Below are 57061 nucleotides of genomic sequence, written 5' to 3' on the forward strand. Positions count from 1 at the left end.
CAATGCTTTCATCTCTGAAGCCTAGTTATAAAGCTGACATCAGCGAGATCGAACAGCTGACTATTACACACCAAAAACTAAGCAGCCAAATTAACATCCGTCTCTCTTCAGATAGAGAGTCAAGAAAAGCAATTGAACTGCTGGGGAACCAGTTATCAGAGTTCAATATCGTGACATCAACTTCAAAGAACAAAAACCAAACTCATGTGTTGAAAGTGGATTCTGAGCGTCGAAGAAACAAAGTCGGAGACGCGTATATTTCAACCTTGGTCTCTAATGTTAAAATTGTAAATAACAAATCTAAAACAGTGTCTCGTAGTGAAATCATCTCTACAGGAAACTCTGTAACTAGCTACAAATATGCCGACGAAGGGGCTGCTCGCCACTTTGATGAGCAAATAAAAGAGAAAGGGATTTGGACTGCGCTGGGCTTAATTAAATAGCGAACCTCTAATCCTAGAAAAATAAAATAAACATATTCGGGAGAGAATATATGTTAAAGAAAACGTTAATGGCTAGTGCTGTAATCACTGGTTTAACTGGCTGTGTTATCAAGGAAGATGTTGTTTGTACTCCTGATACGCGTGTTGATATTGAAACTGCTGAAATTCAAATCCCATCTTCAGAAAATATGAAGGTTGTTGTTCTACCTGTCGACATTGATTTTGAAAACTCTGCTTCGAAAAAAATCCAGTCAGCAATGCGAAATGCAATAGAGACACAGATTGACGAGACAGGTGCAAATCTTGTTGATCGCAAAATTGCCAACAAAGTAAAAGGTGAAATTAAACTGGCCGAGCAGAGCGGTCGCCTAAGCACTAAAGGTGTACCAATCGCCGATTACGCGATTATTACGGAGGTTACACACGCTGACCTAAGTACATCGTTTAGCGAGCGCCGCACATATAAAAACGATGATGGCGAAACAGTGGAAATCGCGCCTTCATGTAGCTACGACTTTGACGTAGAAGCGGTAGCAAAAGTTGTTGTACTGCCAAGTATGGAAGTTGTTAAGCGAATCAAGCTTGAAGGCGACGAGTATTCCTCTACGGAAACAAATAATTCACGTTGTCCTGTTAGTAACGCGACTTATGGCTCCATGGCGGCTAAAGCAGCAGCAGAAGCGGTCAATTACTCTACCGAACTTAACAAAATGCTAGCGGCAAGTGCACCTGTTCTTGAGATGCGCCAATGTGAGGCGGGCACACAAGTACGCATTGCGATGGGTAAAAACCAGAAGATTAAACCAGGCGCAGATATTTTGTTCTCTAACGCTATGAAATCTATGGAAGGCGAAACTGAAATTCACCCAATCGGTGAAGGCTACGTTGTAAATAATGAGCAAAATGCTGTAACTAACAAGTATTCTTGGGTGGTAATTGATGAAGAAGTATCACTGAAAGTTAAGCAAGGAACAATTAGTAAGGTAGATGCATCAAGCATTGACTGCCCTCTGTTGGATCCATCATGTCATGTCGAAAACTTAAAGAACGAATTTTAATTTATGAAAAAACTACTTATTGCAACTTCACTAGTAGCAGTTCTAGCTGGCTGTCAGAGCAACAACGCGACGGTTAAGGAAGCGCAAAACTTCGCTCCATGTACTTTCCCAGATGCACCTACCGTATCTGCGCCGGGTTGGATTTGTGATGTGATACCAAGCGATATCGCTGCAGCGGCAAAAGGCTACTCCAAGAAGAGTGCAGCTGGTATGAGCGTTATGCGAAAAGTTGCAGTCAATGATGCTCGTGTAAACCTTGCAGCTGAGTTTGAAACTGACGTGAGCAACCTATTCCAAGCGGCTACTGAAGGTGTGACTTCTACATCGGCAGCAGAGGGTATAACGCTAGTGACTGAAGATGTTCAAGAGACATTCGAGAACATCACTAAGACAGTCGTGAATAAAACGCTTACTAGCAGCCGCATTATCGTAAGCCAAGCAAGCCCAACGGGCGGCTTGTACGTTCTAGTCGGTATGGACCAAGCTGCATACGATGCGAATATGAACAAAGTAATTGATGAAGTTGGTGGTGAAGATTCTGCTTTGTGGGATCAATTCAACAATGAGAAAGCGGCAGCAGACCTTGCGGCGGCGTTCGATGCATTGAAAAAATAACCGCGAACGGAACCGCGATTAGTATTAGTGAAAAAGGCCGCCATTTGAGTGGCCTTTTGTCTCTATACACTCTGGGAGTGAACTATGTACAAAATGATCAATAAGACCGTGTTAGCTGTAGTTATTTCGGCAGCTATTAGTTCTCAGGCATTTGCTGTGTCAGAAGAACAAAAGCAGCAGCTAAACAATGCTGTTGCCAAAGCAAGCCAGTCTCAAGAAGACAAAGTCAAAGAGTTTCATGCTTACGTTAATGCTTATTTGGATGAGTACGAAGCTTGGCGTGATGAATATACTAACAACCTCGATGAGCGCAGAACCGATCTAATCAAGACATGGGGCGAGGGTGAGGTTTCATCTCAAACCAAGCAGGTGGATTACTCTCAAGACGATCAGGTGAAAACTTCAGTCGATTACGAAACCAATACTGCAACAGTATCTGTATTGGTGGATGAAGATAGCAGCCCTGAAGAGATTAAAGCGCTTGTTAAAAACATTCCGGTTGAGGTTGCTGGTCAAAACGTTGAGCTAGCGGAGCTAAAAGCAGAAGACCACGCGGTGCTTTACTCTTTGGAGAAAGAGCAAGAAGAGAAAAACTTCGTTATCCAGCAGACGCAAAGCCAGATGAATGAGTTGGATGTGCAAGCCGAGCGATTGATTTTATCTGATACTGGTATTCCAGACTCTTTCATTTACCAGCGTGCTCATAACAAGAAAATGGCACTACTGGCAAAAGCTCAGGAACGTATTGCGGCGCAAACCAAGCTGTATGACGAAATGCGTGCCAAACATGGTATTGAGGTTAAACGACCAGAGCCAGAAGTTGAGATCGTAAAGCCAGCTGAAAAGGTTGAAGTATCAAAAGAGGTTGCCAAGCTAGAGCCCGCGCCAACAAAAAAGCAGCCGCCAAAAGTTGTGGAAAAAGTCGTCGAAAAAGCGCCACAGCCACAAGTGGTAAAGCCTGAGCCAGCCGTTGACGTTGCGGCGGCCCCGGCTAAGCCGAAAAAAGTGATCAGTTACAAAGTTAAGCTTCCTGAGAACAGCTTAAAAGCGCGCGCGAGCAAGTACAGTGCGTTGGCTGAAAACGAGAGTAAAAACTGGGAAGTTGATGCTGCACTGATTATGGCAATCATGCACTCGGAATCGGCGTTCCGTCCGGATGCGAAATCACACGTGCCTGCGTTTGGTTTGATGCAAGTGGTACCAACCAGTGCGGGTCATGACGTTAACAAACAAGTCCATAATATCGACGCGCCAATGAAAGTGGCGGATCTGTATCAACCAGTTATCAACGTAGAAACAGGTACGGCCTATTTAGACATCCTAAACAGTAAGTATCTTCGCAAGATAAAGAATGACGAAAGCCGTTTGTACTGTGTCATTGCCGCCTATAACACTGGTGCGGGTAATGTGGCTAGAGCGTTCAATAAAGATCGCTCCACCAGTATTGGCAAAGCATCGAAGATTATCAACCAGCTGACGCCTCAACAAGTCTATGATCAGCTAGTGGTTAATCTGCCGTACGACGAAACCAAAAATTACTTGAAGAAAGTAAACAGTCGTATCGCTTTGTATAAGTAATAATTAGTTAAGCAAAACAACCAAGTACATGTCATTGGCATGTACTTGGATTACCAGTTAATGAATTGAGAGTAGCAATGTTTAAAATTTTCGCTTTAGTATTTATCGGTGTCGGCATTTATCTTGGTCTTAATTATAGCGATGAAATTGAAAGCATCATGGACACGGATGCTTTTGAGCGAGTTCAAGAGAAGGCTGAAGATGGTACAGATGCGCTAATGGATAAAATCGACGAGATCAAAGGTTAAAAAATGTCTGAAGAGCAAAACAAGGATATTCAAAAAGATATACAGGAAGAGTTACAAGAACTTCAAGACACTCAAGAGTCTCTGTTGGAAGAGCAGAAGAAGGGCGGTATGGCACGCACTATCGGCTTAGTGTCGGTTATTTCCATTGCTTTGGGCGGCTTTAATGACAGCTTTGATGCGCTAGAAAAGATGTTCGATTTTGGTCTTTCTCAAATGACAGACATTCCATCGCATAGAAAGTTGGACAAAATCTATATTCGTTCATCTGCCGAAACCTTAGACCAAACATTTGGTGCGCCTGTTTATATTAAGCGCGCGACAACGGATGATGTGATTAAGTACTACCAGGACGACAATTTCATCCTTTCTGCGATTACTCGAGATAATGCGATCGTCGCTTATCTGGTCTTCCCAAATGAAGACTTTGCTCCAGAAACATTCGAGCATGCAGGTGGTTCTGAGTTTTTTGCACAGACGTTTAGTTCTATTGAAAGTGTCAATGAGATCCGTGCATCGTTTGCAAGAACAGGTAACTACTACATTGAAGAGAATAATGGTGGCGAATTTGGCTACTTGTACTCATCAATCAGTGGTGCGAGTGAGTTTATTTCGCCGATGTTACAAGAGAACAGGAAGTTGCTTTCGGAAGTGGTAGACGCTTTAACAATGGACGAGAACGTTGTAGAAAGCGTACAGTCTTTACGTTTGAATGCGAAACCTAATTTCTATGGTTACAGTACGTTAGGTGTGGGGGCTTTAGAAGAAGCTATTTTGTCTAACACCGAATATCGTTTAATTCATAAGAGTTAACCATTAACGCATCAGTTCTAGCTTATGATCAAGCTAGAACTTTATTAGCAGTGGGATTATGGCAAATTTAAAGTTCGAAAGCTTTCTAGAACGGCTTAAGGGTGATGACAGAATCATTATTCAAGCTCATGACTTTCCTGACCATGATGCGATTTCTTCCGCATACGCCTTAGCATACTTATTAAAAAGCAAAGGGTTGCGCCCATATATTACGTTTCATGGTTATATAGATCGAGTGTCACTCAGGAACTTAATAGATTGGCTAGATATTCCAATCTATCAGCCAAAAGATTTGAAACTACAACCGGATGACAAGGTTATTGTTGTTGATGGCTGTATTGGTGAGAAAAATGTCATCGATTTTCCGGGGCTTGAGGTCGGAGTGATCGACCACCATCAAGTGAAAGCACCTGATTTTGTATGGTATTCCGATATACGTTCAAACTATGGTTCAACAGCAACCATAATGGTTGAGTATTATCGTTATTTTTCTCTGCAGATGCCCCAGAATATTGCGACAGCACTATTGGTTGGTCTGAGTTTTGATACCGCAAACTTTACCCGAGGGGTAGGGACTGCAGATCTAAAAGCATTGTTGTATCTTCAAGCGAAGGCCAATAATGATATGGTTAACAAAATTTGTCGTAATCAAGTAGAGTTCCATGAATTAAAACTTTTCTATTCCATGCTCGATAGCTTACGTCGTGAAAAAAACGCAGCATTTGCTGTGCTTCCTGAAGGTTGCCCTAAAAATATGCTTGGCGTGTTAGGTGATTTCTTGCTGAGTGTTGATGAGCTCGATATTGTTGTTCTCACTGCTAGAAATAGAGAGAAGACCTTTATCTCTCTCCGTTCAGAGTGTTCAAAAAACAATGTCGCGAAGATAGTTAGAAGGGCCCTTGATGAAAAAGGGATTGGTTTTGGCGGCGGGCACCCTCATATGGCTGGCGGCATTATCAACAAACAGTTTGAATTCAGCAGTGAACTTGCTTGTGTTTATGACTTGATTCGACCGAACCTTTTACTTGATGCCTAAGTCCATCCGTGAAAATGATTGTTGCTCTACAAGAAGTAACAACTCAAAGGCGATGACGAAAGTTGTCGCCTTTGTTTTATCGACAGCAAGCTAAAACACGTATATCAGCCTTTGATGTGATGTCTTGAAGTGACTCGGTGCACAAGTTAGTAAGAGCAATTACGATCTTGATAAATTGGGATATATGTTCGCAGCAAATTTGTGAGACGCTTGATTAAGTGTCAGTTGAATTACAAGGAAGTTGAATGCACCACTTTAATATCCGTGCTCTCGAGTACTTAAACGCGTTATCAAAATACAGGTCGTTACGTAAGGCATCTAAGATGATGAACGTTGACCCTGCCGCGATGAGTCGAATGCTGACACAGTTAGAAGCGCAAGCGGAAATGAAAGTATGGGAGCGCAACAACCGCCAATCTCTGCTGACTGAGGCGGGGAACGAACTGTTGAACTACTATCGCTCCATTGTTCGTGGAGAGGCGGCAGTGCTTGCTCGACTAACCAAGCTTAAAAACCTCAAGGGCGGTAATGTTAGCATCGCGATTGGAGAAGGATTTATTACTAACTTGGTCTCTAAACCGATGCAAACCTTCATGACTCGTTATCCTGATATCAATCTTTCTATTGAGATCGCAGGGGCATTGGATGCAGTCAAGATGTTGGAAGATCAACAGATAGACTTTGCGATAACCTATGCGTCTGCACCACATCCTAAACTGCACTCTCACGTTGAACGCAGCCATCCGCTCGAATTGATTGCTCCGAAGGGGCACTTCCTTACGATGAAAGATGCACCAGTGGTAATGCAAGATATTCAAGACGCTTCTCTCGCCTTGATCGATAACTCGACCGGTATGGGGAGGCTGGTAAAGCAGGCTGAACAAATTTCCCATCTTACCTTGCAGCCAAAACTTCAAACTAACTCAGTCACGGCACTGACTAACTTCGTTTCAGCAGGGTTGGGCGTCACCTTTATGCCTAAGCTCACTGTGATCGATGAGATAAAGTCAGGGCAGATAGAAGTGGTTGCGACCGAGTTGGAGATGCTATCGAAGGCGACGGTTAAGGTTCAATCTTTGAAAGGCCGTGCACTAACGCTACAAGCGGAAACCTTGTTAGATTTCTTACTCGAGAACGCCACTTTCTTGAGTCATGACGCTTACAATATCTAGGCTTAATCAGTTTACTTAGCGACTCCTACCTAAGCTTTCAAATACCGCCAATATCACACTTCCAAACTGCTGGATTTGTTTTCGAGTCGAATTGATGTTTTGTCAATGCCACCTCTATTGTTAAGTCAACACATGCGGAATAAGTTACAAATTATTAACGAAACGAGTTTTAGACTGACAGCTGTGTTCGACAGATTTGGCTTTGTCAGGCATTAGGGGAAGAGAATGGAAGTTATTGTAATTGGCAGTGGTGTTATTGGATTGACCAGCGCATGGTACTTGGCAAAAGAAGGTCACTCGGTCACGGTTATTGATCGTCAAGATAGCAGTGGCAAAGAAACCAGTTTTGCGAATGCCGGGCAAATTTCTTACGGTTATTCATCACCATGGGCGGCACCGGGCATCCCTTTGAAAGCGATGAAATGGCTTACCCAAGAACATGCGCCACTTAAAGTGAAGCCTTCTCTTTCTCCAGAGTTAATGTCTTGGGCGACTAAGATGCTCGCCAACTGTAATGAAGCCAAGTACGCACAGAATAAATCGCGGATGTTACGAGTCGCTAACTACAGCCGAGATTGCCTGACTCATCTAAGAATCAGTGAAGATTTGGCTTATGAGGGCAGGCAGAAAGGCACCTTGCAAGTATTCCGAAGCGAGAAGCAACTCGATGCTATTCAGCAGGATATGAAGCTATTAACAGAGAGTGGAATCGAACACTCGCTGTTTGATGTTGAACAGTGTCTGTCAGTGGAGTCTGGTTTAGCAGACGTTAAAGACAAGCTGGTGGGCGGCCTGTATTTACCACACGATGAAACCGGTGATTGTCATCAGTTCTGTTTAGCGCTGACTGAGAAGGCCAAGCAACTTGGTGTTAGGTTCGTGTTTGATACTGAAGTGGTAAGTTTGAATCATCAGAACCAAACCATAAAGAGCATTACGACAACTCAAGGTGAATTCAAAGCGGACGCTTATGTGGTAGCTTCGGGAAGCTACTCTCGTGAGCTGCTCAAGCAAGTGGATTTATCAATCCCGGTTTATCCAGTCAAAGGGTATTCGTTAACACTTCCGATCGTGAGTGCAGATAAGTCGCCGACCTCTACAGTAATGGATGAAACCTACAAGGTAGCGATGACTCGTTTCGATGACCGAATTCGTATTGCAGGGACGGCAGAGCTTGCTGGCTTCAATTATCTTATTCCTGAAAAACGTAAAGCCACGATTGATATGGTGATAAAAGATCTTTTCCCACAGGCGGGGGATTTCTCTAAGGCAGAATACTGGACAGGGTTAAGACCGATGACTCCGGATGGTACGCCTATAATCGGCGCGACGCCTATCAAGAACCTATTTACAAATACTGGACATGGGACATTAGGTTGGACAATGGCATGTGGCTCAGGAAAGATCTTGGCAAGCGTGGTCAGTGGCTCTGCTAGTGATATAAAAACTGATGACTTGAGTATCCACCGCTATATGTAAAAGCAAGCCGTTAGTTATCTTGCCTATGGTTTGATGATATCGACATTAGGAGCATGAAGCGGATGCACCTAATGTTGTAAATCTAGGTGCATGGTTTTAAGTCTCCTCTATTTATAATCACGAGATGACTTGAGACTTAAATGATCTTAGCTCTGGCGGTAGCTCCTTATTTACGAGGTTAATAGCTTTGCGATGTTCTAATCCAATGGATCTCACTACGTCCCCGAAATGTTGGTTAAACAATAGCTCGAAATCACCACTGAGTTTGTAGTCTTGCAGTTTGTCCTCAAGTAATTGAGCCAGTTGAGCCTTGTTTGGGTGGACATAGAAGACCAGAGGAAGAGGGTAATAAAGCATAATACTTTTTTCTATGACTAACCCATCCAGGGAATAGGTATGTTCTTGGTATATGCTTTCAACTTCATTGGCTCCGAGTGACACATAATCACATTTTTTATCTGAGAGAAGTTTCAGAATCTCTGGTAACGTTCCTTGCTCTAGTACTCGATATCCATTTGCTCTAAACAGCTCAGCATCAGCCCATGTCGCAGGAATTCCAGCGATAAGTGATTTCAGTTTATTGCTGTTGATATTATGGAATGTGGGTTGATCTTGTTCCCTAATTATCAGGATACGGTGTCCTAATAAGCCTTTACAAATTGGAGAGTTGAGTTTGATTGCAGGCTTATCAGCAAATTTACGGTTTCCCGCCACCGTGACGAGTACATCATAATTCTTGCGGAATATATTTCCTTCATCCTCAGCTCTTGGAAAGTCTGTATTATCGCTGTGAACGACAATAGGTTCGTTCGGATCCCAATTCAACAAGCTATGAATTAGCTCCAACTCATAGTGCTGTCTTTTACCTGATTTATTGCCATTCCAAAAGTTAAACATAGTTGTCCTAAGGGGGAACTTACATTTTATGACTGGTATGCTGACATAGGTTTAGCGTCCAAGAAAGCGCTTTCTTTTGTTTTTGAGAGAATCATACATAGATACAGTCTATGTATGTTGAGAATCGCGACGGAAAGGCTATTTTAAAGAAAGCACATAAGTTCATTGATGGGTTAGAGGTTCGACGATTAGGAAAGACCATGGGGGTACCATTAGTGAATTTTAACTTATTGTTTTTAAATTGTTTTTCGTGTTAGTGAACAATTAATGTGACGAATGGCACTGTTGTGTATTTCTATTCTCAATCTATTCTAAATTTGTGATCTATGGTTCGTTTCACCGAAATGTAAGTTGAAGAATCATTCTATCGGCTTATTATCCACCTAAAGAAAGCGGTTTCTTGATGCGAGTTGCCGATAGTGAATACGAAAACACCCCCTTTTTTAAAGTTAAAAGAAAGCGCTTTCTTTCTAGTTATTATCATTAAAAGGACAACGTGATGCACAAAAAGACATTGATTGCTTCGCTCGCCATTGGAGCTTTATTCGGAGCCTCTGTACAAGCAGATGAAGTTAAGCAGGGTGGCACACTAACGGTGCCAATTATCAATACTGGCTTTGTTGAAAACTTTAACCCTTATACAACTAAAGACTTGCTGCATGGGGTAATGTTTGAGCCATTGGTCGTATTCAACAACATGACAGGTGATGTTGATTATCGCCTGGCTGAGTCGGTTGAGTATTCAACTGACCTGAAAACATTGACGCTTAAGTTACGAGAGAATTTGAAGTGGTCTGATGGTTCAAAGTTAACTGCAGACGACGTTGTTTTTAGCTTTATGTTGACTAAAGAGGCACCAGCTTTTGACCAGAAAGGTATTTGGTCTTCAGGTAATTTAAAAGAAATCAAATCTATTGACGCGCGAACCGTCGTGTTTGAGCTGACGGAAGCGGATTCTACATTTGCTTGGAACTTAGAGCGTTACCATATTGTACCAAAGCATATTTGGTCGAAAGTTGAAGAGCTGACAACGTTTACCAACCTTAACCCGGTAGGTAGTGGCCCAATGACGACGGTTAAATACATTAAACCGCAACAGATGGAGCTGTGCCGAAACCCAAATTACTATTTAGAAAATAGACCTTATTTAGATTGCATCAACTTCCGTTCTTACAATGACAACTCTCAGATCCAACCTGCCTTAATCAAAGGTGAGATTGATTGGGGTTCAAATTTTATTGCTGACGTTGAGTCAACATTTGTCGATATGGATAAAGAAAATAACCATTTTTGGTATCCAGCGAATGATGCTATCCACCTTTACGTAAATACCAAAGAAGCGCCATTTGATGACCTAAGAGTACGACAAGCACTTTCTATGGCTCTTGATCGTGAAACCATCGTTGATATTGCTGCTTACGGTTATCCGACCGCAAACTTCAATGCTGGTGGCATCGGTGAGCTATACGAAACGCACATTGATAAAAATGTATCTAAGAAATATGGTTATCTAACTAAGTACGATGTTGAAAGAGCAAACGCTTTACTTGATGAAGCGGGCTTAGTTGACAAAAACGGTGATGGATTCCGCGACAAAGCAAACGGGGAAACGGTTGAGTTTGATATCGAGGTTGTAAACGGTTGGACCGACTGGATCCAAGTGGTTCAGATGGTATCTGAATACTTTGAAGAAGTGGGTGTGAAAGCAAACGTTAAGACTGTGGATTGGGCGGTATATGACAGCAATTTGAAAGAAAGCAAATATACCATGTCAATTAACTGGTCAATGGTCGCGACAAATCCAATCTTGGCGTACCAAGAGTACTTCTCAACGTCTCGAATCGGAAAAACTTGGCATGCTGGTCACGGTGTTAATTCACCAGAAATCGACGCATTGATCGACAGCTTCGGCAAAATTGGTGATGCAGAGCAGCAAGAGAAAGTGTTGAGTGAACTTCAGGAATTTACGGCTGAAAACCTTCCCTTTATCCCTCTATTTTCTAACCCAACTTGGTTCCAATACAGTACTAAACATATTGTTGGTTGGCCAAGTGAAAAAGACCCATACGTACAGCCAGTATGGTACGACGGTGGTAAGAGAGTAATAATTCTCAACAATCTACACCTTAAGTAAGTTATTTTTGAGAGGGCTACAGCTTAGGTTGTAGCCCCTAGGTTAAAAGATTTTTATGTCGTTTTTAATTCGCCGATTTGGCTTCTATTTTACCGCTTTCTTAATCGCTATCTCGTTTAATTTCATGTTGCCTCGCCTAATGCCAGGAGATCCTGTTGATGCTCTTTTCGCTGCAGCTCAAGGTCGAATGGATCCTGCTCAAATGGATGCTGTTCGTGAAATGTACGGTTTTGTTGATGGCAATGTTTTCGAACAATACTTCGCGTATATGAAAAGCGTATTCACTCTTGATCTGGGACCTTCAGTGCTTATGTTTCCTGTAAGTGTTTCAGATGTCCTTGCTATGGCACTGCCGTGGACTATGTTCCTAGCGCTTGGTTCGCTGATTGTTGCTCTTATCATTGGTGTCAGTATTGGTACGTATGCATCGTATCGACGTGAAGGGCTATTTGGACAAATTGTTCCGCCAGTTTTGGCATTTATTAGTAACTTCCCGTACATCGTGACCGCGTTACTGTTGTTCTATTTCTTCGGTTTAAAACTCGAACTATTACCTTTGGCATACACTTATGACCCATCGCTAGAGCCAGGTTTTACATGGGAGTTTATTTCTAGTGTGGCTAAACACGCTGTGTTGCCTATGGGCTCTATGGTCCTGGTTGGGATCGCAACATGGGTCTTCAATATGCGTAATGCGATGATCAATGTGTTGGGTGAAGATTACGTAACGATGGCTGAGGCCAAAGGCTTGAGTAGTTATCGTGTTATGTCTCGCTATGCTGGTCGAAATGCCATCCTTCCTGTTGCGACCGCTATTGCAATGGCAATCGGATTCTCATTCGCAGGCTCAATCATGACCGAAGTGGTTTTTAACTACCAAGGCTTGGGGAACATCCTTCTTAAAGGCATAGTTGCTCGTGATTACCCACTTATCCAAGCCATTCTTCTTATCTTGGTGACAGCGGTACTGACCGCTAACTTTATTGCCGACCTTCTATATGTCTGGCTTGACCCTAGAATCTCGAACTGAGGCGCATGATGGATAATTTAATGGATACTCAAAAAACCGCTAACCAGCCGAATATGCCAGTACGTGAGCCAAAATGGTCGTGGAAAAACGTAAAGAAAACTCTCGGTAAAGCTTACGCATTTTTCTACGGTAACCCTCCAGCCATTGTAGGTACTTTTTTACTTACGATTGTCTTAGCTGGGGCGTTATTTGCGCCTGTATTATCGACTCATAATCCAGAAAAGCGCGTAGCACGTCCACATATTGCACCAAGTTCTGAGCATATTATGGGCACTACTCGTAGCGGGCGTGATGTATATAGCCAGGTTCTATTTGGAGCAAGAAAGTCGCTTACTGTTGCGATCTCTGCGGGCGTAATCGCGATGACAATAGCAGTGCTCGTCGGGGTTTCATCTGGTTACTTTGGTGGAAAAGTCGATGAACGCTTGAACTTCGTTACTAACGTATTTCTTGTGTTTCCACAGTTGCCCTTGCTGATTGTTCTCGCCGCATTCTTAGGGCAGGTCGGTTCGCTGGTTATTACCGTGTTGTTAGGAATAACCTCCTGGCCTTGGGGAGCTAGGGTGATTCGTGCACAGACCATGGCAATTAGAAGCAAAGAATTCATCATTTCTGCAGAAGTTATGGGTGAATCAAAAATCCGCATTATTTTAGTAGAGATCTTACCAAACTTAGTTTCGATTGTTTTTGGCGGGTTCCTAGGCACGGTTATCTACGCAATGGGCTCTGAAGCTGGTCTAGGTATTTTAGGTTTAGGTGATGCAACAGAAGTGAGTTGGGGCTCTATGCTGTATTGGGCACAGACCTCTTCATCGTTATATACCGGAGCGTGGTGGGAAATGCTGGTTCCTGCATTGGCGTTAGCGATTACTGGTGGTGGACTCGCATTGATTAACATGTCAATTGACCAAGTGAGCAACCCTAAATTACGTACGGGCCCACACATCAAACTGTGGCACAAACTTAAAAAAGAAGCAGATAAACGCCGAGGCCTATAATGAGCAATCTATTAGAAATTAATAACCTGTGTGTTGATTACGTTTCTCCTAATGGCGTAGCAAGAGCCGTTAATGACGTTAGTATTTCCATTGCGCCCGGTGAAACGCTCGGTATTGCCGGTGAGTCTGGTTGCGGTAAAAGTACATTGGCTTTTGCTATATCACGCCTACACAAAGCACCAGCGCTTATCTCTGAGGGTGAAATACTCTACAAAGGGCAGGATGTTTTAAAGATGAATAACAAGCAGTTACGTGACTTCCGTTGGAATGACGTTTCTATTGTTTTTCAAAGCGCAATGAACTCACTTAACCCTGTCATTACCATCGGTGAGCAGCTAACGGACGTTATTCTAGCGCACAGAAAAATACCTTATAAACAGGCTCACGATCGTGCGGTCGAGCTGTTAGGAACGGTTGGGATTCATGGCGACAGAATGTCGAGCTTTCCCCATCAACTGAGTGGAGGTATGCGTCAGCGAGTTGTTATTGCGATTGCTTTGGCGCTGGAACCTAAACTGATCATCATGGACGAGCCAACAACGGCACTTGATGTAGTGGTTGAACGTGAAATCTTGAATGAACTGTATGAGCTTAAGAGTAAGTTTGGCTTCTCTATTCTGTTTATTAGTCACGACTTAAGCCTCATGGGCGAAATTGCTGATCGAATTGGCGTGATGTATGCGGGTAACCTTATTGAATTAGGTGATGCGAAAACGGTATTTAGTGAACCTAAGCATCCTTATACAAAAGGGCTTATCTCTTCATTCCCGACTATTCATGGGCCAAAAGAACGTCTCTACGGGATCCCTGGGAATCCTGTCAACCTTTTGGATACACCTCAAGGATGTAACTTCCAAGAGCGATGTGGCGAATGCATTTCAATGTGCATTAAAAGTGAGCCTCGTTTGGGCGCTATTGCGACTGGGCATCACGTATCTTGTCACCTAGTTTGAGCGAAAGATTATGAATACTTTAAAGAACGTTGATAAAAGCGAAGTTATCTTATCAGTTAAGAATTTGGTAAAAGATTTCCCACTTGGCCAGTCAGTCAAAAGCAATATGATGCGAGCCGTAAATGATGTTTCATTTGATCTTCGTAAAGGAGAAGCATTAGCGATTGTTGGCGAATCTGGCTCAGGGAAAAGCACAGGAGCTCGAATTCTTACCCGAATTTACGATAAGACGGCTGGAGATATCGAATTCAAAGGTGAGCCTCTGTCTGATTATATTGAAAAATATGGTGAGCTTGAATATGCACGCCAAGTGCAAATGATTTTTCAAGACCCGTTTGGCTCGTTGAATCCTGTACATACGATTTACCACCATATTGCGCGACCATTACTTATCCATAAACGAGCAGAAAAAGAAGCGATTCCGAACCTCGTTTATGAATTGCTTGAAATGGTTGGGCTTACACCAGTTAAAGAGACCGCAGAGAAGTACCCCCATGAACTAAGTGGTGGACAACGACAGCGTGTCGCAATTGCACGCGCAATTGCTGTTAGCCCTGAAGTTATCCTAGCTGATGAACCTATCTCTATGCTTGATGTGTCTGTGCGGTTAGGAATCTTAAACCTAATGGCTGACTTGAAGGATAAGCATGGTATTTCGTTCATGTACATCACTCATGACATTGCGACAGCGCGTTATTTTGCTGAGAAAACGGCGGTGATGTATGTAGGACATATGGTCGAATGGGGCAATAGCGACAACGTCACTCAGAACCCACAACATCCGTATTCTCAGTTGTTGTTGTCAGCAGTGCCAGAAGTCGGTAAATCGGGCAAGCGTGACATGAACGTGAAAAAAGGCGATATCCCTTCTTGGAAGCCAAGTAGCGTAGGTTGCCCGTTCGCAAGCCGTTGTATGAAAGCCGATAAACTTTGCACGCAATCAATACCAGAACCGACTCAAATTGCAGAAGAGCATTTTGCTCGTTGTCATCATTTGTAAACTTTAAATCCTTTTTGAAACGCAAAAGAAAGCGCTTTCAAAGTTTAAGTGTAAGAATTTTTTGGAATTTTGATATGAAACAAGACTACAACTCAACACCAGAGGTCGATGGCAAGTTCGTTGATTTAGATGGTGAGCGTTACTACCAAATCTCTAATGTTGACCAAATGACGCCATTCTTTATTAGCGTTGTATCGTCGAGCGATCACTGGTTATTTATTTCATCAACAGGCAGCCTTTCAGCTGGACGCATTCGTCCGGAAAATGCGCTTTTTCCTTACAAGTCTGTTGACCATATTCATGAAAATGCGGAAAACACCGGCTCAAAATCCATCTTCCGTATTGAACATGGCGACAAGGTTGTACTTTGGGAACCGTTTAATACATTCCATGATGGTATTTTTGATGTTGAACGCAATCTTTATAAAAATACGATTGGAGACAAGATTGTATTTGAAGAGATAAACCATACTTTGCAACTACAGTTCCAATACAGCTGGAATACGAGTGAAAAATACGGCTTTATTCGTCGTTCAAAACTGACCAACCTCGCGAGCTTTGAGCGTAAAGTCGAAGCACTAGATGGCTTACAAAATATACTTCCTTCAGGCGCTCCGTTATCAGCTCTCCAAACAAGAAGTGCATTAGTTGATGCGTACAAGTGGAATGAACAAGTTGATGGTAGTTCATTAGCTCTGTTCAGCATGTACGCGAAATTGAGCGATAGAGCCGACCCTGCTGAATCTTTGCTAGCGACGACAGTCTTCAGCTTAGAAACGGAAAGCAGCCAAATTTTATTGACGAGTGCTCAAGTTAATGCGTTCAGAAAAGGTCGAGCGGTTAAAAGTGAACCTTTAACGAAAGGGGTTAGAGGGAGCTATTTAGTTCATAAGTCTCTGACGCTGCGAGCACATCAAACCAAAGTTTGGTCGATTGTCGCTGATATAGACAAGACTCATTCCGATATCTGTCAGCTTCAATCTGAGCTCTCTGTTCCTGCTAACCTAGCACTAGCTTTAGAAAAGAGCGTTGCAGATAATCAAGATGAATTGATCACATTAATGTCTGGCGCGGATGCGTGGCAAATAACAGCTGAAGAAAATACCAGCGTTCACCATTATGCCAATGTGTTGTTCAATAACATGCGTGGTGGCGTGTTTGAAAACGGCTATATGTTAGAAAAGGTTGACGTAGTTAAAACTATGGAAAAGGCCAACTCTCAGGTAGCTGGCCGCCATCAAGACTTTTTTGATCAGTTAGGGGATGTTTTCAGCCATTCTGAATTAGTTTCGCGCGCTAAAGCGACAGGGGATTCTCAATTAGTTCGATTGAGCTACGAGTATCTACCGCTTACTTTTGGACGTCGTCATGGTGACCCTAGTCGCCCTTGGAACCACTATGAGATTAAGCTTAAAGATGAAAATGGCGAACGCTTACTTTCTTATCAAGGCAACTGGCGTGATATTTTCCAAAACTGGGAAGCGATGGCTCTTAGTTATCCAGGGTTCATCAAATCATTCATCTCTAAGTTTGTTAATGCTTCAACGGTGGATGGTTACAATCCGTATCGAATTACTAAAGATGGTGTAGATTGGGAGCTGTTAGAGGCGGATGATCCTTGGAGTAACATTGGTTACTGGGGCGATCATCAAATCATTTATCTATTAAAATTCCTTGAGTTAGCAGACAAATTTGAGCAAAGCGATCTTATCGAATTACTAGAGAGTGACATTTTTAGTTATGCCAACGTGCCTTACGAGCTTTGTGGAGTTCAAGGCCTCTTTGATAACCCTAAAGATACCGTAGAGTTCAACCAAGACTTGCAGGAATTGACAGAGCAACGTGTAAAGAGCTTAGGCAGTGACGGTCGCTTGTTGATGACGGGAGACCAAGAAGTTTATATGGTCAACTTAATGGAGAAGATACTCGTCCCTTTATTGGCGAAATTGAGTAACTTAGTGCTTGATGGTGGTATTTGGCTCAATACACAACGTCCAGAATGGAATGACGCAAACAACGCTATCGTTGGCAACGGCCTCTCAATGGTAACCTTGTACTACATGCGTCGCTATGTTGCCTTTATGCAGCGCCTGTTAGAGAAGTCACCATCGTCATACAGTATTTCCAAAGAAGTGTTTGAGTGGATGTCTTCTGTTACACAGATCGTTTCAGAGGCAAATACAGAGATTCGTCAAGATACGGTCACTCGTCAAACGCGTAAAGCAATGCTGACTAAGCTGGCTAAATCCGCTGCTAATTATCGTGAGCGCGTGTACCGAGTAAATGGATTCTCAGGGAAAACGAAAGTTGAGAAAGAAGCGATTGTTCAATTGATGGGCGCGAGCTTAAAAGTCCTAGATTCTACGATTGCAAACAACTTGCGTGAAGACGGTTTGTACAATGCGTATAACATCTTGAGTTGTTCTGGTGAGAGCTTAATGGTTGAAGAGCTTTACCCTATGCTAGAAGGGCAAGTTGCAGTATTGAGCTCGGGTCTATTATCATCTAAACAAGCGGTTGAGTTGTTGGATAAATTGTTTGCCAGTGACATGTATCGTGCTGATCAAAATAGCTTCATGCTTTACCCTGACCGTGAGCTGGCTTCTTTTATGGACAAAAACTGTTTAGACGCTAAAGACATTGACCAGAGCAAATTGTTAAGCATGATGGTTGTTGCCAAAGATAACCGATTAGTAAACCAAGACAGCAAAGGTTCTTACCACTTCAATTCAAGCTTTGAAAACAAAGGTTTCCTTCAGGCTGCGATTGATGAAATTAAAGCCGATTACCCGTCAATTAGTGATGATGAATTTTGTCATGTATCTAGTTTGTATGAGCGTGTATTCAACCATAAAGCCTTTACTGGGCGTTCGGGAACCATGTTTGGTTATGAAGGTTTAGGTTGTATCTATTGGCATATGGTTTCTAAGTTGCTGCTAGCTGTGCAAGAAAACTATCAGCATGCTTGGAGTATGGACTCTAATAGCCAGGAAACTCTTAAATTAGCGGATTACTATTACAAAGTGAGAGCTGGTATTGGTTTCAACAAAACGCCGGAAAACTACGGTGCGTTTCCGACGGATCCGTATTCTCATACGCCAAAGCACTCTGGAGCACAGCAGCCAGGGATGACAGGGCAAGTTAAGGAAGAAGTGATTACTCGTTTTGGAGAGCTAGGTCTAGAGGTCGTTGATGGCACAATTGTAATTAACCCTTCACTTCTTAGTCCTAAAGAGTTCTTACAAAAAGCGGCGACTTTTGACTGCCAAAATATTGAAGGACAAATGCAGAGCTTTATTGTTCAGGCTGGGCAACTGGCTTTTACTTACTGTCAGGTACCGTTTATTTACCAACTCAATGATGAGCCAACACAGGGTATTGAAGTTCAGTTTAAAGACGGAACAAGTGAGGCATTTGCATCGTTAACGCTAAACCATGAAATGGCTTCACAGCTCTTTTCTCGTAGTGGTCTTATTGAGAAAGTCGTTGTCGTGTTGTCAAAGCACCAGTTACTCTAATTCTAATTTAAAGTGAAATAAAAAGGCTCTAAGTGAATACTTAGAGCCTTTCTTTTAAGTGTAAAAAATGGGGTGCTTGATATACAAAAATCAAAGCTTAGCCACGGACTCTCTTACAATCAATGTCGGGGTTAGTTTGTGCTTCAATGGGTAGTCGCGTTTATTAATTAACGATAAAACACCTTTTGCAGCTTCTTCTCCCATCTCATGAACTGGAAAGTCGACCGTCGATAAGCGAGGACGAATATGCTGGCTATGAGTATCGTTATCGAAGCCTACGACTGAAAGGTCTCGCCCAATAATGAGGTTTCGCTCTGCTGCTACGTCATATACAGCAAGCGCGATGTTGTCATTTTGACAGAAAATCGCGGTGATCTCAGGGTCTCGGTCTAACAAGCGTCGCGCAGCTTCGTGGTTGCCTTGATGATCAAAGCGTCCCTCTACAAACAGCCCTGCGTCGTATTCGATACCGAACTCTAACAAGGCATTTCGATACCCTTGAAAGCGATCTCTACTATCAACTTTACTCAACTGGCCTGTGATACAAGCGACTTTTTTATGGCCGTTCTCAAGTAAGTGCTTCGTTGCAAGGTAGCCACCAAGCTCATTATCAATGTAAATACAGCGATCAGAAATCTCAGGAATAAAACGGTTGAGAACAATCATTGTTTCACTGTCTTTCGCTATTTTGATCAGTTCGTCATCACTGAGCTTGTCTGAGTGAACAATGAGGCCATCCACAAGTTTAGATTGCAAAAACTGGATAGAATCGAGCTCTTTGGTTCGTGATTCCTGGCCACTTGTAACGATTAAGTGAATATTATTTTGGCGAACGGTATCTTCGGCTGTATGCATTAATGGTCCATAGAAAGGCCCATCAAGCGAACCAACTAGCATGCCAATGCTATTTGAACGACTGGAGGCTAGAGCTTGTGCAAACGCATTAGGCTTGTAGCCTAGTTGATCAATAGCTTTGAATACTTTTTCGCGATTGGCTTCCTTTACCGTAGGGTGACCATTTAATGCTCGTGAGACGGTTGATTGAGAAACTTGAGCAAGTTCAGATACTTCTTTAATGGTGATCAATGGTAGTGGCCTTATCTCTACAAGGAGTGAACTAAGCTATATTACCTTCGTGATCAATAAGAGCCTAGTAATCCAATGATTAATATTTAAAAACTCAGAACTGCTTAACGCTAAATTTGAAGGTTAAGCATACAAAGTAACGTCACGAATATTTCCATATACTCGTTCAAATATCAAGCAAGCGCTTTCTTTGTGTTGTAATAAAAGTGAATCTGTTTTTCTGAACTTCGTTGTAAGCTAGAAAAAACAGAAGCCTTAGAATAAAGGGATTCTAGGGTGTTATGCAGATAATCAGGTCAAAAAATTCTTGAGAATCTACACAAACCACAACGAATTTTAGCAAAATGTGAAACCCAACAAGAAAGCGCTTTCTTAAGGTGAGCGTTGTCTCTTTTTTGAACTATGCACTTTTATATACTCATTTTGAAAAAGTCGTGCATGGCATATTCATATTAGATCCATGCTCGCGGAGTTATTCACTAATCGACTTTCTTTTATGGGTGCCGACATTACGTGTCGCCTGCATTGAAAGTCGTGATACAAGGAGTTGTAATGCAACATCTAACCAATCAGGTAAAGATATTAACGTCTTTTATTTCTGCCGCTTTGATGTCTGGCTGCACGGCGATAGAGCTGCCGGTATCCGAAAGTCCGGACTTAGCTCAAACTGAAAAACCGATCGTGCTATCCCATGCTCCAGTTACTTTAAGTCCAGACTGGCTATTGGTATGGGAAGACCAGTTTGAAGGCGAGCAAATAAATAAACGTAATTGGTCATTAGAAGTGAACTGTTGGGGGGGCGGGAACAATGAACAACAGTGCTACACGGATGATCCCAATAACGCATTTGTTAAAGATGGCTTTTTACACATTGTCGCGCTGAAGCAAAGTCATACTGGGCCTGACAATGCTGAAGGTACGATTGGCGGAGCAACTAAGACACTCCCTTATACTTCTGCGAGGCTTAGCACAAAAGACAAGCGTGACACCAAATATGGCCGTTATGAAATCAGAGCAAAGTTACCTGGTGGACAAGGTTCATGGCCCGCAATTTGGATGCTGCCAACCGACAATAAATATGGCACATGGGCAGCTTCTGGCGAAATCGATATTATGGAAGCGGTTAACCTAAACACACTTTCAGATGCGGCGGGAGTGAAAAATGATGATCTAGAGAGCCGAGTCTACGGGACGTTACATTACGGACGAAATTGGCCAGACAATGTTTATAAAGGGCAGGCCGCGACATTGCCAAATGGTGTGAACCCTACTGAGGGCTTCCATACATACGCGATTGAGTGGGAAGAAGGTGAAATTCGTTGGTATGTAGACAATATTCATTACGCGACTCAAACTCAAGAGGGCTGGTACAGCCAATATGAAGCGGAAGAAGGGGAACTCATTAATGCGAGTGGAGCAGCTCCGTTTGATGAAAAGTTTCATTTGTTATTGAACTTGGCTGTCGGTGGAGCGTGGTCAGCAAACGCAAATGATAAAGGCATCGACGAAGGTTTGTTTCCGAAAACAATGCTAGTTGATTCAGTAAAGGTATACCGTTGTAAGGTTGATCGTTGGAAAGGAAAAGGGTGTGCAAGTCGCTCTGAACATGCAATACAAGTAATAGGGCACGAAGCTCCAGAGATCTTAGCAACCGATGATAGTTATGCTGATGGACCAACGTTGGAGATTTTTACCGAAACTCTTAACGCAAGCTTGGCTTATGCAAGTTATGACCCATTGGATATTGTTGACTATCAAGAAGTGAGCGAACCAGATCGTGGAACAGTGCTACAAGTGAATAAGAATGAAGGATCAGGAAATATCTATTTTCGTTCTCCTGTAACGGATGTGACACATTGGCAAGAAACGGGTGAACTGGTCTTTGATTTGAAAGTTGAGAGTATGGCCGACGGGGTTGAACTACTGGTTAAGATGGACAGTGGCTGGCCGAAAACAAGTGACTATACCGTGCCGCTATCAGCAATGAATGAATGGAAGACGGTACGTATTCCAATAGCTGACATTTTAAAGAGAGACAACCGTTTTGCTGGTGGGAATCAGGCTGATCCAACAATGATCACTAACCTTTTAGTGTTTGAGCCTCAAGGAAAAATGAGTTTTAAATTAGACAATATGCGATTTGAAAAGTAAGCCTTAAGGGGTTTGAATAAAAGTCTGAATATAAAGGGAACATACAATGTATGTTCCCTTTTTTATTTTGACGATTATTTGAGGAAGGCAATCGACGATGTATTCCGAAACAGGTTCTGAGTGATTGAACGGAGCAATTCGTCCTTAATATGTAAACAGTGACATTTTTCTTGGTTCCATGATTGTTCAAACAAAATACTTAACATCTTTATTTTTGTGACTCACGCATAAGAAAGCGCTTTCTTTGGTGGGGTTGATCACGGTTTATATTCACGAGATCGATTTATACTCTTTCCATACCAACTGAGCGGTTAGAGCCAATAAGATTAAGAGTGCATAGTGAATGTGGGCTTAGATTTGATCTTCTTTAAATCTGTTCGATTGGTTTTTTTAAGAAAAACAAAGAAAGCGCTTTCTTTTTGAAAGTATAATTTGGAACATGGAGTTATTATGAAACTTTCTAAGCTTACCCTTGCTTGTTTAGTCGCTACTGCTGGCTTGTCTACTGTACCTGCTGTACATGCTGAAAAATCGGATGGATTTGAATTTCACGGTTATTTCCGTGCTGGTGTTCTATTCAGTGAAAATGATGATTTTAAACGAGCAAAGTTCCCAGCATCTAAAGAGCGTTTAGGTCGATTGGGTGTTGAGTCGGATAGCCACTTTGAAGTTGCACTGCAGAAAAATTTTGAGAATGACGGTGGTCAGAAAATTCGAATCAAAACACGAGCAGCAGCCAACAATGCGGAATATGCAACCAACCAACTTGGTGCCAATGCCGATGCAACCAACAGCGAAATTGGTATGGCAGAAACTTTTGTCGAGTTTGAAGGTGTATCTGAAACCGGTGTTGTATGGGGTGGTAAGCGCTTTTATGGTAAAGATAATTACATCTTTATGACCGACTTTTTCTACACGGATATGTCAGGTACTGGTGTTGGTATTGAAGGTGTTGAGCTAGGTGGTAATAAGTGGGACTTTGCTTATATTGCAAGCGATGACTCTGGCGATACAAGTTTCTGGGGTGACAGCAACAACATCATGCATGCACTTCATGCTGGCGTGAACTTTGGCAGTGTTGAGCTTCACGCTATGGCTAAGTATATGCCAGACAATATGGTCGATTTAGGTTTTGGTAATGGCCCAGAAGCATTCGCTGAGAATGGCTATGAAATGACGGCAATTGTTCACACTGAGTCTGTCTTTGGGTTGTCAGATAAAGGTTTTACAAAATACATCGCGCAGGCTGGTAAAGGCTTAGGTTCAGGTAACCTTTTAGGCGGTACTCTTACGACTTACAACACGTACAAGCCTGGTAGCGACTATCAAAGTTGGTTAACGACAGGCACGGGCTGTGGTACGTCTTGTTTGAAGGCTGTTGATGAAAACGATGTATCGCTACGTGCTTTAGCATGGGGTGGGTACTTTTTTGAAAATGGTGTGAATATTTTCCACTCTCTTCAAACCCAGTACAACGATTTTGACAATGGTGACACAGACGGCTGGGTATCAGCAATGGTGCGACCAACGTTCCCAATTTCAGAAAACTTCTTTATCGCTACCGAAGCTGGTTACATGTACAACTACGAAGACCGTAATGGTGAGTCAAAGAATTCTTATGATTACAAGCTAACAGTAGCACCGACTCTAGTTGTGCACTCTGGCTTCGGTCCATCTCCAGAAATTCGCTTCATGGCATCTTACCTTGATGGTGAAATGCAAGATGGTACGGGTAAAGAGGGCGACTTTGTTGTAGGTATTCAAGCTGACATGTGGTGGTAGAATTTTTTACCTTCGGGTCTTAAGTGATATCGAGCATACCGGGGGAGTGGTATGACGGCCTTGCCTTTAGGGCGGGCAAGGTTCTCGATATCCTATTTATTGCAATAGTTGAGCTCTTTCCTAGCAGCACAAAGAGTTTCATTTTTATTGCTATGAGTCTTCCATATTTGAGTTTCGTTTCAAATGTGTTCTTGCCAAAGATACTCATCGACCGCTTCGAAAGGAGCGGTTTTTTTATGTGTGACATATCTAATCTTTTAAGGCTTAAGGCTTAAGGCTTAAGGTTTAAGGTTTAAGGTTTAAGGTTTAAGGTTTAAGGTTTAAGGTTTAAGGGGGAAAGGGGGAAAGGGTTATGAGTTATGGGAAGAATGTTGCTTTCTAAATTCGCGAGGGCTGCATCCATTTTGGGCCTTAAAACATTTGGAGAAATAGTTGCTGTCAGAAAAGCCGCAAGACTCAGCAATGTGTTGGATGCTTTTGTTGTCGTTTAATAATAAGGATGCCGAGTGTCGAATTTGAAGGTCTTTGACGTATTGGTTTGGGGATGTATTTAAAAACTGCCTGAATAACCTTTCTAGTTGCCGCTTGCTGATATAGGCCGCTTGCGCAATGGTTTCTGTATCTAATCCTACTTCTTTGTAATGACGGTCAATATGTGCGAGAGCACGGCTCAATGCCAGGGTTGTTCTTGGTAAGCTATGGGTCTGTTCTTGATATCGCCGAGCAAGTTCTATCGCAAGTTGCTGCATTGTGCTCGTCAATATGATTTCAAACCCCTGTTCTGCGTTGTCGTATTCCGATTTGATTTGTTGTAGAAGTCCATTGATTCGTTTCAACTGAGAAAGTGATAACGTAAGCTTTGCTTGATATTCAGATGCTTGTCGAGCAATTGGTTCTACCTTGAAAAGCGCTTGATAACCTGGCATTTGACGCATTGAAGGGACCTCAAAAAAAGGCAATGCCGTATCAAACATCAAGTTTACAATCTTCAGTTTATTTACTTCACAAAATCCATGTTCAATATCCCCATTAATAACAAATACATCTCCTGTACTTAAAGGGTAAGTGTGGCTAGCTACCGTATGCTTTCCACTACCACTCACAACTAAGAAAAGTTCAGAAAAGTCATGGCTATGTACGTCAAAGTCGAAATCGTGATGACCATCGACATAGGCAAATTTTATCTGAGGATATCTCTGATGACTTTGGAGTCTAAACTTGGTTTTCATGTCGCTATTTTACCTATTTCTGTCGCTTATTTGGTAGTTAAACGCCGTGGTTAAGATTACTATTTTTTGAACAAAGACAATATTAACTTTTAGAGCGAGAGGTCAAATTTTTGCTCTAAGTAAAAAAATAGTAGGACTTTAAATGAATACTGTGGAAATTCTCGAAGCACAGAAGCAGCTTGCACCCATAAGTCGACAAGCGGCTACTGAGGGCATTGTGCTACTAAAAAATAGTGATTCAATATTGCCATTGCAGGCTAGTGATACGGTGTCTCTTTTTGGTCGCTGTCAGATTGATACCTACCGAAGTGGCACTGGATCTGGTGGAGCTGTGAATGTCCCTTATTCCGTTAATGCATTACAGGGCTTGTATGAGAATCCAAACATCAATCTTAATCTCAGTTTGGTGGAGGTATACAAACGTTGGGTCAAGGACAACCCGTTCAATGACGGAGGAGGTGGTTGGGCAGCAGAACCTTGGTTTCAAGATGAAATGCCTCTTTCAAATTCAGTTGTGATGGATGCCGTTGCCAAATCTAACAAAGCCGTTATTTTTATCGGTCGAACGGCGGGTGAAGATCAAGATAATGCACAGCAGCAAGGCAGTTACAATTTAACCGCGCTAGAAATACAAATGTTGGAGAAAGTGACAGAATATTTTGATGATGTCATTGTGATACTGAACGTGACCAACATAATCGATATGTCATGGACAAGTTCACTTAAAGGTTCTGCTGCGATTAAGGCTGTTCTGTATAGTTGGGCCGCAGGTATGGAAGGTGGGCATGCTTTAGCTGATGTTTTATCAGGTGATGTTAGCCCGAGTGGACGTTTGACCGACACTATTGCGCACTCTTTATCTGATTATCCTTCCAGCGCTAGCTTCGGAAATAAAGAGCGTAATCTGTACCAAGAAGATATCTATGTCGGGTATCGGTATTTTGAAACTTTCAATCCTAAAGCTGTTCAATTTGAGTTTGGTTTTGGGCTGTCCTACACCCGCTTTTCCAATCAATTAAATGCATTGACGACTCTTGGTTCCGGCTCTGAACAAGAGTTAGTCTTCGATATTGAAGTTAAAAACATAGGCGAGAAATACAGTGGTAAGGATGTGGTTCAACTGTATGTTGAATCGCCTCAAGGTCACCTTGGTAAGCCTTCACGAGCACTGATCGGTTTTGTGAAAACACCGACCTTGGACCCGCAAGATACGGTGTGTTTGACTATTTCATGTCCTCTATCTTCCTTCGCATCATTTGATGACTCCGGTAAAACGGGACACCCAAATAGTTACGTACTTGAAGCTGGAGAATATCACTTTTATCTAGGAGGAAGTGTTCGCCAGGCAAAGCTTGTTAGTGAGAGCGTTAAAATAGAAGAGCTGTTAGTTGTTGAGCAATTAACGGAAGCACTTGCTCCTGTCACCGGATTTAGTAGGTTGATCCCAAAAGGCAACGAGGAAAATGGTGTTTACAGTTGCGATTACGAATCTGTGCCGCTGCGAACTATTGATTTGAGTAAACGTATTCTGAGTGAGCTTCCAAGCTCTATTCCTCTTGGTGAAGATACGGGCATTCGTTTACTGGATGTTAAGCAGGGGCGAGCGAACATTGACGAATTTATCTCGCAAATGACCGTAAAGCAGTTAGCGACAATTGTTCGTGGGGAAGGTATGTGCAGCCCTAAGGTGACGCCAGGTACTGCTGCTGCTTTTGGGGGTGTTTCGCCGAGCTTATTTGATTTAGGTATCCCTGTCGTTGCAGCTGCTGATGGTCCGTCTGGTATCCGAATGGACAGCGGACATAAAGCATCTCAAGTCCCAATTGGTACATTATTAGGCTGTACATGGAACCCAGAACTGAATGAGAAACTATTTCATTTAGTGGGGAAAGAGATGCAAGCCAATCATATTGATACGTTGCTTGGTCCTGGGATTAACATCCACCGCCACCCTTTGAATGGTCGAAATTTTGAGTATTTCTCAGAAGATCCATTTCTCTCAGGGGTAATAGCTGCATCTCAAACTCTTGGTCTTAAAGCTGCAGGAGTATCTGGCACAATCAAGCATTTGGTGGCGAATGATCAAGAAACGTCACGGTTTGATGTTGATAGTGTTATATCTCAAAGAGCACTTCGTGAGATTCATCTGAAGCCTTTTGAAATAGCGGTAAAACAAGGAGGAGCTTCGAGTGTTATGACCTCCTACAACCCTATTAATGGTCACTGGGCTGCATCCAATTACGACCTCAATACTACGATTCTTCGTGGGGAGTGGGGTTATAAAGGGATAGTGATGACGGATTGGTGGGCAAAAATGAATGACCCAATCAAAGGTGGCTCTGAAAGTCGAAGTTACACATCCTTTATGCTTCGCTCTCAAAATGATCTTTATATGGTTGTTGAGCATGATGGTGCGGAAAATAACGTGTCGAATGACGATACGTTACAGGCGCTTGAAAACGGAACGTTGAGCTTAGGGGAGTTGCAACGAAGCGCGATGAATATTTGTCGTTTTATTATGGACTCTCCAGCAATGGGTCGCCCATTAGTCGCTTTTGATCCAGTTAAGAGCTTTGAGGCGACCCAAAATCTTAATAAACAACAGAGTAAAACTGATGGAGACTTTTGCTCTCTGACGGCAGAGCAACATGCAATAGTATTACCACTTAATATCAGAGAAAACCGTAGCATTGTTTTGGAAGTTAAACAGGCTGGTGTGTATCGATGTGCAGGTATTGTTAACTACGATAGTGGCACTTTGGCTCAATCTGCGTGTAGTTTAAGTCTCAATAACGTGTACGCGATGTCTCTATCAGTGAATGGTACTAATGGCGAGACAGTTTCAGTTGAGGGGCTCTCCGTTAAGCTTGATAAAGGCTTTTATTCTTTGGATATTGAATTCATCAAATTAGGCTTAGAATTGGAGCAATTAGTATTTTCGTTTATGCCTGAATAGGGCTAAGGGATAACAGTCGTTTATTTAACTCTCGTTGCTCAAAAAAGAGGTAAAGTGAGAGAAAATAAACGACTACTTTGAGGTTGAGTTATTGTGCTTTTTGATATTGCTTCATCGCGTCAACAAAGGAGTTTCGCATCCCTTCGATTCCTAATCGCTCAGATTCTTCAACGTAAGTCAGTGCTGCACTAAAATCTCCAGATGAAACCGAGTTTTCTATAAGAGTTTGATAAACCTCTTTCTTATTCAGTGTATTTTCCGTTAATAAATCTGATTGGGCTACGGTTGATTCTGGAATAATTTGTTGAACTCGCTTTTGACGGTTTTGTTCTTCAACAACGGTGGTTACCGCTGTGAATTTAAAATCAAAGGAGACTTTCCCGATTGCAGAATGAGGGATGGCGTAGTCCGTGTTATGAGCGATGTTTGCCTGGATATCACCAGAACGTATCGCCATATCACTTGGTTTTTCGACAGGAGTTGTTTCCGCGAGTGCTTCGCTGGTTGTGAATACGACCAAGTAAGCAGGAGCCTCGCCGTTTAAGTAACGTTCTTGCAGTTCGATTTGCGCGCCATATTGTGCACCATCAAGCAGGCTAAGTGGTTGGTACTTAATACTTTCATTGCCAATGACATCTAGCGGCTGGTAATTTTTGTCTAAGACTAAAAGTGACGGAACGAATGCTGAATAACTAGCATTTGAAGTCACTGAAAAACGAATAGCATCTAGTGTTGCAGGAAGCTTTAGCCCTCCAGCAAAGGATCGGCCCGATTTGAACTCGATCTTAGGGCTTGCTGTGGTGATCGAAACAGATGTTTCTTCTGGGTTCGTAACGCTTTGATATTGAATTGTACTCAGGTTTTCACAGCAGTTTTCGTTGTTCTGTAGTGACTCTAGCCCCGGAGAAGTTTTGTGGTAGCTAACCGGTGACTCTGTCACTGTTGAACAGGCGCTTAGTGCGAATACCGCTGGTAGAATTGCTAAATATTTCATAATTTCTCACAGTTAAAAAAGCATATCTGATTCAGAGTGCCTGATTGATAATAGAGATACACTACAAGAAAGCGCTTTCTTTTTGAGTGACGAACACCAAATTTAAAGAAATAGTCGCTAATAATTAGTACGAATTAGGTAACAGGCTGCCGTTGGGCTGTTACCTAGATTGAAAGTTAACGAGATACCGAACTTAACAACTGAGTAAAGCGTTGCCATGATTTTTGGTCAGCTTCATGTTGATAGTTATTCGATCCGAATACTGTGAAGGCGTGTGGCGCACCACTATAAGTGATCATCTCATGCGGAACTTTGGTTGATTCAAGTTGAGCGGCGAGGCTTCCAAAGTCGTGCATTGAAATCATGGCATCAGCCGTGCCGTGGAACACGACTACGGGAGCTTTAGTCTGCGAGTAGTCTTGGCCTTTTGGTGTTGATAAACCGCCATGGAAGGTTACGTAAGCCTTCGAAGGAATTCCCGCACGAGCGGCTTCCAATACAGCAGCTCCACCAAAGCAGTATCCCATTATTACGTTGTTATCTAAGTTGCCGCCAAGTCTTTTCGCTTCCATGGCTCCTGCGTTGAGTAGCGCACGCATTTTCTCTCTGTCTTTGTACAGTTCACCTGTGTGTTGTTTTTTGTCTTTCACTTCGGTTGGGCGAATGCCTTTACCAAACAGGTCGATAGCGAACACGTTGTAACCGAGTTCGTTGAGCATCTCAGAACGTTTCTTTTCGTAATCGGTTAAGCCATCCCAATCGTGTATTAGCAGTACTAAAGGTGCTTGGTCACTGGCCTCACTCCAATAACCTTCGTAATCCATACCATCGACTTGGTAAGTGATGTTTTCTCCTGAAATCGCAGAGAAGGGCAGTAAAACTGAAAACAAGCCTAGCGTGGTGAGTGTTCGCATGCGTTATTCCTTTCGATGACAATTGACGTTCCAATCGAAAGTATAGATAACGCGATGATTCTCGCCATATTTCTGTCTCTAACTTGAAATGTATGGCAGGGATAGCCGGTGGCTATTGCTGATGAATAGCCATCGAGAGGGAGTGCGATGGCTGTTTTGTGATGTTTTCAGCTTACCAAAACTTGAATAGCTAAGCTGGGGAATAAAGGAAAACAACTACCAAGATGCGTTGGTTTTGCTAATGCTCATCTCTGGATACTTACGCTGATAGCGTGGCAACATCGATTCATTGCCTAAGATGCCACCTTGATGGATATAGATGACGGTTTTGGTTGGGTTGTCTTGTTGCCATTGTTCCAAGCATTGCCACATCAAAGGGTCATAGAGCAGGTCAAATTCAATGTCGGTTTGCTCTTGTAGATCCAACCAGGTTTGATAATCCTGCTGATACAGCTTACCGAAATGGTGCTTGGTTTTGAGCGGTAAGATCTGTGGGTGATCGGATTCGCCAAGTTCATTGAATTGTTGCGTTAAATAGTCATTACCGCCAACACACGCACAGGTTAACACCGGGATGTTGTGCACTTTTAAATGCTTATGCAGATACAGAGCCGTACTGCCGGTGCCTGCTGGTAGTGCAACCAAGAAATCGTGTTTGTTTTCGAAACGCGTCCAGCTGAGTATCTCCATCGCCAGTTGCTTCACGCCATATTCAGAAAGCTGAGAGCGTCCACCTTCAGGCAATACAATGCACTGAGAATCTGGCTGTCTTATTTGCTCAATATACTCCTGAGGGTGAAGCTCAGAGCCCGTCTCTTTGACTGAAATCACCTTAGCGCCTAAGTCTACAGCGCCACGGTAATTGCCGATTGGACGTTCTTTTAGCCATTGAGGAAGGTGATCAACGTAAAACTCAAGCGTCCAGCCTTTAATTTTTGCAAGTGCAGCGAGCGAGAATAGAGAGTTAGCTTGCGCAGAACCGTAGCTTATTAGAGTGGTGATGTTTGGGTGATCGTCTTCCAGTAGCTTCATGAACTTTCGCGCTTTATTGCCACAAAAGTGAGAGTGGAGCTGATCGTCACGCTTCAAGAAAAAGGTGTGGTCGTTGTATTGATGTTGAGTTATAGGGCTATTATTTAGTTTCATCGCACTTAGACAAAACGCTGACTAAGAAGCCAGCATTTTTAGTTCAAATAGGACTAACAAGTATCTAGTAGCCTGCAAGTGCTGTAAACCAACTAAATCAAGTTTTCGTTCGATATTGAGCCTCGAACTATGAATTCATTTGCTCTGAGATTGATGCGGATATATCGGTTTGAAAGGTGATTTTAGCGGTACATCCACCACAGCTGCGATTGACCAATTCAAAGCCCCACTGGAAGCGTTGACACAAGTCCTCGACAATCAATAAACCTAATCCATGACCATTCGGATTGTATTGTTCCTGAAGGCCTTCACCTTGGTCTTCAATCACAATACTCTGTTCGGACAGGGTAACCGTGACAGTGCCACTATTGGTCGCTGCAATGGCATTCCTCAATAAATTGCCGACCAACATATTCATGATCGCGCTGGTGGCTTGAATGGTCGGCTCTGATTGAATGTGTAAGGATATCTCGACTTGCTTCTCATCCGCCTGTAATGAATTCTTGGAAACGATAGCTTCTAACTCTTGCTGACTAAACAAGCGCAGCGGTGCATCGTCACTGTTTCTTTCATAACGAACTAAACCAAGCAGTGCATCGACCATTTCAGACATTTGAACAATGGCTTCATCAATACGTTCAACCTGACGAGATTGAAATTCGGTTGTTTCGCTTCTCAGTAACAGTTTGTTGGCACCACGAGCAACAGTCAACGGAGTTCTTAGTTCATGACTTGAGTAGCGTGCGAAAGCTTGCTCGCGTTTTACTAGAGAATTGATTTCTCTTCTGTATTGATTGAGTTGATCCGTCAACTGACGAAACTCCACCGCCGCATCGTCATTCACTCCAAATTCTTCGTTTAGATTGAGCTTATTGGATTCAAGCTGTTCAGACAGGGAGTTGAAGGGCTCAATCAGCCGTTTAGACAACCGATAGAGCAGAGCTCCGAAGCTGAATATTAGAATAGAGAGAAGGGCTAATACAAATGTGGTGGCATAAACGAGCTCAAAGACACTAAGCTCGACACGGTCTATTTCAGAAAGCAGAACAATAGGGTGAGTTCTACCTTCATGAGTATACTCGCCTACATAGACCATGCGAGATTCTGGATCTTCACCGACCTCACCAATGAAATTTTCTTTGCCTTCAATATACTTTAAATACTTTTTCGGTAGATAGGAAAGATCGTTGTAAGCGATAGTCAGGTCATCAATACGAAGCTCTCCACTTTCACCTGACTGGAATAACCCGACTGCATAGTTGCGGTCAATTAGGATGCGTCTTTCACCCACGCGGTCTTCCGACAAGTACAGGGCTGTGATAAATACCACATAGACAAATGCCGACACAATTACGGCCATTAACCCAAAGAAAACCGCTAAGCGGCCGGTTAGGGTTTTTGTGCTTGTAAGAACATTTGAAATCAATTCGATGGCTCCAATCGGAAGCCAACTTTAGGCACCGTAATTAACATCTGAGTGTCGAAAGGCTTGTCGAGTTGATTACGTAACTGATAAATGTGACTGCGCAACACATCATTGTTGGGTTCGTTTTCTTCCCATAACTTGTAGGAAATAGCTTCACGAGTGACTACTTCAGGTGCGCTTTGGCACAGCATCTCAAGTATGGTGTAAGTGGTTGGGTTGAGCGCTAGTAGTTTATCTTGGCGGTAAGCTTTACGGGTTTTTTGGTCGATGGTGAGTTCATCGAACTGAAGTTTTGAAGAGGCGACTTTTCCGCGGTAACGACGGACTAACGCGTTCATTCTTGCTTCTAGAATATCCAAATCAAATGGCTTGGTGAGGTAATCATCGGCACCGTGTTCAAAGCCTTTCAGCATATCTTCTCGGCTATCTAACGCAGTCAGCATCAAAATAGGTGTCGCGTTACCTTGGTCTCGCAGTTTATTACAAACCGTTAGGCCGTCCATTCTCGGTAACATTAGATCCAATATGATGATATCAAATGAGTTTTCCAACGCGAGTTGTAGGCCAAGTTCACCGTTGTCTGCGTAATCGAGTTCCATGCCAATACACTCAAAATAATCAAACAAGACACCTGCAATTTCACGGTTATCTTCGACTAATAGAACTCGTTTCATTTTGATTCTCATACAGAAATAGACAGTAACATTATCCTGAGTGAGCGTGAAAAATATGTCAATAACATAACTTTCACTTATGGGAGGGTAGATTGGCTTCAGATTAAAAAATAGAAGAACGTATTATGTCTGAACTTCATATTAGCCGCCCTAAGATATCTACATCGCAGATCAATCCTGCGGTCTCTTTGTCTATCATTGTGCCTTTTTACGATGAACAAGAGGTATTGGAAGAGTTCCACTCTCGCCTTACCAAGGTGCTTGATAGCTTACCGATCACGAGTGAGATTGTTTATGTCGACGATGGCAGCAAAGACAACAGCTTGGACTTGGTGAGTTCATTCACTTCAATCAATAGCTCAATTTCTGTGATTGGTTTAAGCCGTAACTTTGGTAAAGAGTCAGCCATGAGTGCTGGTCTTGAGCATTGCCGAGGACAAGCGGTGATCTTGTTAGACGCAGACCTGCAAGATCCGCCGGAGCTGATCCCACAAATGGTTGCCAAGTGGCGCGAAGGCTATGACGTTGTGAATATGCAGCGTAGCCAACGTGATGGTGAAACGTGGTTTAAGAAGTTTTCAGCAGCAAGCTTTTACAAAGTCATGAACGTGGCAGCGAAGATCGATGTTCCAGAAAATGTCGGTGATTTCCGACTGTTAAGCCGAGAGGTTGTCGACCATATCAACCAACTGCCTGAACGTAACCGTTACATGAAAGGCATCTTTTCATGGCCAGGTTTTAGACAAGCAACGATTCAGTTTAAGCGCGACGCTCGCTTCTGTGGCGAGACCAAGTGGAACTACCTGAAACTCATCGGATTGGCGATGGATGGCATCACATCATTTTCTATCCGCCCACTGCGTATTGCGACGGCCGTTGGTGGATTAGTGGCGCTTACTGCTTTCGTGTATGGCGTCTTCATCGTGTTCAAAACCATGATGTTTGGTGAGCCTATTACGGGCTACCCGTCAATGATGGTGGTTCAACTTGCCCTTGGCGGCATTCAACTTCTGAGTATTGGTTTAATGGGGGAATACATAGGTCGTATTTTCATCGAAACCAAGAACCGCCCTTTGTATCTGATCCAATCGGTGGTCGATACCCCTGCATTAAAAACGCATTTTAAATTAGAGGAGTCAGCATGAGCCTGAACCGAACGCACCTATGGTATTTGTTGGCTTTTGCATTGGTTCTAAGGCTCTTATCTCTGGCGACATACCCTTTAATGGACACTACGGAAGCGCGCTACGGTGAGATGGCTCGCTTGATGGTAGAAACCGGCAATTGGTTAACCCCTCAATTTGATTACGGCATCCCTTTCTGGGGTAAGCCTCCGATGTTTACCTGGATGAGCGCGATTGGCATTGAGCTGTTTGGTTTGAGTGAGTTTGCTGTGCGTGCGCCACACTGGTTAGCAGGTTTTGCGACGATTTTGTTGGTTGCGTACATGGCTAAGCGCACCGGACAAAGTGCCTTGGTGGCGGCCGTGGTATTGGCGACATGTGGGATTTTCTCTATCGCGGCGGGTGCTGTTATGACTGACATGGCATTAACGTTAGCGATGACCATAGCCATGTTAGGTTTCTACCTATGTTGGTTAGGAGGAGAGGGTTCGAAGGGAGAAGGGAGCGCGAAGACTAATCGGTCTTGGGGCTATGTCGGTTTCATTGGCTTAGCACTAGGCTTGCTGGCAAAAGGGCCGGTAGCGATTGTGATTATGGGTATCGCCGTTTTCCCTTGGTTAGTATTGCAACATGGATTTTTTGGCGCTTTTAAAGTGTTATGGCAACGCTTTCCACTGTTGTCAGGCTTAGGCGTGATGCTGGCGATTGCCTTGCCTTGGTACATCATGGCTGAAATGGCAACACCGGGTTTTATTGATTACTTTATTGTTGGCGAGCACTTTAAGCGTTTTGTTGTGAGTGGCTGGGAGGGCGATTTATACGGTTCTGCCCATGACCAAGCAAGAGGCATGATCTGGTTGTTTTGGCTTCAAGCGGCTGCACCGTGGTCGATTGTGTTGCCTATTTTGACTTTCGCCCGTCGTAAGAAAATCGCAGAAGTTAACGCTGAACATAATGGGTTATTTTCATTCCTTGTGTGTTGGTTGGTCTCTCCTCTAATTCTTTTCACTATGGCGGGTAATATTCTTCCAGCTTACGTCCTACCGGGTATTCCGGCGCTTGGTTTGCTGGTGGCAATGCTTGTGGTAGAAAAAGATAAGAAGTGGTTCTCGAGTGTGGCTTTAGTGTTACCTGTGTTGCTAATGATTGCGATGGTCTACCTCAACCTAGGCAAAGCGAACGAGAAAAGTGACCGTATTATCTTCGAGCAGATCACGGATGAAGCGCCGAGCTTTTACATCGGTAAACGACCGTTCTCTGGGCAATTTTACAGTCATGGACAAGCGAAAAAGCTACTTGATGTTAAGCAGTTAGATGGTATCGACAAGTTCTATCTGATTGGTAAAAGAGCGGAAGTGGAAACCAAGATTAAAGACAATGCGTTGACCTGTATTTTAGAGCCGACGGTGAAGATCAAGCGCGCTCTATTTAGTTGTCATAGCCAAAACATCAAACCAAATCTATCGTTGAGCCATATTCGAAGTGATGGCGATGTTCAATTTTAACTCGTCATCGAGACTGTTTAGCCACAAGTTCGACGTGCTAAACCAAAAACTACAACCTCATCATAAGATGATTAAATTCGCTATGGTGGGGGCGGGTGGCTTTGTTGTCGATTGTGCCGTGTTTGCGTTGCTGCATTACGTTATTGGGCTGCCGTTAATGAGTGCTCGAATTGGCTCTTTCATCGTTGCAGCAACGACAACCTGGTTTGGAAATCGAGTGTTGACCTTTGAATTCAAAGGGCAGGGGAATTGGTCCGAAAAGCTGATTCAATGGCAAAAGTTCATGTTCTCTGCATCAATATCGGCGATACCTAATTTGCTGTGCTTTAAGTTGATGACTGAATTGCTGCCTGCATTTACTGGGGCAGTGTTTATCGCAATGGCGGTTGGCATCTTGGTGGGCATGGTCAGTAACTATTTGCTTAGTCAGTATTGGGTGTTTGCTCGTTAGGCTATCTTGTAACAGACACAAAAAAGCGCAGCTAAATAGCTGCGCTTTGTGTTTTTACGATAGCGAAGTCAATCGGTTCGCGATATTAGCGTTGTGCTGCGCGCTGGCGGTTCTTGCCGTTACTTGCAGGTTTGCCACCTTGACCATTGCCCGCTTTGTTACGGTTTGGTTTGCCATTTCCGCCGCCATTACCTTGCGATTGCTGACCTCCAGGGCCTTTCTTAATAAAGCCAGTCGCTGGTTTACGACCATTGCCATTACCGCCACCTTGGTTAGCATTGCCTTGGCTACCGTTGCCGTTACCAGTCGGCTTCTTGCCACCCGGTTTCTTACCAGAGTGGTTACGTGGGCTTTCGCCACCAAGACCTGGCTGAGACTTGCTGTGCTTAGTAGCAAAGCGCTGTGAACCGTGACGACCAGACTTACGACGTTGTGCTGGTGTTTGTGCATCAAAGTCTTCTGCTGGTACTAGGCAGTTTGCTTTGTCACCAATTAGGTGCTGTTTACCCATGCTGATCAGTGCTTCACGGATGATTTTCCAGTTTTCAGGATCGTGGTAACGAAGCAGTGCTTTATGCAGACGACGTTGACGATCACCTTTCGGCACAGGAACATCTTCACGCTTCTTATATTTCACGCGTTTCAGAGGGTTAGTCTCTGAGTAGTACATCGACGTTGCATTACACATTGGCGATGGGTAGAAGTTCTGTACTTGGTCACACTCGTAGTTGTGCTTTTTCAGCCACATTGCTAGGTTAAGCATGTCTTCATCTTCTGTGCCCGGGTGAGCAGAGATAAAGTAAGGAATTAAGTACTGTTTCTTACCGGCTTCAGCGCTGTACTTCTCGAACATCTCTTTGAAACGATCGTAAGTGCCCATGCCCGGCTTCATCATCAGATCCAGTGGGCCTTTTTCAGTATGCTCTGGAGCAATCTTCAAGTAACCACCAACGTGGTGAGTCACAAGCTCACGAACGTATTCTGGAGATTCAATCGCTAAGTCGTAACGTACACCAGAAGCGATCATGATCTTCTTAACACCCGGTACTTTTCTCGCAGAGCGGTACAGGTCGATAGTGTGTTGATGGTCTGTGTTTAGCTTTTCACAGATTTTCGGGAACACACATGATGGACGACGACAGTTAATTTCAGCTTTTGGATCTGAACAACCTAAACGGTACATGTTCGCCGTTGGGCCGCCCAAGTCAGAAATAGTACCTGTGAAGCCCGGTACTTTATCTTTAATGTCTTCGATCTCATCCAAGATCGATTCTTTCGAACGGTTCTGAATGATGCGACCTTCGTGCTCTGTGATTGAACAGAAAGAACAACCACCAAAACAACCACGCATGATGTTAACCGAGGTTTTGATCATGTCGTATGCTGGGATTTTCGCTTTGCCGTACATCGGGTGCGGAACACGCTTGTACGCAAGGCCAAACACGTAGTCCATCTCTTCTGTGGTCAATGGAATAGGCGCTTGGTTAATCCAAAGCTCGCGATCACCGTGACGTTGAATCAGAGCACGACCTGAGTACGGGTTTGTCTCAAGGTGCAGAATACGACTAGCGTGAGCGTAAAGAATACGGTCATTGTTTAGCTTTTCGTAACCTGGGATACGAACCGCTGTAGTTTTTGCATCGTGACGAGAAGGGCGAATAGTAATAGGTTGCGCTTTTACTTCTTCTTTTTCGTCTTTCTTGGTATCACACTGAGTTTCAACTTCGTACGGGTTAACCGGAACATACGCTTTGTTCGGCTTTTCGATACGAGAAGAGTCAATGATCTTGAAGCCTTCAGGGGCCGCAGGAAGATTGATAGCAGTACCGCGGATATTGGTCAGCGTAGACATGTCTTCACCATCGGCAATGCGGTGTGCTACTTCAACCAGTGCACGCTCAGCGTTACCAAAAAGAAGAATGTCAGCTTTTGCATCAAACAATACAGAGCGGCGAACTTTATCTGACCAGTAGTCGTAGTGAGCTACACGACGTAAGCTCGCTTCAATACCACCAAGCACGATTGGCGTGCCTTTGTAAGCTTCACGACAACGTTGAGAATAAACCAGAGTTGCACGATCAGGACGCTTGCCACCTTCATTGTTCGGTGTGTAAGCATCATCGTGACGTAATTTGCGATCAGAGGTGTAGCGGTTGATCATGGAATCCATGTTACCCGCTGTGATGCCGAAGAATAGGTTAGGTTTACCTAGCTTCATGAAGGCATCTTTATTGTCCCACTTTGGTTGAGCAATAATGCCCACGCGGAAACCTTGAGCTTCAAGCAGACGGCCGATGATAGCCATACCAAAGCTCGGGTGATCGACATAAGCGTCACCAGTTACAATAATAATGTCACAGCTATCCCATCCAAGAGCATCCATCTCCTTTCTACTGGTAGGCAAAAAGGGTGCAGTTCCGTAGCACTCGGCCCAGTATTTTTTGTGTTCGTGAATAGGAGTGATATCGCTGTACATATTTCAACCTCTGATTTTTGAGGCGGGAATTATAGCGGCATGAGCCTAGACTAGCCAGTAGAACATGCCCCTGTTAGTTCTGGTGTCTTTCGTCTTTTTACGGTAAATGGCGACAAAAGAACCATACAACAGCATAGTTGAAGCCTTGAATAACGTCGCTAATTTGTGATTTTGATTAGTGTTCGCAGCAGTTTTTGATATTATTCGCGAAAATAAGTCTGAAGAAGTAGATCCACAATGGTCGAAACGTTATTAGTACAATTTGCTCCGATGCTTTTAGGAGCCCAACTGATCTTAACCCTCATCTTGGTGAAAGGGGATATTTGTCCGGGGCAGCGTGGTCGTATCCACAAGATGTTACCTGCGATTGGCGTGCTGTGGCTTGCCGTTGCCTCAGTAAAAATTGAAGCCTTTCTGGTCGTGTTTGCGATCTTTTATTTCTATTCTCAAGTTCAAACTAAGAAGACACGCGATTCTGGCCCTATTTGGGTGATGTACTTAGCTTGTGGTTTAGCGCTGTCTTACGTGGCTATTCAAGCGACGGAACAAGCAACTACCGTTGGTATCATCACTACTGTATTGCTAGTGGCACTGTTAGGCTCAGCGTTTGGCCATTTACTGCTGACGATTGCAAGAACACGCTTACAGGCATTTCACCGTGTTCTGCCTGTTGTTGGTGTTTTGACGGGCATGTTGGTGGTTTTGGCAACAGTCGTGAGTGTCTATTCTTTGTCTGAAGCTCAACTAGAACCAGTGATTTCAACGCTACTGTTCAGCTTTGCTTTGCTAATCTCAGCTATCGTGGTGTGGTGTTGGCATCTACTGTTCGTTAAAACCCCGGAAAAACTTCAACTGACGGTTTCGTTACTGATGTTATTGGCTGCGGCTGTGGGTTTAACGCCAGTGTGGGCACTTTAATCGCGCACTTTCATTAATTACGTGCGCTCATTAATCACGCATTCTCTTTAAGAAGTGTGATCAGTTTTTTAGCATGGCCTTGGTAAGCGTTCTAAACTTAATTTTAGTCGGTGTGTTCGTAAGGAGTACGAGATGGATTTAAGCAACGTCAAAGGTTTCGATAGCATTATCTTGCTGGGAATCGTGAATGAGAAACTTCGCCTAGAGTGCGATAGCTTTGAAGAGCTGATCAGTATGTATGAAATGGATATAGAAAGTGTCGTGGGCAAGCTCGATATGCTTGGCTATCAATACGACCCATTGACTAACCAGTTTAAGTCTTATCCAAGATAGTCTATTTTCGCGAATCAACAGATATCGAAAATCATCGATACTGAAACTAAAAAGTCACAGATTATCTGTGACTTTTTTTGTTTCTGGCGTTTGCCTTTCCGATTTAATACAGGCTTAAGCTAGCTCAATAATGAACCTCTTAAACGACCTCAATACCATCTAAGTGACTCTTACTTTGCTGTCTTGCTGTGCTAAAGAAAGCCTGCAGGTAACGTTTGTCTTTTTCTGAGTTTCTTACCGCTGCAAACAGTCTTCTTGAAAGCCCTTTACCTAACGGCTTGCTTGCTATCAAACCTTGTCTTGAGAACTCACTGATCGCCCAGTTGGGTAATGCCGCCACACCTAAACCCGCCGATACCATTTGCACCAACATCAAGGTGTTGTCTGCTTGTTTCCACTTCTTAGGTTCTACGCCTGCAGGCTGCAAAAAGTGTTTCACGACGTCTAAACGTTGTTTTTGAACAGGATAGGAGAGCATGGTGATCTCGCTAAGATCTTGCGGATCAATGCTCGCTTTATCGGCCAAAGGCGAGTTGATCGCGGTGATAAGACGCATCTCAAAATCGAAAAGCGGCTCGTAATGAACCTCAGAGCGAGGCTGTATATCAGAGGTGATCACCAAATCTAGCTCGCCTGCCATTAGCGCGGGTAGCGGCTCAAACCCAAAGCCTGACGAGAAATCTAGCGTTACGCTTGGCCAAGCCACTTGATATTCCTTCAAAGCAGGCATTAACCATTGGAAGCATGAGTGACATTCAATCGCCATGTGCAAACGACCATTCACATCCTCTTTCAGGCTCGCGAGTTCGTTCTCCGCTTTAGCTATTCTTGGCTGTATCTCATCGGCAAGCCTAAGCAAAATCTCACCTTCAGAGGTGAACTTAACTGGTCTAGTTTTACGTAGGAAAAGCTGACCACCGATACGCGCCTCAAGGTCTTTCAGTTGGTGAGAAAGCGCCGACTGAGTCAAGTGAAGAGAAGTTGCCGTCGCTGTTAGCGAGCCGCTGTCTCTTAAAGTAGTCAATGTTCGAAGGTGTTTAAGCTCTATCATGAGTTTTCCTCATATTCCCTAAGCCAATTCAATATTTCTTAATAATCACCCTACGGGGTTTTCTTTCATTTGTAAACGTCTAGATGTCCAGATGGATTTAATTTTTCAGCTTTAGATTATTCAAGATGAATATTTTTAATAAACAAGATGAATATTTGGACGTTGTTCATCGTTCAGATTAGGGAGATAGTTTAGCCATCTAGACGCCTTGTAAAGAACTTAAACCATAAGCTAGGCAGTTTGATCGAACACTAAAAATTATTGAATAAGGAACAGGTTCATGACTACGACAACGCATATTTTAGGCTACCCACGTATCGGCGAAAAACGCGAACTCAAATTCACTTTAGAAAAATACTGGCGCCGTGAGATTAACCAATCAGATTTAAAGCAACTCGGTAGCGAACTAAGAAATCGTAACTGGAATGTACAAGCTAAGGCGAATCTAAGCTTTGCAACTGCGGGTGACTTCGCATGGTACGACCATGTTCTAACAACGACGTTACTTCTAGGTCATGTACCTGAGCGTCACGCTGGTGGATCAGAAGGTGAAAAAGCCTTCCCAGATTTAGATACCTTGTTCCGCGTTGGTCGCGGTCAATCTCAAACTCAAATACAATCTCAAAGGCAGCCAACTTGTTGTGGCGCTAAGCACGGCTCTGAAAGCGCTAAAGATGGTGCAGCAGCATCAGATATGACGAAGTGGTTCAACACTAACTATCACTACATTGTTCCTGAGTTCAGTAAAGACGACACCTTTGAAGTGAGTTGGCCACAACTGTTTGACGAAGTGAGTGAAGCGATTAAAGCGGGGCATAAGGTGAAGCCAGTTCTTCTAGGCCCATTATCTTATTTATATCTCGGCAAGGAAGTAGAAGAGGGCTTTGACTGTTTAACTTTGCTTCCACGCTTGCTTACCGCTTACCAAGCGATTCTGGCAAAACTGGCCAAGTTGGGCGTTGAGTGGGTACAAATCGATGAACCTATCCTTTCTCTGGAACTTGAGACTAAGTGGGCAGATTCATTCAAATTGGCTTATCAGGTGATTCAAGGTGATGTGAAGCTACTCCTTACCACGTACTTTGATTCTGTGACTGACACGTTAGATAAAATCATGGAACTGCCCGTCAACGGCTTACACATCGATTTGGCTGCCGCACCCCAGCAACTCGATGAAGTGGTGAACAAGCTACCTGAAGATTGGGTGCTTTCTGCAGGAGCAATCAACGGACGCAATGTTTGGCGAGCAGACTTAGCCGCGCAGCTTGAGTTGCTGCAACCAGTGAAAGAAAAGCTAGGCGATAAACTATGGGTCGCAAGTTCATGTTCATTGCTGCATAGCCCAGTCGACCTTGAGTTAGAAGAGACGCTTAGCGAAGAAGTGAAGAGTTGGTTTGCCTTTGCAAAACAGAAAGTCACTGAGGTGAGCTTATTGGGTGCGGCGTTAGACGGCGACCAAAATGCCATTTTAGCGTGTGAGACGTATAGCCACCCGATTGTTGCACGCAAGAGTGCAACTCATGTGAATAAGCCGCAAGTTCAAGCTCGTATTAACACGATAACTAAAGCGCTAGCAGAGCGCACTGCTCCATACGCAGAACGTGCCGCGCACCAGTCTGAGGTGTTAGGCTTACCGCTGTTACCAACCACAACCATTGGTTCATTCCCACAGACAGGCGAGATCCGTGTTCAACGTAGCGCTTACCGCACTGGCAAACTGAGTGAAGCGGAATATAACACTGCATTGAAAGGCCATATTGCGGATGCCGTTAAACGTCAAGAAGCACTGGATTTGGATGTGCTTGTTCATGGCGAAGCTGAACGTAACGACATGGTGGAGTACTTTGCAGAAAACCTAGCAGGCTTTCAAACCACTAAGTTTGGTTGGGTACAAAGCTATGGCTCACGCTGCGTGAAGCCGGCGATTGTGGTCGCGGATATAGAGCGTGAGAAGCCGATGACCGTAGAATGGTCGACCTATGCCCAATCTCTGACCTCGAAGCAGATGAAAGGGATGCTGACAGGCCCAGTCACTATCTTATGTTGGACATTCCCACGTGAAGACATTTCACGCAAAGAGATCACTAATCAATTGGCATTTGCGCTGCGAGATGAAGTGTCTGATTTGCAAGACGCGGGCATCAACATTATCCAAATCGATGAACCAGCGATTCGTGAAGGTCTGCCATTGAAAAAGCGCGACCACGCAGAATACCTAGAGTGGGCGGTCGATGCCTTTAAGATCTCAGCGGCAAGTGCTAAACCAGAAACTCAGATTCATACCCACATGTGTTACAGCGAGTTCAACGAGATCATTGATTCAGTAGCCGCGCTAGATGCCGATGTGATTACCATTGAGACTTCTCGCTCGAACATGGAACTGCTGAAAGCATTTGAAGAGTTCAACTACCCGAATGCGATTGGACCTGGCGTTTATGACATTCACTCACCAAACATCCCGTCAGAAGAGTGGATTGTTGATTTACTTAAGAAAGCGGCAGAGAAAATTCCAGCGGAACGTTTGTGGGCAAACCCTGATTGTGGGCTGAAGACACGGAACTGGGCAGAAACAGAAGCCGCACTGACAAACCTTGTGTCGGCGACTAAGACACTGCGTAAAGAGTGGGAATCAGCTGAGGCATAATTCAGTCTAAGATTTTGATTGATCCGTTAATCCACGATGAACCACAACAAAGGCCTCGCATTTGCGAGGCCTTCTGGTTTTATACTTGTTCGAGTCTCGAGCTAGAATCTAGCTGCTACTTTGACACGTATCTTTACTGATCAGCTTCTCAACGATCAGTTGTCCGCGAGTGTTGCGAATCTTGATGTTGTAAGCCAAGCCCATGTCGAGGTTTGCTCTTACTTCAGAGTTGGTGCAGTAGCTATTCACACTCATGTCTACAACTTGGTTTAAAGGTTTAGCACCTTTTGCATCTTGGTTGTAGATCATCATGATTTCGATAACCGTGTTCTTTGCCAGCACGCGCATGACCGACAGTGGGCCATACTCAATCGGCAGGCCTGCAGATAAAACGCCAGCTCGGTGCTGCGCCATCATCTCTAGCTGTCTTTGTTCGTCTTGCTCACTTGAAGCACAGCCTGCAAGCAGAGCTAAAGCCAGTGAGCCAATAATCCATTTTTTCACGTTAAAATACTTTCTTGAATGGTTTTACAATCACATTTTGGTAAACGCCAGCATCAATGTACGGGTCAGCGTCTGCCCATGCTTGTGCATCTTCCAAAGAGTTAAATTCAGCAATCACAGTTGAACCTGTAAAGCCTGCTTCGCCAGGGTTATCTGAATCAATCGCTGGCATTGGACCTGCTGTTAACAGTCGGCCTTCATCGTGAAGTGTTTGTAGGCGTTCTAGATGTTGTGGGCGAACACTTAGGCGTTTTTCTAATGAATTTTCGACGTCTTGAGAAAAAATCACGTACCACATATTGAGATATCCTTATTTTACTTCACTAAATTTGGGGCGTTTAAATTCGCTATCTTGCTAATTTACGCGAACTAATTGGTATTGGAAGGGCTAATGATAAGAAATTGTGAATTGGTGCGAGAGAGTTGTATGGTCTTTAGCTATTTCATTTGCTGAAACTAAAGACCACTTACATGAACGACTGAGTGAAAAGTCCTATTTATTGATAGAGCGAGGCTTACCACTTTCATCAACCGCAACGTAGTTGAATGTCGCGCCACAAACCTTGTAGCGGTCGCCGATACCGTGATCAAGTACAGGCTTAACCCAGACTTCTAGGTCGATATTCATCGAGCTGCGACCAATCTTAGTGCAGTCACCATAAACACACACAACATCACCCACTGAAACCGGCTGTTTGAACTCGATACTCGATACTGAAACCGTGACTATCTTGCCGTTAGATATCTCTTTTGCCAGTATGCCGCCAGCAAGGTCAAGCTGTGACATTATCCAACCACCGAAAATCTGGCCTGCTGCATTTGTATCAGAAGGCATCGCTAATGTGCGAAGAAGTAAAGAACCAATCGGGTTCAAAGTTGATTGAATAGTCATTGTCGTACTCTTAATGGTATTGATTGTTTTATATAAAAATAGATGTGTTTACGAGACTCGTGGTGGTCTAATTTTTAACGTCTTCACCGAACACAAATAATCAGCGGCCAATGATCACGAGTATCATTGGCCAATCGCATATTGATAATAATTGTATCAAATAGGGTATGAGGACTCATCCCTAAGGGCTATTTCTCGTCGGTATTTTTATCCGTTAACTCTTTCTGCTGGTCTTTTGGTAGATGCTTATAGATATAAACACCAGTGAGCAAGGTGAAGAGCAAGGTCGCGATGAGTAGACCAAACACTTTGAAGTTGACCCAAACATCCAACGGTAGGCTGAAAGCAACGTAAACGTTGAGAACGGCACATAGGGTAAAGAACAGCGTCCATGCCCAGTTGATCTTGCCCCATACCGAATCAGGCAGTGTGATCTCTTTGCCTAACATACCTTTAATCGCTGATTTGCCCATGATGTGACTGACCGTCAGGCCAATCGCAAACAGTGCGTAAACGATGGTGACTTTCCATTTAATGAAGTTGTCGTCGTGCAAGAAGATGGTCATGCCACCAAATACGGCAACCATTAGAAAGGTGATGACCTGCATTTTTTCGACTTTCTTGTAGATGAAATAAGTCAAAATAATTTGAACTGCAGAGGCAACGATCAAAGCGCCGGTCGCGGTATAGATGTCGTACATCTTATAAAGCGCAAAGAAAATAATGAGAGGAATGAAATCAAGAATTTGTTTCATGAGACACTGACTATCCAGTTAGTTGAGTTGCTGACAGTCTAACGAAAACTGTCTCGATGCTAAATAGCTCGAGACAATTGGGTGCCAATTAATTCAATCTAACCACTCATCGTGTTTAAAGAGTTGAAGCAGGTTATCGCATTGACGAGGTTTGATAGCGAGGTATCAGCTTTTTGATATCTTCAAGGTAACCTTCGCTCTTTAAGCTGTCTAAGGTGTTTTCGAGCTCTTGCTCACTCATGGCAAAACATGTCGATTTACCGGTCGTTAAGTCGAGATACTCGTGATATTCACGCTCTGTGAAGTGGCCAATTCTGTCCATTAATAGGGTTTTAATTCCATGGTGAATCAAGCCGTAATACGTATGTCTTTGTAAGGTCATAGCCTATCCTCCGTGACAAGCTGCAGTGAAACTGGTGCAACCTGCTGTATATTGGTTGGGTTATCTATGACAAAGCAACTCGAATGCCATTTTCTCCAACGGAACAGAATAAATTCCCGGCTAAATAGAATTGAACTTCTTTTCAAATAGTTAAAGGAAGGTACGTTCTATTCTCTGACAATCAATACGAAACAGACATCAAATAGTTTCATTTTGAGAACGGAAAAATTCTCATTATGACGCTCTCCTGCCGCTTATAAAGAGGCCTACCAACAATGATTGCCGCTAATCGACGAGCCAATCAACAAGCGTAGATAAGGATGTATTTTGTCGATTCTTGGGTTGCAGCAAGAAGTAACCATTTCCAGAGAAAACACTGCCTTCACTCACTTTTACCAATCTACCTAAATCAATATCTTGCTTGGCCAGTGTGATGTCGCCTATGGCAATGCCAAACCCTTGAATGGCGGCGTTCATAGCTTGATCGAGTGTCGCGAATTGTTGGTTGTTCTTGCTTGAAAGGTCGTGGCTGCCTATGTGCTCTAACCAAAGTCGCCAATCACTTTGCTCATTGTTGGCGTGTAGCCAAGTGTATTGGGCAAGCTTGTGTGGCTTGATGATGGTCGATGCGTCGTCGACAAGATGGCTCTGTGTAATGCTTTGTGCTTGGCAAACGGGCGCTAGCTGCTCGTTAAACAATAATTGGCTGATAATCGATTGTTGGTTTGGCTTCTTACCATAGGTAATTACGGCGTCAAACGGATCAAAGCTTGGTTCGAAGACGTGCTTGATGGTCGACGTCAGTTCGACATCAATTTCAGGATAGGCTTGCTGAAAAGACATCAACTTAGGTAGTAGCCAAGAGGTAATACAGCTCGGTGCGTTGAGTTTGATCTTAGACGGAGAGCTAGCCACTTGATTGAGAGCCGATTGCAGCTGATGAATCGTTCCTTGTATCAGGGGAACCAGTTCTTCTCCTTTCGGCGTTAAAGACAACCCGCGAGCATGGCGATAGAAGAGATCACAGCCAAGGCTTTCTTCAAACGACAATACCTGACGACTCACTGCACCCTGCGTAACATTGAGCTCATGTGCCGCGCGTGTAAAGTTGAGATGCCTTGCCGTAGACAAAAACGCGAGTAAGGTTTTGGTTGAAGGAAGTGTGCGATTCATATCTTTACCTATGACTTTTTATCATGGATATTATGTGATTATTTCGATTCATTTATCAATAGTGTTCTGTTTGAATATAAATACTTAATCATCATTTGTGATTCAATATGTGTATAAGTCACATTTTTTGAATATGAAGGCAATGATGAAGACATTGTGATTTTGTGAAAGGGATAGCTTCTTGACATCTTTTATTGATAGCTTAGTGCCTCAGGCTGTAAAAAAATTAATACCTTATCAATCGGCAAGAAGAATTGGTGGTGATGGACGTATCTGGCTAAACGCTAATGAACTGGAAAGCTCGCTGTTTCAAGGAGAAGCAAGCCACAACCGATACCCAGACTTCTTACCACAAGATATTGCTAAGGCTTACCAAGATTACTGTGGTACTGATGCTGCGACTGTTGCTGTTCGTGGTGCAGATGAAGCGATTGATTTGCTGATCAGAACATTCTGTAAACCGGCGAGCGATAACATACTTATTTGTTCACCAACGTATGCGATGTATGAGTTTTGCGCTGATGCCTTGGCGATTAATACCTTGGACTCTCCATTGCAGGAAGACTTCAGCCTGAACGTCGCTGATATTGTGAATAAGGCAGAACTGGCGAATATCGTGTTTCTTTGCTCACCAAACAATCCAACGGGTAATGTGATTCCTAAATCTGATTTGATTCAGGTACTGGAGGGCACGATTGGAAAGTCGCTAGTGGTAGTCGATGAAGCGTATATCGAATTTGAACCACAAACGTCAGCCGTTAGTCTTATTGAACGCTATCCACATTTGGTTGTGATTCGCACCTTGTCTAAGGCATTTGGACTGGCTGCGGTTCGTTGTGGTTTTATCTTAGCGAGTCAAAATGTGATGCAGTATATCGCGAAGCTGATTCCACCTTATCCGATGCCAGACTGCTCATCGCAAATTGTGTTAGACGCGTTGTCTGATGAACGAGTCTCAGTGATGCAAGACGCGACGCAAAAGCTGGTTGAACTACGTAATTGGTTTGCTTGTGAGTTAACGCAGTTTGATTTCATCGAGTCTGTTTACCCTTCATCGACAAACTTCATTTTGCTGCGTCAAAAAGCTGGGCATCAAGTATTCAGTGTATTGGCGAAGGATGGCATTGTGACAAGGAATCAAAACCACGAACCTGCTTTGCGTAACTGTGTTCGAATCAGTATTGGTAGCCAAGAGAGCATGTTAGAAGTGATAACGTCACTAACAAGTTACCAAACCGAATTAGAAAAGAATCAACAAGGCAAACACATTCAACAATCTCAACATAAAGAAACTCAATCTCAACTCGATAAAGATCATATCTAGGATGGCAATGATGAAAAAGATAATACTAGGACTCGCTTGTGCGGCCGCTTTACTTGGTACAACGGTACAGGCGAAAGAAATCCGTTTGGCGTCAGACTTTACGTATCCGCCATTCAACTATAAAAACAGTGACGGTGTGCCTGTCGGGTTTGATATTGAGATAGCTGACGCCTTGTGTGAGCAAGCCAAACTCGATTGTACTTGGGTTTCACAAAGTTGGGACTCGCTAATTCCAAGTTTGTTGGCAAGAAAATCAGATGTGATCATGGCTTCGATGCGTATTACCGAAGAGCGTAAGCGCAAAATCTTGTTCACCGATAAGTACTACCAAACACCAGCTGTGTTTGTTGCTGCTAAGAGCGCCGAGTTTAGCATTGATGAGGCCGGCTTAGCGGGTAAAACCATCGGTGTTCAGCAAGGTACGATTCACGATCGCTACGTAACAGACAAGTTTGGTGATGTGGCAAACATTAAACGCTATACCGGCCAAGATGAAGTTTATCTGGATCTGCAAAATGGTCGTCTAGATCTAACCTTTGGCAACTCGGATCAACTGTCATTAGCTTTCTTAGATAAAAAAGAAGGTGAGGGCTTTGAATTTAAAGGTAAAGCAGTAACCGACAAAGCCTACATTGGCGAAGGTACGGCGTTAGCACTAAGAAAGCAGGATTCAAAACTGGCGAAACAATTCAATGCCGCGATTGAAGAGATCAGAGCGAACGGTACTTACGACAAGATCGCTGCTAAGTACTTCACGTTTGATATTTATGGCGCTGATTTGTAATTCGTTTAACGCCTAAAAACTAGAACACCAAAAACAAAAATCCGAGGGCTGTGAAGCTCTCGGATTTTTGTTACAAATAATTCGTCTTAGTAAGATTCCCACCGTTGTCTTTATCCCTGCTTATCCACTCTTGTTCCATACGCTCAGCCTAAAACCTCACCTCTACCACCTCAGAAATCGCAGTTCACGACTCGCTTTATCAATCGATGAGACCTTCTTTGTCCGTGCTTAATAACTGATTTTAAGATCTTAAAATAACACAAATTTGCGCGTAATTTTTGCTAATAGACTGTTCTAAAAGCAGTTGAAAGCGCTCGGAATTCCCCAAAAATCCGAAGTTAGACTGCTTAATGGTCTAATTGGTGCCAAATATGATTGGTATCACAATCAATTCAGCTCTCTGGCAAATAGATGAACCTTAGCTCACAAAATATACACATAGTATTGTAATACAAAATATATGAAGGTAAGAATATTGTAATGAAACGTTACTGCTATGAGCGATGTGCAATTGAACGTTAGATTTCAAACTTAGCTATAGCGTTGCATATAAAACTGTACCTCTTACAAAATGGATTCTGGAGAAGAACATGAAAAAACACCTACTGACGATTGCAGCGGCTTCAATTCTGATGGCATTTGGCGCTCAAGCAAAAACTTTGACGTTAGGGCATGCAATGTCATTAGAAAGCGCAGCTCACCAAGGCATGGTGATCATGGCTGATAAAGTGAAAGAAAAATCGAATGGTGAACTTACGATTAAGATCTTTCCAAACGGTCAATTAGGCTCTGAACGTGACCAAGCGGAGCAGGTTGTTACTGGCGCGATTGATATGGCCAAAATCAATGGTGGGTTAGCCGAATCTTTTGAACCAACGTTTAAGGTTAATGCACTGCCTTTCTTATTCCGTGACGTTCCACATATGAGAACCTTCATGCGAAGTGAAGCTGCACAAGAGATGCTGCTTTCAAGTGAAGGTAAAGGCTTCATCGGTCTTACGTTCTATGACTCAGGCACACGTAGCTTCTACGCTAAAAAAGCCATTAACTCACCGGCTGATCTAGCTGGCATGAAAGTTCGAGTTCCGGGTTCTCCAACCATGATGGAAATGGTTAACCTATTAGGTGGTAAAGCAACGCCTGTACCTTTCAATGAGGTATACACGGCGCTGCAACAAGGCGTAATTGACGGTGCTGAAAATAATATTTCTAGCTTAGTTGAAATGAAACACAGTGAAGTTGCCAAATTTTACTCTATGGATCAGCACATGATGACACCTGACGTGATCATCATTTCAGAATACAAATGGGGTTCATTAACGGCAGAAGAGCAAAAAATCTTAAAAGAAGCTGCTGCTGAGTCTCTTGAAGAGCAGATCAAAATCTGGGACGCAACAGATGACATGAACAAAGAGAAAGGAATGAAAGAAGGCGTAACGTTTGTTGAAGTTGATAAAGCCCCTTTCCGTGCAGCTGTTAAACCTATGATTGATGAGGCGAAAAAAGATCCAAAACTAGCTCCATTCATTGAAAAAATTGAAGCTCTTTAATCAGTCTTAGTGAAAATATAATTTTGCCTTGGCTTTGCTAAGGCAAAATTTTTTGAGGTATCACACCATGTTAGCAACTTTCAGAAACCTACTTGATAGGCTGATTCTTTTTGTCTCTTCTTTTGCACTAATGTTACTTGTCGTTACTGTCACTTGGCAGGTCTTTAGTCGTTATGTTTTGAATGATCCAAGTAACTGGACTGATGAACTTGCTCGTTATGCGATGGTATGGCTTGGCTTATTAGGAGCAAGCTACTTATTCGGTATCAAAGGACACTTAGCAATAACGTTATTGGATGGTTATCTTAAGGGTAAAGCACATATCGCATTACATGTGCTCATCAATTTCATTTCTGGCGCATTTGTATTTCTAGCAATGCTTCAAGGTGGCATCGCCTTAATGGGAAGAACCACACAACAACTCTCTCCAGCACTGCAATTACCGATGTCGACGGTTTATTCAATATTGCCGATTTCAGCCGTTATTATCCTCATCTATTTGGTCATGAATACGTTTGATCTTTTTTGTGAACCCAACAAAAAGTAAGTTTTTAAAGGACTCTATATTATGGATTTGTCCATTGGTGTTTGGCTGCTAGGCCTATTCTTATTCATGATCGCGATAAGCATGCCGATTGCGATTGCAATTGCCATGTCATCTTTAACGATCATGTATTTCATTTTACCGTTTGAAGTCGCGAGTATTACTGCGGGTCAAAAAATCATTACCGGTATCGATAGTTTCAGTTTATTAGCCATCCCTTTCTTTATCCTCGCAGGTAACATAATGAATGTGGGTGGCATCGCGAGTCGGCTTATCAACCTTGCAAAGCTCTTGGTTGGTTGGATCCCGGGCTCACTTTTTCACGTGAACATCTTCGCCAATATGATGTTTGGCGCTGTTTCAGGATCAGCCGTTGCAGCAGCTGCTGCGGTTGGTAAAACCTTAGGTCCTGAATTAGAAAAAGATGGCTATGATAAAAACTTAGCAACAGCAGTAAACGTTGCATCTTGCCCGGCAGGCTTACTAATACCGCCGAGTAATTCATTGATCGTATTTTCAGTGGTATCGGGTGGAACATCCGTTGCGGCGCTGTTTATCTCAGGTTATGTCCCAGGTATTTTAATGGGCTTAAGCTGTATGGTCGTCGCCTATTTTATCGCTAAAAAGAAGGGCTACAAAACAAGTGCGAATGACGGCTTCACAGCGAAAGATGTGCTGAATATTGTTTGGCAAGCAACGCCAAGCTTAGGGCTTATTGTTGTGGTTATTGGCGGTATTATTGGTGGTGTTTTCACTGCGACAGAAGGGGCGTGTATCGCGGTTCTTTACTCTTTTATACTGTCACTCTGTTACCGAACTCTTAAATGGGCACACTTCCCGATAATTTGTAGAGAAACCGTTCAGGTTACTGGCATTATGCTGTTCTTGATTGGTGCTTCTACCATTATGTCATGGGCAATGGCGTTTACCGGTCTACCGACCATGATCAGCGATTGGATGCTCTCTATTTCAGATAATCCGATTATCATCTTTATTCTGATGAATCTGATCCTACTGATTGTGGGTATGTTTATGGATCTTACGCCTGCCGTATTGATCTTTACCCCTATCTTTATGCCGATTGCTGAGCATTTAGGCATGCATCCAATTCACTTTGCGATGATGATTATTTTCAACTTATGTATTGGCATTGCAACGCCACCCGTTGGTACGGCGCTATTTGTAGGTTGTAGTGTCAGTGGCTCCAAGATTGAGAATGTTATAAGAAGTATCATGCCGTTTTGTGCCGTATTGATCGTCACACTGTTGGCTATTACTTTTATTCCTGAAATTAGTTTGGCTCTGCCCCGTGCGTTTGGACTCATCAATTAGCCTGACAAGGGTAAGATTTACCGAATCAATATCGATCATTACCTAATAAAAAACCGCCTCATGAAGGCGGTTTTATTTATCAATCAAACTGAAGCTTAATATTACGCTTGCTGTTTTTGTAGCTCAGCTTCTTTCGCTTCGTCTTCGATTAGAGAATCAACGATGACTGCACATGCTGCATCACCAGTGATGTTTAGAGCAGTACGGATCATGTCGAAGATACGGTCTAGAGCGAACAACAGAGGTAGACCTTCAATAGGGATACCAGCTGCTAGAAGAACCGCAACCACTAGGAAAGAAGGACCTGGAACACCTGCTTGACCAACTGCGCCTAGAGTCGACGTTACGATGATAGCAATGTAAGCACCCATAGACAGGTCGATGTTGAACAGCTGTGCGAAGAAGATAGCAACTAGGCCGTAGTAAATTGCGTTACCAGACATGTTGATCGTCGCACCAAGTGGCAGAACGAATGAAGCCGTAGAGTTACGAACGCCAAGTTCTTTCTCTACCGTTTCCATTGTTACTGGCAGTGTCGCCATTGAAGAGGCTGTTGATAGTGCAACCGCTTGAGGTTTCTTCATTGCCACTAGGAACTTCTTAGCTGAAGTCTTAGTGAAGATTTGAATCATTAGCGGGTAAGCCACAAAGCCGAAGATCAGAATCGCAGCGATGTAAACAATGAACAGCTTGAACACGACCATAAGTGCGCCAAAACCGAATGTACCGACTGCTTCTGCCATTAGGCCAAATACACCAAGTGGTGCAATGATCATAACCTTGTTGATCATCCATACCATAGCGTCAACAATCGCGTTTACGCCATTGATGATTGGGTCACGTTTTTCTTTCGCTTGTTTAGAAATCGCAATACCGAAGAATAAGCAGAAAACGAGAATTTGCAGAATGTTAGCTTCGTTCAGTGATTGGAAAACGTTGGTAGGGATCATGCCCGTGATGGTTGCCCAGAACGTTGGAAGTTCGCCTTTCGCAGCGTATTCAGAAGAGAACATACCTTCAACGCCAGAAACATCGATACCACGACCCGGTTCGAATACTTCACCCATTACAAGCGCTAGTGCTACAGCAAGTGCAGACGTTAGTGCAAAGTAACCCAGTGTAACCACACCAACTTTACCTGCCGATGAGCTATTACCTAGACCTGCAGCACCTGAAATTAGGGCAACTGCGACTAGAGGAATAACCAGCATCTTGATTAAATTGATGAAGATTGCGCCCAGTGGAGCGAACATTGTTGCGCTGTCACCCATCATTGCACCGACAGCGGTACCGATGATCATTGCAATAACGACTTGAACGCCGATGTTGCTTAGTAAACTCTTTTCTTTTAACACTTCCATAACCTCTGTGCTACTAAATATAAAAATCCCAGAACTACTCACCAATGTACGATGTACCATTGGATTAATATTTCGCGAGAAGTTTTACACGTATCTTTTACATTTATCAATATGAGCAGAGATGAAAGAACACCAAAAAGCAGTAATCAAATGTCATTTGATGATTTTTCACACTAAAGCAAACGTTTGCTTTTTGATTTGTCATTATTTTTATAAATGGTGGTGATGTTTTGGTGGGGTATTATAGGTGTGCTACAGGTTTGTATGAGGTGTTGTTTTTATCAGAAATTTAACAATTGAGAGGGTTTGGACGTGTTCTCGGAGAAAAACTCCCACAGCGCTAATTATCGCACTAGTGGGAGCCTATTTATTATTTTTGCGTTGCCGCTTTCATTGGCGTAACAAACTCAGCAAGTGCTTTAAGCATTGCTTCTGGTTGTTCAACGTTGTTTTCAATGATTTTCACAACCGCAGAGCCAGAGATAGCACCAGCAGCGCCAGCTTCGATGGCTTCTTTTACTTGCTCAGGAGCAGAGATACCGAAACCAAGCAGTGCTGGTGGCGCATCAAACTTGTTCAAACGGTCAAGTAGGGCTGTCACAGGCATGTTTGCTTTGGTTTCTGCACCCGTTACGCCAGCACGAGAAAGTAGGTAAGTGTAACCACCACCTAGCTCAGAAACCGATTGAAGCGTCTCATCACTTGCTGTTGGTGGAGCAATAAAGATTGGGTGAATACCAAACTTCTTAGCTGCAGCAACAAACTCGCCACTCTCGTTGGTTGGTACATCAGCAATCAATACTGAATCGATACCTGCATTCGCACAACGCTCGTAGAAGTTCTCGATACCACGTGCGTACACCAAGTTTGCGTACATCAGTAGGCCGATTGGCAGATCTGGGTATTTAGCACGAATTTGACCAATAAGATCAAAACACACATCTGGCGTTACTTTTGAATCTAACGCGCGAATATTTGCGCCTTGGATTGTCGGGCCATCTGCAAGCGGATCGGAGAATGGAATACCAAGCTCAAGTGCATCTGCACCCGCTTCAACCAAAGTTTCCATGATCTTAAGCGATTGCTCAGGGTTAGGATCGCCAACCGTTACGAATGGTACAAATGCGCCCTGATTCTTTTCAGCTAAGCGAGTGAAGAGTGATTGATAGCGATCCATTATAATGCTCCTTTCTCTTTAAGAATGTCGTGTACAGAGAAGATGTCTTTATCACCACGACCAGATAGATTAACCACTAATAGCTGTTCTTTCTCTGGGTCATCGTGAGCCATTTTAACAGCATGAGCCAAAGCATGAGATGACTCTAGCGCTGCGATAATACCTTCTTTACGTGCAATCAATTGGAACGCTTCTAGCGCTTCGTCGTCGGTCACGTTGTCGTATTCAGCACGGCCAATAGCATTTAGGTGCGCGTGTTGAGGACCAACTGATGGGAAGTCTAGACCCGCAGATACAGAGTAAGACTCTTCTACTTGGCCGTTCTCATCTTGCATCAGTGGCGCTTTCATGCCGAAGAAGATACCGGTTTTACCGTGCTTAAGCGGCGCGCCGTGTTGGTCGGTATCAATACCTTTACCAGCCGGCTCTACACCGATTAGGCGAACAGTTTCTTCTTCAATGAAATCCGCAAACATACCGATAGCGTTCGAACCACCGCCGACACACGCGATAACCGCATCAGGAAGGCGACCTTCACGAGCTAGAATTTGGTTCTTCGTTTCTTCACCAATCATGCGTTGGAAATCACGAACAATCGTTGGGAATGGGTGAGGGCCCGCTGCAGTACCCAATAGGTAGTGCGCGTCTTCATAAGTTGCCGACCAGTCACGTAGCGCTTCGTTACATGCATCTTTTAGCGTTGAAGAGCCAGAATGAACAGGGATAACCTCTGCGCCCATTAGCTTCATACGGAACACGTTCGGGCTTTGACGTTCAACGTCTTTTGCACCCATGTATACACGACACTTAAGACCTAGTAGAGCACACGCTAGAGCCGTTGCCACACCGTGTTGGCCTGCCCCAGTTTCAGCGATGATTTCCTGCTTACCCATACGTTTTGCTAGCAATGCCTGACCAAGAACTTGGTTTGTCTTGTGAGCACCGCCGTGAAGTAGATCTTCACGCTTTAGGTACAGTTTGGTTTTTGTACCTTTTGTTAGGTTGCGTGCTAGCGTTAGCGCCGTTGGACGACCAGCGTACTCTTGAAGAAGCGTCATGAATTCGCTGCGGAACTCAGGATCGGCTTGTGCATCGATAAATGCTTGTTCAAGTTGGTCTAGTGCTGGCACTAGGATCTGCGGTACGTATTGACCACCGTATTCACCAAAGTAGGCATCGAGTTTAGCCATTGTGTTATTCCTTCAATTCTACTGATGTGTATTCACACCAAGTCATTTAATCTTGTTTGAGCTTCGCAAAAGGCAAAGCTCACAAATATGTTTTTAGTTTCTGCTTTCTAATTTCTAGCGCCGAGTTTGGACTAGTAATTGCGAATCGCTGCAAAAGCACGTTGCAGTTTGTCTGCGTCTTTTTTTCCTGGAGCGGATTCAACGCCAGAGTTTAGGTCTAATCCTAAGCAACCCAACTTAGCGGCTTGGTTAGCATTTTCTGGG

At 43.5% G+C, this 57061-nt stretch carries 48 protein-coding genes and 1 pseudogene; 29 read left to right on the forward strand and 20 right to left on the reverse strand.

Translation table 11 applies throughout. The features are described from left to right. The 9 genes and pseudogenes from AB4517_RS03530 to AB4517_RS03570 form a co-directional block, all read left to right on the forward strand. A pseudogene (locus tag AB4517_RS03530) lies at nt 1-443 on the forward strand (hypothetical protein); the annotation flags it as partial. Nucleotides 444-493: 50 nt separating this feature from the next. Then, nucleotides 494-1501, forward strand: a complete 1008-nt coding sequence (locus tag AB4517_RS03535; RefSeq protein WP_048612772.1) for a hypothetical protein — start codon at nt 494-496, stop codon at nt 1499-1501. Nucleotides 1502-1504: 3 nt separating this feature from the next. Beyond that, nucleotides 1505-2116, forward strand: a complete 612-nt coding sequence (locus AB4517_RS03540) for a lipoprotein (protein ID WP_017062044.1) — start codon at nt 1505-1507, stop codon at nt 2114-2116. Nucleotides 2117-2200: 84 nt separating this feature from the next. Then, nucleotides 2201-3694 (forward strand): transglycosylase SLT domain-containing protein, encoded by a 1494-nt coding sequence (locus AB4517_RS03545; protein WP_372147902.1) that lies wholly within the window; start codon nt 2201-2203, stop codon nt 3692-3694. Between the two features lie 77 nt (nt 3695-3771). Further along, a complete protein-coding gene (locus AB4517_RS03550) occupies nt 3772-3942 on the forward strand; it encodes a hypothetical protein (RefSeq protein WP_017071746.1) in 171 nt (56 codons plus the stop codon). Between the two features lie 3 nt (nt 3943-3945). Beyond that, nucleotides 3946-4752: an ETEC_3214 domain-containing protein gene (locus AB4517_RS03555; RefSeq protein WP_017071747.1), complete on the forward strand. Its 807-nt coding sequence runs from the start codon at nt 3946-3948 to the stop codon at nt 4750-4752. A 58-nt stretch (nt 4753-4810) separates the two neighbouring features. After that, nucleotides 4811-5788 (forward strand): bifunctional oligoribonuclease/PAP phosphatase NrnA, encoded by a 978-nt coding sequence (locus AB4517_RS03560; RefSeq protein WP_372147903.1) that lies wholly within the window; start codon nt 4811-4813, stop codon nt 5786-5788. A 245-nt stretch (nt 5789-6033) separates the two neighbouring features. Continuing rightward, a complete protein-coding gene (locus AB4517_RS03565) occupies nt 6034-6960 on the forward strand; it encodes a LysR family transcriptional regulator (protein WP_017071749.1) in 927 nt (308 codons plus the stop codon). Between the two features lie 225 nt (nt 6961-7185). Beyond that, nucleotides 7186-8439, forward strand: coding sequence for a D-amino acid dehydrogenase (locus AB4517_RS03570; RefSeq protein ID WP_136973585.1), 1254 nt, complete (start codon nt 7186-7188; stop codon nt 8437-8439). Nucleotides 8440-8556: 117 nt separating this feature from the next. On the opposite strand, the gene AB4517_RS03575 is transcribed toward AB4517_RS03570, so the two are convergent. Further along, a complete protein-coding gene (locus tag AB4517_RS03575) occupies nt 8557-9336 on the reverse strand; it encodes an ABC transporter substrate-binding protein (RefSeq protein WP_372147904.1) in 780 nt (259 codons plus the stop codon). Nucleotides 9337-9835: 499 nt separating this feature from the next. On the opposite strand from AB4517_RS03575, the gene AB4517_RS03580 reads away from it, so the two are divergent. The 6 genes from AB4517_RS03580 to AB4517_RS03605 all read left to right on the forward strand — a co-directional run bounded on the left by AB4517_RS03580 (nt 9836) and on the right by AB4517_RS03605 (nt 18969). Then, entirely contained in the window at nt 9836-11470 is a 1635-nt protein-coding gene (locus AB4517_RS03580; protein ID WP_017071752.1) for an ABC transporter substrate-binding protein, read from the forward strand. Between the two features lie 55 nt (nt 11471-11525). Continuing rightward, complete coding sequence (locus tag AB4517_RS03585; protein ID WP_017071753.1) at nt 11526-12500, forward strand: ABC transporter permease; 975 nt, start codon at nt 11526-11528, stop codon at nt 12498-12500. A gap of 20 nt (nt 12501-12520) precedes the next feature. Then, the gene (locus AB4517_RS03590; RefSeq protein ID WP_371957688.1) at nt 12521-13498 is read left to right on the forward strand and encodes an ABC transporter permease; all 978 of its coding nucleotides are present in this window, start codon (nt 12521-12523) and stop codon (nt 13496-13498) included. Then, complete coding sequence (locus AB4517_RS03595; RefSeq protein WP_048659634.1) at nt 13498-14451, forward strand: ABC transporter ATP-binding protein; 954 nt, start codon at nt 13498-13500, stop codon at nt 14449-14451. The genes AB4517_RS03590 and AB4517_RS03595 overlap by 1 nt, the downstream gene beginning before the upstream one ends. Nucleotides 14452-14461: 10 nt before the next feature. Further along, nucleotides 14462-15451: an ABC transporter ATP-binding protein gene (locus AB4517_RS03600; RefSeq protein ID WP_017071889.1), complete on the forward strand. Its 990-nt coding sequence runs from the start codon at nt 14462-14464 to the stop codon at nt 15449-15451. Between the two features lie 74 nt (nt 15452-15525). Further along, on the forward strand, nt 15526-18969 hold the full coding sequence (locus AB4517_RS03605) for a hypothetical protein (RefSeq protein ID WP_102319663.1): 3444 nt from the start codon (nt 15526-15528) through the stop codon (nt 18967-18969). A 90-nt stretch (nt 18970-19059) separates the two neighbouring features. Here AB4517_RS03605 and AB4517_RS03610 read toward each other — a convergent pair whose 3' ends face one another. Beyond that, complete coding sequence (locus tag AB4517_RS03610) at nt 19060-20055, reverse strand: LacI family DNA-binding transcriptional regulator (protein WP_102319824.1); 996 nt, start codon at nt 20053-20055, stop codon at nt 19060-19062. 552 nt (nt 20056-20607) lie between these two features. Here AB4517_RS03610 and AB4517_RS03615 point away from each other — a divergent pair. Beyond that, the gene (locus AB4517_RS03615) at nt 20608-22206 is read left to right on the forward strand and encodes a family 16 glycosylhydrolase (protein ID WP_372132260.1); all 1599 of its coding nucleotides are present in this window, start codon (nt 20608-20610) and stop codon (nt 22204-22206) included. 450 nt (nt 22207-22656) lie between these two features. Next, complete coding sequence (locus AB4517_RS03620; RefSeq protein WP_017070688.1) at nt 22657-23988, forward strand: carbohydrate porin; 1332 nt, start codon at nt 22657-22659, stop codon at nt 23986-23988. 350 nt (nt 23989-24338) lie between these two features. Here the strand turns inward: AB4517_RS03620 and AB4517_RS03625 are convergent, their stop codons facing one another. After that, complete coding sequence (locus AB4517_RS03625) at nt 24339-25217, reverse strand: helix-turn-helix domain-containing protein (protein ID WP_017071401.1); 879 nt, start codon at nt 25215-25217, stop codon at nt 24339-24341. A gap of 142 nt (nt 25218-25359) precedes the next feature. Here AB4517_RS03625 and AB4517_RS03630 point away from each other — a divergent pair, with 142 nt between their 5' ends. After that, entirely contained in the window at nt 25360-28173 is a 2814-nt protein-coding gene (locus AB4517_RS03630) for a glycoside hydrolase family 3 C-terminal domain-containing protein (protein WP_372147905.1), read from the forward strand. Between the two features lie 88 nt (nt 28174-28261). Here the strand turns inward: AB4517_RS03630 and AB4517_RS03635 are convergent, their stop codons facing one another. From AB4517_RS03635 to AB4517_RS03655, 5 genes are all read right to left on the reverse strand, one after another. Further along, nucleotides 28262-29167, reverse strand: a complete 906-nt coding sequence (locus tag AB4517_RS03635; protein WP_061038885.1) for a MalM family protein — start codon at nt 29165-29167, stop codon at nt 28262-28264. A gap of 176 nt (nt 29168-29343) precedes the next feature. Then, nucleotides 29344-30081, reverse strand: a complete 738-nt coding sequence (locus tag AB4517_RS03640) for a dienelactone hydrolase family protein (protein WP_372147906.1) — start codon at nt 30079-30081, stop codon at nt 29344-29346. A gap of 216 nt (nt 30082-30297) precedes the next feature. Further along, on the reverse strand, nt 30298-31227 hold the full coding sequence (locus AB4517_RS03645; protein WP_372147907.1) for a 1-aminocyclopropane-1-carboxylate deaminase/D-cysteine desulfhydrase: 930 nt from the start codon (nt 31225-31227) through the stop codon (nt 30298-30300). Nucleotides 31228-31354: 127 nt separating this feature from the next. After that, nucleotides 31355-32653 carry a sensor histidine kinase gene (locus tag AB4517_RS03650; protein ID WP_372147908.1) on the reverse strand — a complete coding sequence of 433 codons (1299 nt, stop codon included), beginning with the start codon at nt 32651-32653 and terminating at the stop codon, nt 31355-31357. Further along, nucleotides 32650-33327 (reverse strand): response regulator transcription factor, encoded by a 678-nt coding sequence (locus AB4517_RS03655; RefSeq protein ID WP_017062034.1) that lies wholly within the window; start codon nt 33325-33327, stop codon nt 32650-32652. Before AB4517_RS03655 ends, AB4517_RS03650 begins: the two co-directional genes overlap by 4 nt. Before the next feature lie 125 nt (nt 33328-33452). Between AB4517_RS03655 and AB4517_RS03660 the strand changes: the two genes are divergently transcribed. From AB4517_RS03660 to AB4517_RS03670, 3 genes are read left to right on the forward strand one after another with little or no spacing between them, the layout of a single operon-like run. After that, entirely contained in the window at nt 33453-34472 is a 1020-nt protein-coding gene (locus AB4517_RS03660) for a glycosyltransferase family 2 protein (RefSeq protein ID WP_017062033.1), read from the forward strand. Then, complete coding sequence (locus AB4517_RS03665) at nt 34469-35956, forward strand: ArnT family glycosyltransferase (protein WP_372147909.1); 1488 nt, start codon at nt 34469-34471, stop codon at nt 35954-35956. The genes AB4517_RS03660 and AB4517_RS03665 overlap by 4 nt, the downstream gene beginning before the upstream one ends. After that, entirely contained in the window at nt 35943-36407 is a 465-nt protein-coding gene (locus tag AB4517_RS03670) for a GtrA family protein (protein WP_136973593.1), read from the forward strand. Before AB4517_RS03665 ends, AB4517_RS03670 begins: the two co-directional genes overlap by 14 nt. An 85-nt stretch (nt 36408-36492) precedes the next feature. Here AB4517_RS03670 and AB4517_RS03675 read toward each other — a convergent pair whose 3' ends face one another. Beyond that, a complete protein-coding gene (locus AB4517_RS03675; protein WP_372147911.1) occupies nt 36493-38883 on the reverse strand; it encodes a YgiQ family radical SAM protein in 2391 nt (796 codons plus the stop codon). 237 nt (nt 38884-39120) lie between these two features. Between AB4517_RS03675 and AB4517_RS03680 the strand changes: the two genes are divergently transcribed. Both AB4517_RS03680 and AB4517_RS03685 read left to right on the forward strand, forming a co-directional pair. After that, complete coding sequence (locus tag AB4517_RS03680; RefSeq protein ID WP_017062029.1) at nt 39121-39801, forward strand: hypothetical protein; 681 nt, start codon at nt 39121-39123, stop codon at nt 39799-39801. Nucleotides 39802-39933: 132 nt separating this feature from the next. Further along, a complete protein-coding gene (locus AB4517_RS03685; protein ID WP_004736508.1) occupies nt 39934-40134 on the forward strand; it encodes a DUF4250 domain-containing protein in 201 nt (66 codons plus the stop codon). Nucleotides 40135-40273: 139 nt separating this feature from the next. On the opposite strand, the gene AB4517_RS03690 is transcribed toward AB4517_RS03685, so the two are convergent. Further along, nucleotides 40274-41185, reverse strand: a complete 912-nt coding sequence (locus tag AB4517_RS03690; protein WP_017062028.1) for a LysR substrate-binding domain-containing protein — start codon at nt 41183-41185, stop codon at nt 40274-40276. Between the two features lie 280 nt (nt 41186-41465). Here AB4517_RS03690 and metE point away from each other — a divergent pair, with 280 nt between their 5' ends. Next, nucleotides 41466-43829 (forward strand): 5-methyltetrahydropteroyltriglutamate--homocysteine S-methyltransferase, encoded by a 2364-nt coding sequence (gene metE, locus AB4517_RS03695; protein WP_372147912.1) that lies wholly within the window; start codon nt 41466-41468, stop codon nt 43827-43829. A 108-nt stretch (nt 43830-43937) separates the two neighbouring features. On the opposite strand, the gene AB4517_RS03700 is transcribed toward metE, so the two are convergent. The 6 genes from AB4517_RS03700 to AB4517_RS03725 all read right to left on the reverse strand — a co-directional run bounded on the left by AB4517_RS03700 (nt 43938) and on the right by AB4517_RS03725 (nt 47535). Continuing rightward, a complete protein-coding gene (locus tag AB4517_RS03700) occupies nt 43938-44333 on the reverse strand; it encodes a GspS/AspS pilotin family protein (protein WP_029224201.1) in 396 nt (131 codons plus the stop codon). 1 nt (nt 44334) lies between these two features. Beyond that, nucleotides 44335-44631, reverse strand: coding sequence for a YciI family protein (locus AB4517_RS03705; protein WP_004741234.1), 297 nt, complete (start codon nt 44629-44631; stop codon nt 44335-44337). A gap of 195 nt (nt 44632-44826) precedes the next feature. After that, entirely contained in the window at nt 44827-45225 is a 399-nt protein-coding gene (gene yciA, locus AB4517_RS03710) for an acyl-CoA thioester hydrolase YciA (protein ID WP_009846426.1), read from the reverse strand. Between the two features lie 188 nt (nt 45226-45413). Beyond that, a complete protein-coding gene (locus AB4517_RS03715; RefSeq protein ID WP_017061509.1) occupies nt 45414-45980 on the reverse strand; it encodes a septation protein A in 567 nt (188 codons plus the stop codon). 133 nt (nt 45981-46113) lie between these two features. After that, the gene (locus AB4517_RS03720) at nt 46114-46362 is read right to left on the reverse strand and encodes a hypothetical protein (protein ID WP_017069991.1); all 249 of its coding nucleotides are present in this window, start codon (nt 46360-46362) and stop codon (nt 46114-46116) included. A gap of 285 nt (nt 46363-46647) precedes the next feature. Further along, nucleotides 46648-47535, reverse strand: coding sequence for a LysR substrate-binding domain-containing protein (locus AB4517_RS03725; protein ID WP_017063534.1), 888 nt, complete (start codon nt 47533-47535; stop codon nt 46648-46650). A gap of 181 nt (nt 47536-47716) precedes the next feature. Between AB4517_RS03725 and hisC the strand changes: the two genes are divergently transcribed. The 5 genes from hisC (at nt 47717) to AB4517_RS03750 (ending at nt 53069) form a co-directional block, all read left to right on the forward strand. Then, nucleotides 47717-48859 (forward strand): histidinol-phosphate transaminase, encoded by a 1143-nt coding sequence (hisC, locus tag AB4517_RS03730; protein ID WP_372147914.1) that lies wholly within the window; start codon nt 47717-47719, stop codon nt 48857-48859. A 10-nt stretch (nt 48860-48869) separates the two neighbouring features. Further along, nucleotides 48870-49643, forward strand: coding sequence for an ABC transporter substrate-binding protein (locus AB4517_RS03735; RefSeq protein WP_017061505.1), 774 nt, complete (start codon nt 48870-48872; stop codon nt 49641-49643). 590 nt (nt 49644-50233) lie between these two features. Beyond that, complete coding sequence (locus AB4517_RS03740) at nt 50234-51193, forward strand: TRAP transporter substrate-binding protein (protein ID WP_017063537.1); 960 nt, start codon at nt 50234-50236, stop codon at nt 51191-51193. A 67-nt stretch (nt 51194-51260) separates the two neighbouring features. Then, nucleotides 51261-51740 carry a TRAP transporter small permease gene (locus tag AB4517_RS03745; RefSeq protein ID WP_017094468.1) on the forward strand — a complete coding sequence of 160 codons (480 nt, stop codon included), beginning with the start codon at nt 51261-51263 and terminating at the stop codon, nt 51738-51740. Between the two features lie 21 nt (nt 51741-51761). After that, nucleotides 51762-53069 carry a TRAP transporter large permease gene (locus tag AB4517_RS03750; RefSeq protein ID WP_372147915.1) on the forward strand — a complete coding sequence of 436 codons (1308 nt, stop codon included), beginning with the start codon at nt 51762-51764 and terminating at the stop codon, nt 53067-53069. A gap of 101 nt (nt 53070-53170) precedes the next feature. Here AB4517_RS03750 and AB4517_RS03755 read toward each other — a convergent pair whose 3' ends face one another. The 4 genes from AB4517_RS03755 to AB4517_RS03770 all read right to left on the reverse strand — a co-directional run. Further along, nucleotides 53171-54490 (reverse strand): dicarboxylate/amino acid:cation symporter, encoded by a 1320-nt coding sequence (locus AB4517_RS03755; RefSeq protein ID WP_017078211.1) that lies wholly within the window; start codon nt 54488-54490, stop codon nt 53171-53173. 310 nt (nt 54491-54800) lie between these two features. After that, on the reverse strand, nt 54801-55607 hold the full coding sequence (gene trpA, locus AB4517_RS03760; protein WP_017069986.1) for a tryptophan synthase subunit alpha: 807 nt from the start codon (nt 55605-55607) through the stop codon (nt 54801-54803). Then, nucleotides 55607-56797, reverse strand: a complete 1191-nt coding sequence (gene trpB, locus AB4517_RS03765; RefSeq protein ID WP_017063541.1) for a tryptophan synthase subunit beta — start codon at nt 56795-56797, stop codon at nt 55607-55609. The genes trpA and trpB overlap by 1 nt, the downstream gene beginning before the upstream one ends. Before the next feature lie 131 nt (nt 56798-56928). Then, nucleotides 56929-57061, reverse strand: a 133-nt coding sequence (locus AB4517_RS03770; RefSeq protein WP_372147916.1) for a hypothetical protein, incomplete at its 5' end; no start/stop codon positions are given.

Origin of the sequence: Vibrio sp. 10N.222.52.C3, assembly GCF_041474195.1 — a bacterium.
Lineage (GTDB): Bacteria > Pseudomonadota > Gammaproteobacteria > Enterobacterales > Vibrionaceae > Vibrio > Vibrio crassostreae_C.

Bases quoted from the DNA above. Each gene is read 5' to 3' on its own strand.
- AB4517_RS03535 (WP_048612772.1), top strand. From the start codon at position 494: ATGTTAAAGAAAACGTTAATGGCTAGTGCTGTAATCACTGGTTTAACT.
- AB4517_RS03540 (WP_017062044.1), top strand. From the start codon at position 1,505: ATGAAAAAACTACTTATTGCAACTTCACTAGTAGCAGTTCTAGCTGGC.
- AB4517_RS03545 (WP_372147902.1), top strand. From the start codon at position 2,201: ATGTACAAAATGATCAATAAGACCGTGTTAGCTGTAGTTATTTCGGCA.
- AB4517_RS03550 (WP_017071746.1), top strand. From the start codon at position 3,772: ATGTTTAAAATTTTCGCTTTAGTATTTATCGGTGTCGGCATTTATCTT.
- AB4517_RS03555 (WP_017071747.1), top strand. From the start codon at position 3,946: ATGTCTGAAGAGCAAAACAAGGATATTCAAAAAGATATACAGGAAGAG.
- AB4517_RS03560 (WP_372147903.1), top strand. From the start codon at position 4,811: ATGGCAAATTTAAAGTTCGAAAGCTTTCTAGAACGGCTTAAGGGTGAT.
- AB4517_RS03565 (WP_017071749.1), top strand. From the start codon at position 6,034: ATGCACCACTTTAATATCCGTGCTCTCGAGTACTTAAACGCGTTATCA.
- AB4517_RS03570 (WP_136973585.1), top strand. From the start codon at position 7,186: ATGGAAGTTATTGTAATTGGCAGTGGTGTTATTGGATTGACCAGCGCA.
- AB4517_RS03575 (WP_372147904.1), bottom strand. From the start codon at position 9,336: ATGTTTAACTTTTGGAATGGCAATAAATCAGGTAAAAGACAGCACTAT.
- AB4517_RS03580 (WP_017071752.1), top strand. From the start codon at position 9,836: ATGCACAAAAAGACATTGATTGCTTCGCTCGCCATTGGAGCTTTATTC.
- AB4517_RS03585 (WP_017071753.1), top strand. From the start codon at position 11,526: ATGTCGTTTTTAATTCGCCGATTTGGCTTCTATTTTACCGCTTTCTTA.
- AB4517_RS03590 (WP_371957688.1), top strand. From the start codon at position 12,521: ATGGATACTCAAAAAACCGCTAACCAGCCGAATATGCCAGTACGTGAG.
- AB4517_RS03595 (WP_048659634.1), top strand. From the start codon at position 13,498: ATGAGCAATCTATTAGAAATTAATAACCTGTGTGTTGATTACGTTTCT.
- AB4517_RS03600 (WP_017071889.1), top strand. From the start codon at position 14,462: ATGAATACTTTAAAGAACGTTGATAAAAGCGAAGTTATCTTATCAGTT.
- AB4517_RS03605 (WP_102319663.1), top strand. From the start codon at position 15,526: ATGAAACAAGACTACAACTCAACACCAGAGGTCGATGGCAAGTTCGTT.
- AB4517_RS03615 (WP_372132260.1), top strand. From the start codon at position 20,608: ATGCAACATCTAACCAATCAGGTAAAGATATTAACGTCTTTTATTTCT.
- AB4517_RS03620 (WP_017070688.1), top strand. From the start codon at position 22,657: ATGAAACTTTCTAAGCTTACCCTTGCTTGTTTAGTCGCTACTGCTGGC.
- AB4517_RS03625 (WP_017071401.1), bottom strand. From the start codon at position 25,217: ATGAAAACCAAGTTTAGACTCCAAAGTCATCAGAGATATCCTCAGATA.
- AB4517_RS03630 (WP_372147905.1), top strand. From the start codon at position 25,360: ATGAATACTGTGGAAATTCTCGAAGCACAGAAGCAGCTTGCACCCATA.
- AB4517_RS03635 (WP_061038885.1), bottom strand. From the start codon at position 29,167: ATGAAATATTTAGCAATTCTACCAGCGGTATTCGCACTAAGCGCCTGT.
- AB4517_RS03640 (WP_372147906.1), bottom strand. From the start codon at position 30,081: ATGCGAACACTCACCACGCTAGGCTTGTTTTCAGTTTTACTGCCCTTC.
- AB4517_RS03645 (WP_372147907.1), bottom strand. From the start codon at position 31,227: ATGAAACTAAATAATAGCCCTATAACTCAACATCAATACAACGACCAC.
- AB4517_RS03655 (WP_017062034.1), bottom strand. From the start codon at position 33,327: ATGAAACGAGTTCTATTAGTCGAAGATAACCGTGAAATTGCAGGTGTC.
- AB4517_RS03660 (WP_017062033.1), top strand. From the start codon at position 33,453: ATGTCTGAACTTCATATTAGCCGCCCTAAGATATCTACATCGCAGATC.
- AB4517_RS03665 (WP_372147909.1), top strand. From the start codon at position 34,469: ATGAGCCTGAACCGAACGCACCTATGGTATTTGTTGGCTTTTGCATTG.
- AB4517_RS03670 (WP_136973593.1), top strand. From the start codon at position 35,943: ATGTTCAATTTTAACTCGTCATCGAGACTGTTTAGCCACAAGTTCGAC.
- AB4517_RS03675 (WP_372147911.1), bottom strand. From the start codon at position 38,883: ATGTACAGCGATATCACTCCTATTCACGAACACAAAAAATACTGGGCC.
- AB4517_RS03680 (WP_017062029.1), top strand. From the start codon at position 39,121: ATGGTCGAAACGTTATTAGTACAATTTGCTCCGATGCTTTTAGGAGCC.
- AB4517_RS03685 (WP_004736508.1), top strand. From the start codon at position 39,934: ATGGATTTAAGCAACGTCAAAGGTTTCGATAGCATTATCTTGCTGGGA.
- AB4517_RS03690 (WP_017062028.1), bottom strand. From the start codon at position 41,185: ATGATAGAGCTTAAACACCTTCGAACATTGACTACTTTAAGAGACAGC.
- metE (WP_372147912.1), top strand. From the start codon at position 41,466: ATGACTACGACAACGCATATTTTAGGCTACCCACGTATCGGCGAAAAA.
- AB4517_RS03705 (WP_004741234.1), bottom strand. From the start codon at position 44,631: ATGTGGTACGTGATTTTTTCTCAAGACGTCGAAAATTCATTAGAAAAA.
- yciA (WP_009846426.1), bottom strand. From the start codon at position 45,225: ATGACTATTCAATCAACTTTGAACCCGATTGGTTCTTTACTTCTTCGC.
- AB4517_RS03715 (WP_017061509.1), bottom strand. From the start codon at position 45,980: ATGAAACAAATTCTTGATTTCATTCCTCTCATTATTTTCTTTGCGCTT.
- AB4517_RS03720 (WP_017069991.1), bottom strand. From the start codon at position 46,362: ATGACCTTACAAAGACATACGTATTACGGCTTGATTCACCATGGAATT.
- AB4517_RS03725 (WP_017063534.1), bottom strand. From the start codon at position 47,535: ATGAATCGCACACTTCCTTCAACCAAAACCTTACTCGCGTTTTTGTCT.
- AB4517_RS03735 (WP_017061505.1), top strand. From the start codon at position 48,870: ATGAAAAAGATAATACTAGGACTCGCTTGTGCGGCCGCTTTACTTGGT.
- AB4517_RS03740 (WP_017063537.1), top strand. From the start codon at position 50,234: ATGAAAAAACACCTACTGACGATTGCAGCGGCTTCAATTCTGATGGCA.
- AB4517_RS03745 (WP_017094468.1), top strand. From the start codon at position 51,261: ATGTTAGCAACTTTCAGAAACCTACTTGATAGGCTGATTCTTTTTGTC.
- AB4517_RS03750 (WP_372147915.1), top strand. From the start codon at position 51,762: ATGGATTTGTCCATTGGTGTTTGGCTGCTAGGCCTATTCTTATTCATG.
- AB4517_RS03755 (WP_017078211.1), bottom strand. From the start codon at position 54,490: ATGGTACATCGTACATTGGTGAGTAGTTCTGGGATTTTTATATTTAGT.
- trpA (WP_017069986.1), bottom strand. From the start codon at position 55,607: ATGGATCGCTATCAATCACTCTTCACTCGCTTAGCTGAAAAGAATCAG.
- trpB (WP_017063541.1), bottom strand. From the start codon at position 56,797: ATGGCTAAACTCGATGCCTACTTTGGTGAATACGGTGGTCAATACGTA.